Source organism: Hydrogenophaga sp. Root209 (assembly GCF_001428625.1).
Taxonomy (GTDB): Bacteria; Pseudomonadota; Gammaproteobacteria; order Burkholderiales; family Burkholderiaceae_C; genus Hydrogenophaga.
Window position 1 is genome coordinate 226,174 of the sequence record NZ_LMIE01000033.1, and the last position, 54,434, is coordinate 280,607.

Annotated in this window: 50 protein-coding genes (1 of these 50 running past the window's edge); 31 read left to right on the forward strand and 19 right to left on the reverse strand. The window is 62.1% G+C overall.

What is annotated here, in order from left to right; all coding sequences use genetic code 11:
* Window positions 1-405 carry the 3' portion of a helix-turn-helix transcriptional regulator gene (locus ASE11_RS25615; protein ID WP_162258087.1) on the forward strand. It extends 303 nt beyond the left edge of the window, so the window shows 405 of its 708 coding nt (coding positions 304-708); its start codon lies off the left edge, out of view; it ends in the stop codon at window positions 403-405.
* 295 nt (window positions 406-700) lie between these two features.
* Here the strand turns inward: ASE11_RS25615 and ASE11_RS23955 are convergent, their stop codons facing one another.
* A complete protein-coding gene (locus ASE11_RS23955; RefSeq protein ID WP_056277932.1) occupies window positions 701-1,795 on the reverse strand; it encodes a UvrD-helicase domain-containing protein in 1,095 nt (364 codons plus the stop codon).
* Window positions 1,788-3,389, reverse strand: coding sequence for an ATP-dependent nuclease (locus tag ASE11_RS23960; RefSeq protein WP_056277935.1), 1,602 nt, complete (start codon window positions 3,387-3,389; stop codon window positions 1,788-1,790). The genes ASE11_RS23955 and ASE11_RS23960 overlap by 8 nt, the downstream gene beginning before the upstream one ends.
* 324 nt (window positions 3,390-3,713) lie before the next feature.
* Between ASE11_RS23960 and ASE11_RS23965 the strand changes: the two genes are divergently transcribed.
* Window positions 3,714-4,985 carry a Shedu immune nuclease family protein gene (locus ASE11_RS23965; RefSeq protein ID WP_056277936.1) on the forward strand — a complete coding sequence of 424 codons (1,272 nt, stop codon included), beginning with the start codon at window positions 3,714-3,716 and terminating at the stop codon, window positions 4,983-4,985.
* A gap of 333 nt (window positions 4,986-5,318) precedes the next feature.
* Here the strand turns inward: ASE11_RS23965 and ASE11_RS23970 are convergent, their stop codons facing one another.
* Window positions 5,319-5,987 carry a DsbA family protein gene (locus tag ASE11_RS23970; protein ID WP_056277939.1) on the reverse strand — a complete coding sequence of 223 codons (669 nt, stop codon included), beginning with the start codon at window positions 5,985-5,987 and terminating at the stop codon, window positions 5,319-5,321.
* A 283-nt stretch (window positions 5,988-6,270) separates the two neighbouring features.
* Between ASE11_RS23970 and ASE11_RS23975 the strand changes: the two genes are divergently transcribed.
* From ASE11_RS23975 to ccmI, 10 genes are all read left to right on the forward strand, one after another.
* Window positions 6,271-8,616 carry a heavy metal translocating P-type ATPase gene (locus ASE11_RS23975; RefSeq protein WP_414842482.1) on the forward strand — a complete coding sequence of 782 codons (2,346 nt, stop codon included), beginning with the start codon at window positions 6,271-6,273 and terminating at the stop codon, window positions 8,614-8,616.
* A gap of 109 nt (window positions 8,617-8,725) precedes the next feature.
* Window positions 8,726-9,349: a cytochrome c biogenesis heme-transporting ATPase CcmA gene (gene ccmA / locus ASE11_RS23980; RefSeq protein ID WP_056277945.1), complete on the forward strand. Its 624-nt coding sequence runs from the start codon at window positions 8,726-8,728 to the stop codon at window positions 9,347-9,349.
* A gap of 50 nt (window positions 9,350-9,399) precedes the next feature.
* Window positions 9,400-10,065, forward strand: a complete 666-nt coding sequence (gene ccmB / locus ASE11_RS23985; protein WP_056278124.1) for a heme exporter protein CcmB — start codon at window positions 9,400-9,402, stop codon at window positions 10,063-10,065.
* A 4-nt stretch (window positions 10,066-10,069) separates the two neighbouring features.
* Window positions 10,070-10,810, forward strand: a complete 741-nt coding sequence (ccmC, locus tag ASE11_RS23990) for a heme ABC transporter permease CcmC (protein WP_056277949.1) — start codon at window positions 10,070-10,072, stop codon at window positions 10,808-10,810.
* Window positions 10,807-10,986, forward strand: a complete 180-nt coding sequence (ccmD, locus tag ASE11_RS23995; RefSeq protein ID WP_056277953.1) for a heme exporter protein CcmD — start codon at window positions 10,807-10,809, stop codon at window positions 10,984-10,986. The genes ccmC and ccmD overlap by 4 nt, the downstream gene beginning before the upstream one ends.
* An 8-nt stretch (window positions 10,987-10,994) precedes the next feature.
* Window positions 10,995-11,474: a cytochrome c maturation protein CcmE gene (ccmE, locus tag ASE11_RS24000; RefSeq protein WP_056278127.1), complete on the forward strand. Its 480-nt coding sequence runs from the start codon at window positions 10,995-10,997 to the stop codon at window positions 11,472-11,474.
* Entirely contained in the window at window positions 11,471-13,483 is a 2,013-nt protein-coding gene (locus ASE11_RS24005) for a heme lyase CcmF/NrfE family subunit (RefSeq protein ID WP_056277956.1), read from the forward strand. The genes ccmE and ASE11_RS24005 overlap by 4 nt, the downstream gene beginning before the upstream one ends.
* Window positions 13,480-14,004 carry a DsbE family thiol:disulfide interchange protein gene (locus ASE11_RS24010; RefSeq protein WP_056277959.1) on the forward strand — a complete coding sequence of 175 codons (525 nt, stop codon included), beginning with the start codon at window positions 13,480-13,482 and terminating at the stop codon, window positions 14,002-14,004. Before ASE11_RS24005 ends, ASE11_RS24010 begins: the two co-directional genes overlap by 4 nt.
* A gap of 4 nt (window positions 14,005-14,008) precedes the next feature.
* The gene (locus ASE11_RS24015) at window positions 14,009-14,497 is read left to right on the forward strand and encodes a cytochrome c-type biogenesis protein CcmH (protein WP_082585997.1); all 489 of its coding nucleotides are present in this window, start codon (window positions 14,009-14,011) and stop codon (window positions 14,495-14,497) included.
* Window positions 14,494-15,750, forward strand: a complete 1,257-nt coding sequence (gene ccmI / locus ASE11_RS24020) for a c-type cytochrome biogenesis protein CcmI (protein WP_056277962.1) — start codon at window positions 14,494-14,496, stop codon at window positions 15,748-15,750. Before ASE11_RS24015 ends, ccmI begins: the two co-directional genes overlap by 4 nt.
* Window positions 15,751-15,948: 198 nt before the next feature.
* On the opposite strand, the gene ASE11_RS24025 is transcribed toward ccmI, so the two are convergent.
* The 10 genes from ASE11_RS24025 to ASE11_RS24075 all read right to left on the reverse strand — a co-directional run bounded on the left by ASE11_RS24025 (window position 15,949) and on the right by ASE11_RS24075 (window position 22,672).
* A complete protein-coding gene (locus tag ASE11_RS24025) occupies window positions 15,949-16,899 on the reverse strand; it encodes an arsenic resistance protein (RefSeq protein ID WP_056277966.1) in 951 nt (316 codons plus the stop codon).
* A gap of 263 nt (window positions 16,900-17,162) precedes the next feature.
* On the reverse strand, window positions 17,163-18,362 hold the full coding sequence (locus ASE11_RS25620; protein WP_156406477.1) for a L,D-transpeptidase family protein: 1,200 nt from the start codon (window positions 18,360-18,362) through the stop codon (window positions 17,163-17,165).
* A gap of 68 nt (window positions 18,363-18,430) precedes the next feature.
* Window positions 18,431-19,057: an SCO family protein gene (locus tag ASE11_RS24040; protein ID WP_056277974.1), complete on the reverse strand. Its 627-nt coding sequence runs from the start codon at window positions 19,055-19,057 to the stop codon at window positions 18,431-18,433.
* Window positions 19,054-19,710: a DsbA family protein gene (locus ASE11_RS24045; protein WP_056277977.1), complete on the reverse strand. Its 657-nt coding sequence runs from the start codon at window positions 19,708-19,710 to the stop codon at window positions 19,054-19,056. Before ASE11_RS24045 ends, ASE11_RS24040 begins: the two co-directional genes overlap by 4 nt.
* Complete coding sequence (locus ASE11_RS24050) at window positions 19,707-20,123, reverse strand: disulfide bond formation protein B (RefSeq protein WP_056277980.1); 417 nt, start codon at window positions 20,121-20,123, stop codon at window positions 19,707-19,709. The genes ASE11_RS24045 and ASE11_RS24050 overlap by 4 nt, the downstream gene beginning before the upstream one ends.
* Window positions 20,120-20,581, reverse strand: a complete 462-nt coding sequence (gene lspA, locus ASE11_RS24055) for a signal peptidase II (protein ID WP_235501446.1) — start codon at window positions 20,579-20,581, stop codon at window positions 20,120-20,122. Before lspA ends, ASE11_RS24050 begins: the two co-directional genes overlap by 4 nt.
* Before the next feature lie 158 nt (window positions 20,582-20,739).
* On the reverse strand, window positions 20,740-21,111 hold the full coding sequence (locus ASE11_RS24060) for a hypothetical protein (protein WP_056277986.1): 372 nt from the start codon (window positions 21,109-21,111) through the stop codon (window positions 20,740-20,742).
* Between the two features lie 46 nt (window positions 21,112-21,157).
* Window positions 21,158-21,625, reverse strand: coding sequence for a hypothetical protein (locus ASE11_RS24065; protein WP_056277989.1), 468 nt, complete (start codon window positions 21,623-21,625; stop codon window positions 21,158-21,160).
* A 32-nt stretch (window positions 21,626-21,657) separates the two neighbouring features.
* Window positions 21,658-22,035 carry a DUF3703 domain-containing protein gene (locus ASE11_RS24070; protein WP_056277991.1) on the reverse strand — a complete coding sequence of 126 codons (378 nt, stop codon included), beginning with the start codon at window positions 22,033-22,035 and terminating at the stop codon, window positions 21,658-21,660.
* Window positions 22,019-22,672 (reverse strand): cation transporter, encoded by a 654-nt coding sequence (locus ASE11_RS24075; RefSeq protein WP_056277994.1) that lies wholly within the window; start codon window positions 22,670-22,672, stop codon window positions 22,019-22,021. The genes ASE11_RS24070 and ASE11_RS24075 overlap by 17 nt, the downstream gene beginning before the upstream one ends.
* A gap of 79 nt (window positions 22,673-22,751) precedes the next feature.
* Here ASE11_RS24075 and ASE11_RS24080 point away from each other — a divergent pair, with 79 nt between their 5' ends.
* The 18 genes from ASE11_RS24080 (at window position 22,752) to ASE11_RS24160 (ending at window position 41,251) form a co-directional block, all read left to right on the forward strand.
* The gene (locus ASE11_RS24080; RefSeq protein WP_056277997.1) at window positions 22,752-23,195 is read left to right on the forward strand and encodes a Cd(II)/Pb(II)-responsive transcriptional regulator; all 444 of its coding nucleotides are present in this window, start codon (window positions 22,752-22,754) and stop codon (window positions 23,193-23,195) included.
* 436 nt (window positions 23,196-23,631) lie between these two features.
* Entirely contained in the window at window positions 23,632-24,216 is a 585-nt protein-coding gene (locus tag ASE11_RS25625; RefSeq protein WP_082585999.1) for a hypothetical protein, read from the forward strand.
* A gap of 11 nt (window positions 24,217-24,227) precedes the next feature.
* Complete coding sequence (locus ASE11_RS24085) at window positions 24,228-24,737, forward strand: lytic transglycosylase domain-containing protein (RefSeq protein ID WP_056278000.1); 510 nt, start codon at window positions 24,228-24,230, stop codon at window positions 24,735-24,737.
* Complete coding sequence (locus ASE11_RS24090) at window positions 24,734-25,024, forward strand: TrbC/VirB2 family protein (protein WP_056278003.1); 291 nt, start codon at window positions 24,734-24,736, stop codon at window positions 25,022-25,024. The genes ASE11_RS24085 and ASE11_RS24090 overlap by 4 nt, the downstream gene beginning before the upstream one ends.
* An 18-nt stretch (window positions 25,025-25,042) precedes the next feature.
* Window positions 25,043-25,375 carry a type IV secretion system protein VirB3 gene (locus tag ASE11_RS24095; RefSeq protein ID WP_056278133.1) on the forward strand — a complete coding sequence of 111 codons (333 nt, stop codon included), beginning with the start codon at window positions 25,043-25,045 and terminating at the stop codon, window positions 25,373-25,375.
* Window positions 25,359-27,869, forward strand: coding sequence for a VirB4 family type IV secretion/conjugal transfer ATPase (locus ASE11_RS24100; RefSeq protein WP_056278006.1), 2,511 nt, complete (start codon window positions 25,359-25,361; stop codon window positions 27,867-27,869). Before ASE11_RS24095 ends, ASE11_RS24100 begins: the two co-directional genes overlap by 17 nt.
* Complete coding sequence (locus ASE11_RS24105; protein WP_056278009.1) at window positions 27,866-28,294, forward strand: hypothetical protein; 429 nt, start codon at window positions 27,866-27,868, stop codon at window positions 28,292-28,294. The genes ASE11_RS24100 and ASE11_RS24105 overlap by 4 nt, the downstream gene beginning before the upstream one ends.
* 12 nt (window positions 28,295-28,306) lie before the next feature.
* Window positions 28,307-29,341 (forward strand): type IV secretion system protein, encoded by a 1,035-nt coding sequence (locus ASE11_RS24110; RefSeq protein WP_056278012.1) that lies wholly within the window; start codon window positions 28,307-28,309, stop codon window positions 29,339-29,341.
* A 103-nt stretch (window positions 29,342-29,444) separates the two neighbouring features.
* Window positions 29,445-30,062 (forward strand): type IV secretion system protein, encoded by a 618-nt coding sequence (locus ASE11_RS24115; protein ID WP_235501448.1) that lies wholly within the window; start codon window positions 29,445-29,447, stop codon window positions 30,060-30,062.
* Between the two features lie 22 nt (window positions 30,063-30,084).
* Window positions 30,085-30,855: a virB8 family protein gene (locus tag ASE11_RS24120; RefSeq protein ID WP_056278017.1), complete on the forward strand. Its 771-nt coding sequence runs from the start codon at window positions 30,085-30,087 to the stop codon at window positions 30,853-30,855.
* Window positions 30,852-31,766 (forward strand): TrbG/VirB9 family P-type conjugative transfer protein, encoded by a 915-nt coding sequence (locus ASE11_RS24125; RefSeq protein ID WP_056278020.1) that lies wholly within the window; start codon window positions 30,852-30,854, stop codon window positions 31,764-31,766. The genes ASE11_RS24120 and ASE11_RS24125 overlap by 4 nt, the downstream gene beginning before the upstream one ends.
* On the forward strand, window positions 31,763-33,091 hold the full coding sequence (gene virB10, locus ASE11_RS24130; RefSeq protein ID WP_056278023.1) for a type IV secretion system protein VirB10: 1,329 nt from the start codon (window positions 31,763-31,765) through the stop codon (window positions 33,089-33,091). Before ASE11_RS24125 ends, virB10 begins: the two co-directional genes overlap by 4 nt.
* Window positions 33,088-34,230 (forward strand): P-type DNA transfer ATPase VirB11, encoded by a 1,143-nt coding sequence (gene virB11 / locus ASE11_RS24135; protein WP_056278026.1) that lies wholly within the window; start codon window positions 33,088-33,090, stop codon window positions 34,228-34,230. The genes virB10 and virB11 overlap by 4 nt, the downstream gene beginning before the upstream one ends.
* On the forward strand, window positions 34,227-36,266 hold the full coding sequence (locus ASE11_RS24140; protein WP_082586000.1) for a type IV secretory system conjugative DNA transfer family protein: 2,040 nt from the start codon (window positions 34,227-34,229) through the stop codon (window positions 36,264-36,266). Before virB11 ends, ASE11_RS24140 begins: the two co-directional genes overlap by 4 nt.
* Window positions 36,263-36,907: an OmpA family protein gene (locus tag ASE11_RS24145; RefSeq protein ID WP_056278028.1), complete on the forward strand. Its 645-nt coding sequence runs from the start codon at window positions 36,263-36,265 to the stop codon at window positions 36,905-36,907. Before ASE11_RS24140 ends, ASE11_RS24145 begins: the two co-directional genes overlap by 4 nt.
* 38 nt (window positions 36,908-36,945) lie before the next feature.
* Entirely contained in the window at window positions 36,946-38,043 is a 1,098-nt protein-coding gene (locus ASE11_RS24150; protein WP_056278030.1) for an LPD7 domain-containing protein, read from the forward strand.
* A 9-nt stretch (window positions 38,044-38,052) separates the two neighbouring features.
* Window positions 38,053-39,327, forward strand: coding sequence for a DUF1173 domain-containing protein (locus tag ASE11_RS24155; protein ID WP_056278034.1), 1,275 nt, complete (start codon window positions 38,053-38,055; stop codon window positions 39,325-39,327).
* A gap of 688 nt (window positions 39,328-40,015) precedes the next feature.
* Window positions 40,016-41,251 (forward strand): hypothetical protein, encoded by a 1,236-nt coding sequence (locus tag ASE11_RS24160; protein WP_056278037.1) that lies wholly within the window; start codon window positions 40,016-40,018, stop codon window positions 41,249-41,251.
* Window positions 41,252-41,390: 139 nt separating this feature from the next.
* Here ASE11_RS24160 and ASE11_RS24165 read toward each other — a convergent pair whose 3' ends face one another.
* From ASE11_RS24165 to ASE11_RS24190, 6 genes are all read right to left on the reverse strand, one after another.
* Window positions 41,391-46,949, reverse strand: coding sequence for a DEAD/DEAH box helicase (locus ASE11_RS24165; RefSeq protein WP_200959409.1), 5,559 nt, complete (start codon window positions 46,947-46,949; stop codon window positions 41,391-41,393).
* A 15-nt stretch (window positions 46,950-46,964) separates the two neighbouring features.
* Window positions 46,965-48,047: a hypothetical protein gene (locus ASE11_RS24170; RefSeq protein ID WP_056278040.1), complete on the reverse strand. Its 1,083-nt coding sequence runs from the start codon at window positions 48,045-48,047 to the stop codon at window positions 46,965-46,967.
* On the reverse strand, window positions 48,044-50,890 hold the full coding sequence (locus ASE11_RS24175) for a hypothetical protein (RefSeq protein ID WP_156406478.1): 2,847 nt from the start codon (window positions 50,888-50,890) through the stop codon (window positions 48,044-48,046). The genes ASE11_RS24170 and ASE11_RS24175 overlap by 4 nt, the downstream gene beginning before the upstream one ends.
* A 12-nt stretch (window positions 50,891-50,902) precedes the next feature.
* Window positions 50,903-52,099, reverse strand: coding sequence for a Druantia anti-phage system protein DruA (locus tag ASE11_RS24180; RefSeq protein WP_056278045.1), 1,197 nt, complete (start codon window positions 52,097-52,099; stop codon window positions 50,903-50,905).
* A gap of 63 nt (window positions 52,100-52,162) precedes the next feature.
* The gene (locus tag ASE11_RS24185) at window positions 52,163-52,672 is read right to left on the reverse strand and encodes a hypothetical protein (protein ID WP_056278048.1); all 510 of its coding nucleotides are present in this window, start codon (window positions 52,670-52,672) and stop codon (window positions 52,163-52,165) included.
* Between the two features lie 15 nt (window positions 52,673-52,687).
* Window positions 52,688-53,923 carry a helix-turn-helix domain-containing protein gene (locus ASE11_RS24190; protein ID WP_056278050.1) on the reverse strand — a complete coding sequence of 412 codons (1,236 nt, stop codon included), beginning with the start codon at window positions 53,921-53,923 and terminating at the stop codon, window positions 52,688-52,690.
* 142 nt (window positions 53,924-54,065) lie between these two features.
* On the opposite strand from ASE11_RS24190, the gene ASE11_RS26240 reads away from it, so the two are divergent.
* Window positions 54,066-54,242, forward strand: coding sequence for a hypothetical protein (locus ASE11_RS26240; RefSeq protein ID WP_156406480.1), 177 nt, complete (start codon window positions 54,066-54,068; stop codon window positions 54,240-54,242).
* The last annotated feature ends 192 nt before the right edge of the window (window positions 54,243-54,434 follow it).

Below are 54,434 nucleotides of genomic sequence, written 5' to 3' on the forward strand. Positions count from 1 at the left end.
GCTGCAGCGGCGCATGGTTTCGCATCCGCGCTGGTTGCACCGGCCCCGAGTCAAGTCGGACTGTCGCGGGTTGGAGTCCTCTGCCTGGGCTCCAGAAACACGGCCTGCTTCGAGGGCGAAAGCTTTTCACAAGCGCGTGTCCTGGCGCGTGCCCTTGCGATGGAACTGCATCATTGGGTCGTGAAAGTCATGCGTCAGGAGTTGCTTGCCGGATCGGGCCTCAATGAAGCAGACCTGGAACTGCTACGGTACGAAGCGGCCGGCCACAGCAGCAAGGCCATTGGAGCCGCACTGCACCTGGAGGCCAAGACCATCGACTGCCGCTTCCAGAGGGTCAACGCCAAGCTGGACGCGCCGGACAGACGCACTGCCGCCAGGATTGCCCGTCTGTACGGGCTTTTGTAGGTAACCAATCAAGCGTCGTTGAAATGCCGGCGTTCGCCATCATCAGCCATTCCCTTACATCCCCTATCGCGACGGTTCAGACTGAACTTGAACAGTCAAATTCACTGGCTGACTGGCGGCGGGCGACTGGCGACTTTAAGCAGCCCGAGAGGCCCAATTCGCAAACAGCCGCGGTGCAGCGGTTGTTGCCGGTGGCGGCCAGCGGACGATTTACCGCTGACTGCCACTAAGCTGACTTTCGTCCCGGCGACCGCAAGCAACGCGCGGGTGTCAAGATTGCTGCCCTGGCCGGCAATCACGGGCGGTATCGCGTACTCACAGACGGCGTCCAGTACGGAAGTTCCGAATCGCCCGGATCGTCGAGCACGATGGCAACGCTTTGCTCGGCCCGCGTCACTGCGACGTAGAAGCTAGACGCTGTTAGTGGTTCCATGCCGCCACCGCTTCGGATGAAATCGGTGATCGGGGATGTCGGAGCGATCAGCACACGCGCAAAGTTAGCTCCCTTGGCCACCTTAAAGTTCATGAAGTCTAGGTTCAGGCTTTTGGCGGAAGCGGCTGAGTGGCGGAGGCTCTGCGGGCTGTATGCCGACACATAGGCCGCCACGTGCTCGCTGCGGATCAGGAACACGCCGTCATGGCCCGTCACCGTCTCGTTCTTCGAAACGGTACCCGGGAAGCCCCACGACGGTTCGAAGAGCCGGTCCGAGAACGCCGCGATCTGAGGATGGCATCGCCAGGTGATGGTGCTTTCACTGATCGCGACGACGCCCTTTTTCTCGCGGGTTCTGAACCAGTTGATAGCATCCGCGTAGGCGTACTTCTTGTTCTTGGAACTGCGCCCATTTGTCGCGAGAACGGCCTGGCGGATGTCGCCAACCATCCACATTTCGATGCTGGAACTCAGCAGCGCATCAAGGATGTCCCAGTCGTAGGCGCTCAAGTCCTGCACCTCGTCGATCAGGATCTCGTCGTAGATGCCCTCCAACCTGCGGATGAGCGCGCCCTTGCTGGCAGTGATCAGTTCGAAAGCAAGGCGACCGAGCTCTGACCGGTAGACGGCACCTTCCTTGTCGAGGAAACGCGCCTTTCCCTTGGCCATGCGGTACGGTATGCCTTCGAAGTTGAAGCCCCGGACTTTCTCGCCTGGGAACATGAAGGGGAGGAAGGGCTTGGCGAAATGCCGCAGGAGGAACGTGAACCAGCCGAGCACCTCGATGTTCAGGTGGTCGCCGGCGTGCCGCGCTAGGCGGTCCTGTAGTTCCTGTTGATTCTTCTGGGTGTAAGTCACCGCAAGGACTCGCCGCGCCGCCGGCAGGCCTGCACAGTGCTCGACGATGCCCTGGGTCTTGCGTGACCCAGCTACCGCCAGCGTGACCCGCTTAGCCATGTATGAACTTTGCAGCCTGCAGCATGTAGGCAGGCGCCGTGACCGCCTCAGAGGAGCTCGCAATACGCAGCGCGGCTTCCGTTTTCTCACGGGTCATCCAGGTTTCGAGGTTCGCCGCGTCGGTAATTCCTAGGATGGTGCGCAACTGCACCTCGCCGCAATGATGGATGAGCTGCGGCTCCAACGTGTGGCCATGGGCGACTTCACCGATGAACACCTCCCGCTGGCCGGCGACTAGCCACTGCGCTAACGGCTTTCGGAGCTCGGCCGGGTCGATGCCGTCGTTGTCACGCGTCGCCGCAACCTTCTTACCCAGTCGATGGCACAGTTCTAGGCCACGAGCTAGCGACAGCCCCCTCATGCTCACGACGTCGATGCCGCACGCCATTGGACGCTTGCCAAACAGGTCGGAGAAAACCCGCTCGAAGATGATCTCGTCCGACGGACCTTCGACCAAGACAATCTTGTCGGCCAGCACCAGTCGGAGCGTGTCGAAGCCCGGCAGCTTCTTGAAATAGCCCACGGTCCCGGTGCTCAACTCATCAAGTTTGACGGGGCTGGTTGATCCGAGGAACTGTAGGGCTTGAATACCGAGTCGGTTGAGCACGCTTGAACTATGAGTCGTAATGAAGAGCTGCTGGTCATCGCTGGCCAGGCTTCCCATCCTGTCCAGCAGCGTCGCCAGGCTCGTGTGGCTCAGATGGTTTTCAGGCTCTTCAATGGTGACGTACTTGGCATGACCCGCATGCCGGTTCATGGCAAGCGCGATCTTGATCGCTGACTGTTGCCCTTGCCCGGACATTGTGAATGGGACGCCGGCCACATGAGGAGCCACCGACTCCTCCCAAGAGGTCCGCGCCGTCTGATCCATCGCAAGCGCGATGGGCTGGGCATGCAGTGCGGCGTGAAGCTGCCCAATGCGCTGATTGACCGTCTTAAAGGCCGAGTCCGACAGCGCCGCCTTGGCCTGACGGTATTGAAGGGAGATGCTGGCCCGCTCCTGCGGTTCGAGCTGGCTGCCCAGGATCTGCCGCAGGTGATAGTCAACGCCGCCAGAGCTGCGCACGGTGCGCGCGTCGATCACTGCAGTCGTTAGCGCCCGCGGCCTCATGGTCAATCGCACATCCGCGAAGGTCGACCATTCGACGCAGTAGTACTCGACTGGAAGAAGCGGCGTTGGCGCAGTCGCCCATGCCTGGAGTTCAGCCAGATAGTCGGGATTTGGAAAGCAGCGGATCCGCACTCCCGGACATGCCTCCGTGGGCAAGTTGGAATTGTGGGCCCCGCAGAGCTCCTGCAGCTCCGGGACATTGTCCAGGAAGATCTCGATGTCAATCTCTGGCAGTCGCATCAGTTCACCGGCCGCTCGCTTGACGATGAAGTCGGCAACATCGTCCCCGTTGAACCAGTAGGGATTGAGTTCCTCGGTGGCGCTTCGCCCATTTACTCGCCCGGTAAGGGCTAGCACGATGGCCTCTATGAGCGTGGACTTCCCAGATTCATTGCCTCCGACTATGAGGTTCAGTTTTGGATTTGGGTAGATCGTCAAATCGCGATGGATGCGATAGCCGCGAATTCGAATTTTCTTGATCACGGAGCCTCCCTGCACTCAAACGTGGTGCGTCCTGGGATTGTGCTGCACGTCATCCGTCAGCGTTAAGCTTGGCAGGGAACTTGAACGCTACGGCAAGAACAAGACGGGCGTTTGCGCAACCTTGCTGCAGCTGTACGCTTCCGAGGTTCGCCAAAGCGAGTGAAGCATGCAACAAAGCTTCGTCTTTGAAATCAGCGCTGAAGCGTCACGAGGACCTACCCGACCCCATTGAACGCATCCGCCGTTGACAGGCGGCGCCCCAGCTGACTGCGACGACATCGAAGTCCTTGGCCGCGATGAAAATCGCCTCGTCCAGAATTGAGCATGACCAAACTTGCCGTCGAATTCGAAGTCTCCGACAAAGAGCTCTTTCTCATCTACCGCCCACGCGATGACACCAGTTGGGTTCGCGATAGGTTCGAACGCGACGAAGATCTGCTGGTAAAAGGCACGTTCCACCTCACGTCCAAGGACCTTGTGGAGGACGCAGCCGAAGAAGCGGCCAATGCTGCCGGGGATGAGGAGAGCGTCCTGTGGATTGACGACGATAGATTGGTGTTCTCCATCGCGGCGGCAGAAGGCGAGTACTTCCGATTCAAGCCCCAGGTCCTTGGTTTTGAGACGCCGGTCTTGCTCCATCGGGACGCGCGGCCCAACTGGAAATGGTTCAGCGCCGAACGCAAGGTGTCCATCCTCAGCATCGTCCAAAGCCTCGGCCTTGAGCGCATCGTTATCGGCGGCTCGGATCCGGACGCAATCCCGATCCCCGAATACGAGCGGTTGCTGGACCAGCTCCCGACGCCATACGAGCTGCGTCGCTATGTCCAGGCGCGTGTCGGCACTGTGGTTCGTCAGTACACCGCGCCGGCAATCGACGCCGAAGCGCTTCTAAATGCTTATGTCGACAGGCGCACCACGGCAACCGCGCCAAACCTAGAAGCCCCCTTTCGCCAGTTCGACGTTGTCAAATACGCCTTCGCTCTGGAGCGGCTGCAGGCCATGCTGGCCAACGAGACCGGGACTTCCGAGGCGCAGTGGCAGTTGGAGATCGTGGAGATCATCCTGCTGCTGAACCCCAGGTACATCAAGGCTTTCACCGAGGTCAGGCTTTGGGACGCCGACGCCTCCACCTGGCGGCGCATCGACATACTCTTGGTCGATGCATCCGGCAACGTCGACGTCATCGAGATCAAGAAGCCGATGGGCAAGCCCATCATGCTGCCGGTGCGCTATCGCGACCACCACCTACCGATGCGCGACTTGGTCGGTGCGATGGGTCAAGTCACTCATTACCTGAGGCATCTGAGCCGTTGGGGGCCGGCTGGAGAGGACTACTTGACCCAGCTGTTGAGCACCGACCTGCCAGCGGGCTTCAAGATCCGGATCATCAACCCCTCGGGCATTGTGATCATGGGGCGCAGCAACACGCTGTCCGATGCGCAGCGGCGCGAGTTCGAAGTTCTACGTCGCGATTCCAAAGGCATCGTCGACATAGTCACCTACGATGACCTACTGGCGCGGGTTCAAGCGGTGCTCGATCAGTTGCGCAACGGACCGGCTCTCAGGGTGTCACCAGCGTCTCCGACGGCCGGATAGTCCGCCTTCGACACGACGCGCACGCGCCAATGGGTGTTACACGAGCATTCACGCTGGTCCTCGCCGACCCGTATGACCGGCGTCGAGGTCAGCAGTCGCTGGCAGAGCTTGGCACGACCGACTACAACCAGTCTTGAACAGGTATTGAGGACCGAGGCCTGATTTGCAGCGATAGATACCCGCAAAGAAATCGCTGTGTCCCATCGGTCTAGGCTCCATTGCTGCCATGCGGGCGCAAGCTTTCAATCGTGTCGAGCGGCAGGTTTTGGAGGCGTTGCTGACCTTAGAGTTGAGGTTGAGGCGACAGCGGTCTGAGACTCGTCAACATTTACATCACGGTCTCGGAGATTTTCGAACGTGCTCTACCTCGCCCTTGACCAGCTCGAAGAGCTGTTCCGGATCGGTAGAAGACAGCGGCTTCCCGTTGACGAAGAAGGTCGGTGTGGCTCGAACCCCGATAGCCTTCAGATCCGAAACGTCCTGCGCCAGCAACGTATCCACCGCACCAGAGGCGATATGCTTCCTTGCTTGGTCTACGTCGAGTCCGGCAGACTGTGCAAGGGCCCATGCGCGATCAGCGGCTTTCGCACCCTGGCCGGTCCACGCCCGTTGCCCAACCAGCAAGGCTTCGAGCATGGGTTCGAACTTTCCCTGCGCGCGTGCCGCTTCAAGAATCTTCACCGCCTCCACAGACGCTTCCCGGTGAAATGGCGTGTACCGAATCACCAGGCGCGTCTCACGCGGAAACGCAGCAAGGATCTGCTTGACTCGGGGATGAAAAGCTTTGCAGGCTTCGCATGCAGGGTCGAAGAACTCGACGATGGTAACTGGCGCGTTCACGGGACCTATGACTGGCGAGTGTGGTCGCACCATCGCACCGGCTTGCTCTGAAGCCTGCAACGCGGCAGCCTGCAGGGTATGGCGCTGATAGAGAAAGACAGCGGCTGCAAACACCGCAAGGGCGATCAGCGCCGATAAAAAAACGATGTGGCGTCGGGTCATGTGGAATCCTCGAAGCGATGGGAGTTCTTGGAGACAAACGGCGGTAGCCCAAGTTCCCATCCCCTGCACCAGATGGCAACTTTGCTGTCGATGGGCGAGATGAATAGTGCCTGCTGCGTTGAAAGCCGTCAGACCTTCGATCTGCCCGGTCCGCAAGGGTTTTCAGGGCCAGCAGCGTCAATCTCCATCGCGAATACACCCGCCAGTTTGAGCGAGTACCTCACAAAGAGCTTGACACTGTAGTTGGTACAGGGTGTGAAATCCTGGCCTCTAGCAAAGATCTATGGCCAACCAACACCAACACGAAAAAGCGCCGATGCCAACCGCGCAACACGACAACGGAGCGTGTTGCGGGACTGATCATGTCGCAGTAGCCCGATCGGACCCCACCGACAGCGCCTCTTGTTGCGCGCCTGCGGCTCACGCTCATCCTGATTCTGGGAGCGTTGAATCGGCAGCGCCGAACACCTTTCGCATTTCGACGATGGACTGCACGGTCGAAGAGTCGGAAATTCGCAGCGCAGTGGAGCCCATCCCTGGAATTCGCGGTCTGCACTTCCGCCTTCCTCAACGGACACTGCGTATCGACGGGACCGATGAAGCGGTCACCGCCGCGTTGATCGCCATCCGCCGAGCGGGCTTCGCGCCCGAAGCCGTGACGGCTTCAGCGGGCCCTGAGGCCACGGACCATGGTTCGCACGACCACGCATCGGGCACTGGCACCAGCTACGCACGGTTCGCTGCTGCACTTATGTTTGCCATGGTTGCAGAAGGCATCTCCTTCTTCGCCCCCGAAACCATGGCCTGGAAAGCGGTGGGCATGGCGGTCGCTACCCTCGCCATCGGGTTGGCAGGTCTGGAAACCTATGCCAAAGGCCTGATCGCACTTCGACACGGCAAGCTCAACATCAATGCCCTCATGTCGGTTGCCGTCACGGGCGCATTCGTCATTGGCCAGTGGCCTGAAGCAGCCATGGTGATGGCCCTTTATGCCATCGCGGAGCTCATCGAGCAACGCGCGGTCGATCGTGCACGCAACGCCATCAAGGGCCTGGTTGATCTCGCGCCCGATGATGCCGAAATCCAGCAGCCTGACGGGAGCTGGCGCCGCATCAAGGCGACCGAGGTGGCGCTTGACTCCGTTGCACGGGTCAAACCAGGCGAGCGGGTCGCGTTTGACGGCATCGTCACCAAAGGCAACAGCAGCATCAACCAAGCCCCTGTCACGGGCGAGAGCATTCCTGTAGACAAAGAGCCAGGCAGTTCGGTCTTCGCAGGCACGATCAATGAAAACGGTGAACTCGAATTCCGCGTGACTGCGGCGTCGAGCAACTCCACCCTGGCCCGCATCATCCACGCGGTGGAGGAAGCGCAAGGCACCCGGGCGCCTACCCAGCGTTTCGTGGATCGCTTCGCGGCCATTTACACGCCTGCCGTCTTTGTCATGGCCTTGGGCGTCGCTGTGGTACCGCCGTTGCTGCTCGACTGGGCTTGGCTGACAGCGATATACAAGGCGCTCGTGCTGCTGGTGATTGCATGTCCTTGCGCGTTGGTGATTTCGACTCCTGTCACCGTGGTGAGCGGCCTCGCAGCCGCGGCGCGCCGAGGCATTCTCATCAAGGGAGGCACCTACCTGGAAGATGCCCGCCACATCAAGGCCGTGGCGGTGGACAAGACTGGAACCCTGACCGAAGGCAAGCCGAAACTGGTGGCGTCCAGGGCGTGGGGGCAAGCTGAAGAAGCCCGGGTGCAGCGTTGGGCCAAGAGCCTCGCCGCTCGCTCCGACCACCCCGTGTCCAAGGCCATTGCGGCGGGTATCGATGGCGCGGCAGAGGATGTTGATCGATTCGCAGCATTGCTAGGGCGCGGCGTCGAGGGCATGGTCGACGGCAAGGCCATGGTTCTGGGCAACCACCGCCTCATCCGGGAACGCAACCAGTCCGATGCCCAACTGGATGCCGAGTTGATCGCCCATGAAACGCAAGGTCGTACTGTCACCCTTCTGGCGGACGACACTGGAGTCTTGGGCTTGTTCGCCGTGGCCGACACGATCAAGCTCACCTCCGTGGCGGCGGTTGCGCATCTGAAGCAACTGGGTGTCACCCCAGTCATGCTCACAGGCGACAACACGGCGACCGCGCAAGCAGTGGCCCAGGAGGCGAACATTGCCGATGCCCGTGGCGGTCTCCTGCCCGAGGACAAGCTGACTGCCATCCAGGACATGCGCAAGCGCTACGGCCCCACTGCTATGGCGGGCGACGGGATCAACGACGCGCCGGCGCTGGCGCAGGCGGACATCGGCTTCGCGATGGGTGGAGCGGGCACGGACACGGCCATGGAGGCAGCCGACATCGTCATCATGAACGACAACCTGGGCCGGATCGCCGAAACCATCGAGCTGAGCCGCAGGACGCACGCGATTCTGTGGCAGAACATCAGCCTCGCTCTGGCCATCAAGGCAGTGTTCTTCGTGCTGGCCGTGGCAGGCAGTGCAACGATGTGGATGGCGGTTTTCGCGGACATGGGAGCGAGTCTGCTCGTGGTCGCAAACGGCTTGCGTCTTCTTCGCCGCGTCAAAACGGGCCAAGTCGAACCTGCGGCACCCAGTACAGCGCTGAACCATCGCTGAACATGCTTGCACCACAAAACGTCTGGCGCCGTGTGTGTCACAGCGAGTTCACATACGAATTTCTAGACACGCCAGTGAAGCACACGACGTCCCGACCCGAGGTTTGTGCATGAACGCGGCTCTGACTTTGAGCCAAGTGGCCTGTGTCCGTGGCGGGCGCACCCTGTTCAGCGGCCTGAACCTGCAGTTGCCCGCCGGTCAGCTGTTGCGGGTGGCGGGTGCCAACGGCGCCGGCAAGACCAGCCTGTTGCGCTTGATGTGTGGCTTGCTCACTCCCACCGAGGGTCGGGTGCTGTGGCGTGGGCAGCCACTCGCAGCGCAGCGCGAACAGTGGGGCCGCGATCTGGTGTACCTGGGCCACGCCGCCGCGCTCAAGGACGATCTGTCACCGCTGGACAACCTGCTCACCGCCTGCACCCTCGGGGGACAGACCGCCCAACGGGCAGGCGCTCTGCAGGCCCTGTCCGATGCCGGCCTGCGCGGCTTCGAGCGCACGCCCGCGCGCCGCCTCTCGCAAGGCCAGCGCCGCCGCTGCGGACTGGCGCGCCTGGTGCTGGCGCGCTCGTCGGCGCTGTGGGTGCTGGACGAACCTTTCAATGCGCTGGACACCGCCGCCACCGCCTGGCTCGAAGGCCTGATCCGCGCGCAACTGCTGCGCGGCGGCTCGGTGGTGCTCACCAGCCACCAGGGCGTGGCGCTCGACGACACGCCGCACCAGGTGCTCAGCCTGTGAACACCCACGTGGCGACCCATGCACCCGACTCCGCCGCGCCGCAAGGCTGGCTGGAAGGCTTTCGCTGCGTCTTCCAGCGCGACCTGCGCATCGCCCTGCGCCGGCGCACCGACTCGCTGGCCGCCGTGGTGTTTTTCGTGATGGTGGTGAGCCTGTTTCCGCTGGGTGTTGGGCCCGAACCAGCGCTGCTGCGCACCATGGCGCCGGGCGTGGTGTGGGTGGCAGCACTCCTGGCCTGCACGCTGCCACTGGCGCGCCTGTTTGCCGATGATTTGCAGGATGGAACTCTGGAGCAACTGCTGCTGTCCACCCACCCGTTGCCCATGCTCGTGCTCGGCAAGATCGCGGCGCACTGGTGCGGCTCGGTGCTGCTGCTGGTGCTGGTGTCACCGCTGCTGGCGTTGCAGTTCGATCTTTCGGGCTCGGCCACCGGCGTGCTGCTGCTTACGCTGCTGATCGGCTCGCCGGTGCTCAGCCTGGTGGGTGCGATCGGTGCGGCGCTCACGTTGGGCCTGCGCGGCGGCGGGGTGCTGATGTCGCTGCTCACGCTGCCGCTGGTGATCCCGGTGCTGATCTTTGGCGCAGGCGCGGTGGAGGCGCACACCGCCGGGCTGGGTGTGGGCGGGCATTTTTCGCTGCTCGGTGCCTTGCTGCTGCTGAGCCTGTTTGCCGCGCCGCTGGTGACCAGCGCCGCCTTGCGCATCTCGATGGAGTGAGCCCATGAGTTCAATCAACTGGTTCCATTACGCGGCACCCCAGCGCTTCTACCCGCTGGCGGGCAAGCTGGTGCCGTGGTTCGGCGCGCTGGCCGTGGTGCTCACCGCCGTGGGCCTCTACCTCGGCCTCTGGGTGGCGCCGACCGACGCGCAGCAGGGCGAGGCCTACCGCATCATCTTTGTGCACGTGCCCACGGCCTGGATGTCGATGGTGGTGTACCTCGCCATGGCCACCTGGGCCGCCATCGGCCTGGTGTTCAACTCGCGCCTCTCGTCCATGATGGCCACGGCGCTGGCGCCCACCGGCGCGCTCATGACCTTTCTTGCGCTGTGGACCGGCGCGCTCTGGGGCAAGCCCACCTGGGGCACCTGGTGGGTGTGGGACGCGCGGCTCACCTCCGAACTGGTGCTGCTGTTTCTCTACATCGGCTTCATGGCACTGCACAGCGCCATCGACGACACGCGCCGTGCCGACCGCGCCGCCGGCCTGCTGGCCATCGTGGGCGTGGTCAACCTGCCCATCATCTATTTCTCGGTGCAGTGGTGGAACACGCTGCACCAGGGCGCATCGGTCAGCATCACCAAGGCGCCGAGCATGGCCACGCCCATGCTCATGGGCATGCTCGTGATGGCGCTGGCCTGCTGGATGTATTGCATCGCCGTGGCGCTGGCACGGGTACGTTTGATCATGCTGGAGCGCGAACGCCACACCGTGTGGGCGCGACAGGCATTGGGGGCCGCATGAACTGGATCAGCTTCGGCGATTTTCTGGAGATGGGCGGCTACGGCCTGTACGTGTGGGGGTCGCTGGGCATGTGTGCGGCGGTGGTGGTGGCCGAGCTGATGGTCATCCGGTTTCGCCGACGTTTGCTGGCACAGGAAGCGGGTGATGAGCGCGCTACCGAGGAGCACACCGCATGAGCAACCGCATGAAACCCCGCAACCGCCGCCTGGTGGCCCTTGCCGTGGGCCTGGCCACATTGGCTGCGGCCACCGCGCTGGTGCTCAACGCCTTCAACAGCAACCTCGTGTTCTTCTTCAGCCCCACGCAGGTGATGGCCAACGAAGCACCGCGCGAACGCGCGTTTCGCGTCGGTGGCCTGGTGGAGCAGGGCAGCGTGGTACGTGAACCCCAGGGCCTGACCATCCGCTTCATGGTGACCGACACGGCCAAAAGCATCCCGGTCACCTACACCGGCCTGCTGCCCGACCTGTTCCAGGAAGGCAAGGGCGTGGTGGCGCAGGGCAAGCTGGGCACGGACGGTGTGTTTCGCGCCGATCAGGTGCTGGCCAAGCACGACGAGAACTACATGGCACCCGAAGCGGCCGAAGCCCTGAACAAGGCGCGCGACGCGAAAGCCATGCCCGGTCAGACGACGCTGGTGATGCCAGCAGGAGCCCAACCATGATTCCCGAACTCGGTCATTTCGCCGCCGTACTAGCGTTGGTCATGGCGCTGGTGCAGAGCGTGTTTCCGCTGGTGGGTGCGCACCAGGGGCGCCGTCAATGGATGGCGCTCGCCCGGCCCGCCGCGTTTGCGCAGTTCGTGCTGCTGCTGGTGTCCTTCGGCTGCCTCATGCATGCCTTTGTCACCAGCGACTTCTCGGTGCTGCTGGCCGCCGAAAACTCGCACACCAGCTCGCCGCTGATCTACCGCATCACCGCGGTGTGGGGCAACCACGAAGGCTCGATCCTGCTGTGGAGCCTGATCCTGGCCGGCTGGACGCTGGCCGTGGCCGTGTTCTCCGACCAGCTCGACGAGCCCATGCGCGCCCGCGTGCTCGGTGTCATGGGCCTCATCAGCGTGGGCTTCCTGATGTTCACCCTGCTCACCTCCAATCCGTTCGAGCGGCTGTACCCGGTGCCGCTGGACGGCCGCGACCTCAACCCCCTGCTGCAAGACCTGGGCATGGCCATCCACCCGCCCATGCTCTACATGGGTTACGTGGGCTTTGTGGTCGCCTTTGCGTTTGCCGTGTCTGCGCTGCTGGCCGGCCGGGTGGACGCGGCCTGGGCGCACTGGTCGCGCCCCTGGACCACCATGGCCTGGTGCTTCCTCACCGTGGGCATTGCACTGGGCAGCTTCTGGGCTTACTACGAACTCGGCTGGGGTGGCTGGTGGTTCTGGGATCCGGTGGAAAACGCGTCCTTCATGCCCTGGCTGGTGGGCACGGCGCTGATCCATTCGCTCTCGGTTACCGAGAAACGCGGCGGCTTCAAGCTCTGGACGGCGCTGCTGGCGATCCTCGCGTTCTCGCTGTCGCTGCTGGGCACATTCATCGTGCGCTCGGGCGTGCTGAGCTCGGTACACGCGTTCGCCACCGACCCGGCGCGCGGCCTGTTCATCCTGGTGTTCTTCACCATCGTGGTGGGCGGCTCGCTCACGCTGTTTGCCTGGCGCGGACCGAAGGTGGGCGGCGGCGGCGCGTTTGAAATGCTTTCGCGCGAGAGCCTGCTGCTGGCCAACAACGTGCTGCTGGTGGTGGCCGCGGCCGCGGTGCTGCTGGGCACGCTGTACCCGCTGGTGATCGACGCACTCGGCATGGGCAAGCTGTCGGTCGGCCCGCCGTATTTCAACGCGGTGTTCGTGCCGCTCATCGCGCCCGCCCTGTTCCTCATGGGCGTGGGGCCGCTGGCGCGCTGGCGCCATGCGTCGGCAGGAGATCTTGCGCATCAGCTGCGCTGGGCTGCCGGCGTGAGCGTGGCCAGCGCGGTGATCGCACCGCTGGTGCTGCAGCGCTGGACCCCGCTCACCGGCCTGGGCCTGCTGCTCGCGGTGTGGGTCGCGAGCACGTCGGTGCTCAATCTGGTGCAACGCTTGCGCGCGCACCCTGCCTCTGCATGGGTCGCGTTTCGCGCCCAGCCGGGCAGCTACTTCGGCATGCTGCTGGCGCACTTCGGCGTGGCGGTGTTCATCGCCGGCGTCACGGTGGTCAGCAGCTTCCAGACCGAGAACGACGTGCGCATGGAGGTGGGCCAGACCGCCGAGGTGGGCGGCCACAGCATCCGGCTCGACAAGATGGAGATGGTGCAGGGACCCAACTACACCTCGGCCCGCGCCACGCTCACCGTGAGCCAGGACGGCGAGCTGGTCGCGGTGCTGAACCCCGAGCGTCGCATCTACACCGTGAGCCGCACGGCGATGACCGAGGTGGCCATCGACCGCGGCGTGATGCGCGATGTGTACGTGGCACTGGGCGAGCCGGTGAGCGAAACCGCCTGGAGCGTGCGCCTGCACCACAAGCCCATGGTCAACTGGATCTGGGGCGGTTGCTTGTTGATGGCGCTGGGCGGACTGATGGCCGTGATGGATCGGCGCTACCGCGTTCGCAAGGCCGCTGCCGTGGCACCCGCGCCGGTGGCGGGTGGTGCGGGGGCTGCGCGCCCGGTGATGACGGCGCGGAGCGCGCGTCCATGAAGCGTTACCTGTGGCCGCTGGCCATCTTTGTGGTGATGCTGGGTTTTCTGGGCATGGGCCTGCAGCTCAACCCGCGCGATGTGCCGTCTCCCTTGATCAACAAACCCGTGCCGGCCTTCCGCCTCCCCACACTCGCCGCGCCCGACACACTGGTGGCCCCCGAAGACCTGCGAGGTCAGGTGTGGCTGCTCAACGTGTGGGCCTCGTGGTGCGTGGCCTGCCAGCAAGAACACCCGGTGCTCATGGACCTGGCGAAAACCAGCGCCGTGCCCTTGATCGGTTTGAACTACAAGGACCAACGCCACCTGGCGCTGGCCTGGCTCGGCAAACACGGCAACCCGTACAAGACCACGCTGTTCGACGCTGACGGCCGCGTCGGTCTGGACTTCGGTGTCTATGGTGTGCCCGAGACCTATGTGATCGACAAACAGGGTGTGATCCGCCTCAAATTCACCGGGCCGGTCACGCCCGAGGTGGTGCGCGACAAGCTGCTGCCGCTGATGAACCAACTCGGTACCTGAGCCCATGCGTGTTGTGCTGCTGACCATGATGCTGTGCTGGGCCCTGGGGCCGGGCGGCGTGGCCGCGCAGGCACCCACCGAATCGAAGGCCGCGCCGCTGTCGGCCGACCCGGCGCTCGAAGCGCGTGTGCTCAAGATCGCCGAAGAGCTGCGCTGCTTGGTGTGCCAGAACGAAACCATTGCCGCCTCGCAGGCCGATCTGGCCAAAGACTTGCGCCAGCAGATCCGCGAGCAGCTCACGCAGGGCCGCACCCAGCCGCAGATTCTCGAATTCATGTCGCAGCGCTATGGCGATTTCGTGCTCTACCGACCGCCGCTGCAACTCAGCACCGTGTTGCTGTGGAGTGGGCCGTTTGTGCTGCTGTTGCTGGGCGCCATCGTGTTGGTGATGCACATCCGCCGGCGCGATCCGTTGGTTGAGCCCGCGCCGCTGACCCCGGCAGAACTGCAGCGCGCCCAGCGCCTGCTCGACGATGCCGGAGACCCTACATGACCCTGTTCATCGCACTCGCGCTGGCTCTGACCGTTCTGGCGCTGTGGCCGCTGATGTCGGCGCTGAGGCGTCCGTCCGCCACGCCGGAGCGCCAGCGCGCATCACCCACCAACCTGGCCCTGCTGCGCGAGCAGCGCACCCAGCTGGACGCCGAACTGGCCGCCGGCCTGCTCTCGCCCGACGAGCACACGCAGGCGCAGACCGAACTGGCCCGCCGGGTGCTGCAGGAGTCGGCCTCGGCCGAGCGCAGCGCAGCAGCGTCGCCGCGCAGCGCGGCCTCGTTCGCGTTGTTGCTCGTCGTGCCCGCGTTGGCCGTGGGCCTGTACGCATGGCTGGGTGAACCCGATGCGGTGCGCTATGAGGCCGAGCTGGCCAAGGCACAAGGCGAGGTGTCGAACGAGGAGCTGGACGCCATGGTGCGCCAGATGACCCAGCAACTAGAGAGCAAGCCACCCGGCCAGGCGGTGGACGCGCCCGCCTGGGAAATGCTGGCACGCGCGCACGCCAGCCGCCAGCGGTTTGCCGACGCCGACAAGGCCTACCAGCGCGCGCTCGAACTCACCCCCGACAACCCCAACCTGCTGGCCGACCGGGCCGATCTGCTGTCGCTCTTGCAAGGCCAGAGCGCCGCGGGCGAAGCCATGCGTCTGGTCAACCGGGCCCTGGAGATCGACCCTGGTCACCCCAAGGCGCTGGCGCTGGCTGGTAGCTCGGCCTATGGCCGCAAGGACTTTGTGGCAGCACAAGCGTTCTGGGAGCGCGCCCGCGAGCGGGCCGCGCCGGGCAGTCCGTTTGCCCAGGGGCTGGAGAGCAGCCTGGAAGCTGCGCGCGCGGGCATCGCGTCTCAGCCCGGCGGTGCCGCGCGCCTGGCCGCAGCACCGGCCGATCCGCCACGGGCCGCCACCAACCACCCCGGTGTGCGCGGGCAGATCACCATCGCACCCGAACTGCAAGCGAAGCTGGCGCCGGGTGACACCTTGTTCGTGTTCGCGCGACCGGTGGAAGGCCCGCGCATGCCGCTGGCCGTGATGCGGGTGGCGGCGACCGCTGGCCCCTTGCCATTTGCGCTTGACGACAGCCAGGCCATGGCGCCGGAGCTTCGCATCTCCATGCACGAGCAGGTGGTGGTGGAGGCGCGCATCAGCCGCACTGGGCAGGCCATGCCCCAAAGCGGCGACCTGCAAGGCAGCAGCGGCCCGGTGCCGAGCAACAGCGCGCAACTGCAGATCAAGATCGACAGAGTCGTGCCCTGAAACGGCGCGGGTCAGGCGCGCGCGTCGAAGCGCTCAACGATGAGCCGCACCATGGTGTCGGGCTGCCACCCCGAACCGCAGGACTTCGTGCCGATGCTTTGAGACCGGATTGGCTGTCACTGGCCCTCGTGGGTACGGCGACTGGCAACGAGCCAACACTTCACAAGCCGCAGGTGCACGCGTTACGTCCCCTTCTTGTCACCTCAATTTTTGAATCAAGCGAACGTACGCCAGCTCACTCAAGAGTTCCACCAGTGTCTGCGTGACGATGACGGCCGGCAGAATGGGTATTGCTCCTGGCACCGAGAGCGCAAGTGGCAGGACGACCAGTGAGTTGCGGGTGCCGGAACTGAAGGCGACGGCACGTCCGGCCGTCGCCTTCAGTCCAAACACGCGCCCCATCAACCAGCCAAGCAGGGGCGCTAGGACAGCAAATGCTATGTAGATCGGCACCACGCGCAAGGCGGAGCCCGCTGCCGGGCCAAGCTGCGGCACCATCGCTGCGACCACGATGAAGAGCACCATGGCTGTTGCTGGGACTGGTAGCAGGCCCAGAAAAGCCGAAGCACGGGCTCCTTGCTCGCTCCTGGCAGCCCACAGTTGGGTCAATGCCGCAAGCACCAATGGCACCGCGATCAACCACAGGAATGCATGTATGAAAGGTCCCGCCTTGAACAACCGGGCCGCATCTTCGCCTAGGAACAGACCCAGGTATCCAGGCAACAGAATCATCTGAGTGATGAGCAAGGCAGGTGTCGCCGCCAGCAGCAGGCGCGCGTCCGCGCGGCCGAGGTGGGCGAACGTGACCACATAGTCAATGCACGGCGTGAGCAGGACCAACAGCACACCCAACCTGAGCATGGGATCAGCTGGCAGTAACTGGATCAACCCAGCGACCAGCAGTGGAATGACCACGAAGTTGGCGACCAGCAGCGCAGAAAGAAACCGCACCTGACCAAACGCGTGCCTGAGTTCCGCGACCGGGACCTGCAGGAACGTGACGTACAGCATCAGCGCAAGGGCTGGATTGATGGCTCCTTCAAGCACTGCGGTGCTTCGAATGGCTAGGGCCACAACCGTGGCGATCACAACCGCCACAAAGTAGATCGAAATCTGATGCCGTTCCAGCGCATCTCTTGTGTTTTGCATAGTCTGTGGTTCTCGGGTCAGGCAAAGCAATGTGCCGCTGCCGAGTGGGAGCCTGCGCGGCAGGCCGTAGTATCGCAATGAGACCATAGGTCCACCGTCGGAGCAGTGGTTGCGCGTTCGATGGCGCCTTGCTCCGCCTTCAGGTCAAAGGTCAGAAGGGGCAGCACTGGCGCTCCAGTTCCACAATGCTTCTGAGTTCGCCGGTGGATGCGGGTACGAACCAAGGTAAGGTTTGTGGCGGCTCCGTTTGCACGAAGAACCGATCAGCCGACTTTGCCATCAAAGAACAACAACCAGCGCCCGTTCTCTTTGGTCCAATACTGGCGCTTCGACGTCCAACGCGTTTCACCGGCTGGAACTTCAGAGTAGTTGACTACCGTGACCTCAGCGCCGCGCGTCCAGCGGAAGATCGACACATCTTCGAGATCGATCTGCAGTCTCTGTGGCACTGCAAGACGGGCCGGGGCCTGAATTTTTCCTGCTCTCTCCAGTGGTTCATCACCTGTCTCTAAGGCCGTGGAATACATGGTCTGAAGCAGCGCCTGGTTGCCCTGGGATCGGGCCTCTGCCCACTTGGAGAGCAAATCACGGAACTCTCTTTTGTCGACAGAGAGGGTGTCGGGCTTGACCCATTTCACCTCGTCGGCAATGACCACTGGCGTGCGGCGCGGCTCCAGCAAACGCATCAGATAGGCCATGTCTTCATTGGCCAAAGCCACACATCCTTCGGTGGCATACGGGCTGCGGGCGTAGGACTCCCGGGGAACGCCATGCAGCCAGATGCCACTCCCCGTTCGACCCAATCGGCGATCGTGTACGTTCGGATAGTTCAGCGGCAGAGCGCCAATCCCGTACAGCTCTTCGAGCTGTTTGTCATCCAGTCGGCTGGTGATGTGATAGACGCCCAGTGGCGTGCGCAAGTCACCTTCCTCTTGTTTGTCGAAACCTGCTCGTCCAATGGATGCATAAAAGCTGCGGATCGGCTGCAGTCCGGTGGGCTGATGCTCGAAGACATAGACCCGTGAGTGGCTGGCATCAACGACCACGACATGACGAACGTTGCGAGAGAGCTCCAATACCTGTTCAGGTACTGTGCCGGGCGGTGGCATTTCTCTGAGTGACCTGAGACGCCTGTTGGCTTCGTCGCGCAACTTCTGCAGCTGCTCGCGAGCCGCAGGCGACCCATCGGGCACCGCTGCAAAGCCTGTCAAATATCCACTGCGCGTAAGCAACAGGTCTCCGTAAACAAGCTGCCCCAACTGAAATCGAGGAACATCGCGCACGAGCGATGCAGCCAGAGGCAAGGCATTCCGGTCTCCCGATGCGATGGCCCGGTAGATTTCGATCAGGCGCGCTTCTGGAGACGAACGCGGTGAGCCTGCAAGCGCAGCTCCAGCCGCCGTCCCAGCACCATTGGTCACCGCGCCCTTTGTGAGCTGGGCGCGGGCCTGTCCGGACTGCAATACAAGCGGCGCACCTGTCAACGCGGCTCTGACGAGCAGCGCTCGCCGAGTTGTGAGCGATCCGGAAGTCACGGGCTGGAGAGCAGCGTGTTGATGTCCGCTGCAATCGTGGCGGCGTCGGTGCCATACGCGGAGAAGAGACGCACCCGGCCTTCGTTGTCGAACACATACTTGCCCGCCGAATGATCCATCGTGTAGGAGGTCGGTGTGGGTCCGTCGACTTTGCGGTAGTAGATCTTGAAACTGTCTGCCACCGCCTTGAGTTCAGCTGGGTCGGGGCGCAGAGCCAGGAAGGTCGGATCGAAGTTGGTCATGTACTCCTTGAGCAGGGGCAACGTATCTCGCTCAGGGTCCACCGTGATGAAGAGGACCTGCAACTGGTTGCCTCGATCACCCATGAGACGCTTGACCTCGGCCAAGGTGGTCATGGACGTAGGACACACATCCGGGCACTGCGTGAAGCCGAAAAACACCACCACCGCCTTGCCGCGGAAATCTGCCAGGGTCCTCACCTGGCCGGTGTGGTCGGTCAGTTTCAGGTCTTGTGCAAAAGCGGCTCCGGTGATATCCGTGCTCTTGAACGTGGGTGTCTCAGGCGAGCAACCAGCAAGCATGCCGCCCGCGGCGAGCCACAAGGCACCCAGCGCCAGAGCCTTGCGTCGGTTGAAGGGAAGAGTCGGTGTCATGGACTTCATTTCTTCGCCTTGGCAACCTCTTCCGCCACCAGAGCGGCCAACTGCTCAGGTCCAAAACTCGGCAGGCTTCGACCATTCACAAAGAAGGTGGGCGTCTTGGTGACTTGCAGCGCCGTCAGGTCTTCAATGTCCTGTTGCAACAAAGACTGCATGCCGGGCTTCTCGATGTCCTGGCGCGCCTTGACGAGGTCCAGTCCGGCCTGCTCCGCCACCTTGAATGCCGTCTCGATGTTGGGCTGACCATGATCGGCCCAGGAAGGTTGCGCGGCAAGCACGGCCTCCAGCACCGTCTGGTACTTGCCCTGGGATTTGGCGGACTCCAGCAGCTTGACTACCTGGTCTGAGCCCTGGTGGAAAGGTGCATATCGGATCACCAGTCGCACGTCGGTCGGGTACTGAGCCATCAGGTTCTTGACGATGGGATAAAACGCGCGGCAAGTCTCGCAAGCGGGGTCAAAGAACTCCACGATGGTGACAGGTGCACCTTGTGGGCCAAAGACCGGCGAGTGCATGCGCACGAGACGGGTCTGCTCGGCCTTTACCTGTACTTCCTGCGCGGTCTGCACGCGTTTTTGATAAGCGTTCATGCCCAGATAGAAGAACAGGGCAACGACGGCCACCAGGCCGATGACGGTGAATCTTTTGGCGTTCATGAACGGGTCTTTCTCAGGTATACAAAAAGCAGGATGACGATGGCAATGAAGGCCGCGAGCGACATCCAGGGAATCTGGATGCCGCCCAAAATTTCCAAACTCTGTTCGCTGCATGAGGGGCCGGTGCCGCAGGGCACCCACCACTTCGGCACCCACCCGGCGATCAGTGCGGAGTGGTAACCGGCCATGGCTGCTCCCCCCAACGCCAGCGGCAGCGCATAGACGGCACCCCGTCTGTCTTCGGCGAAGGCGGCCATGCCCAGGATGATCGCCAACGGGAACATGAAGATGCGTTGGTACCAGCACAGCAGGCAAGGCGTCATTCCCATGACTTCGCCAATGAACAACGCACCGAGTGTGGACACCAGGGCAAAGACCCAGGCGGCCATGATCCAGAACCAGCCACGCTTCATGAAGGCAGCTCCTCGGGCGTCCTGCGGGGCGATTGGCGCGGCGGCGATTTCAGTGATGCGAAGCACCACACAAGCATGGAGCACACGATGAAGATATCGGCCAGATTGAAAGCTGGCCAGTGGATGCTGCGCCAGTGAAAGTCAAGGAAGTCCACCACGGCACCGATCTGGACGCGGTCCACGAGGTTGCCGCCTCCCCCGCCCACCACAAAAGCGCCCACCCACCGATCCAGCGGCTCGGCCTGCCGGGCCATGCACACCACAGAGACCACCCCCACTACCAGCGCTGTCACGCCGATGAAGAACCAGCGTTGCCAGCCACCCGCATCGGCCAGCAACGAGAAGGCCGCGCCGGTGTTGAGCACATGCACAAAGTTGAACCACTCGGTCACCTTGATGGCTTCACCGAGTTCGAGGGTGGTTGAGAAATACGATTTACTGATTTGATCAAGAAACAAAAGCACCGCGACGGCAGCAAGCCACGTCCATCGAGGGTTTCGCTGGGTCCAGCGAGCATTCATGAGAGAGTCCTTCCAAAACGATCCGAGAAGGGTCACCGTTAGAGGGGGTGACCACTTGAAGCCAGTGGATCGGGGAAGAGGTGCCTGTCAGCGCATCAGGCAGAAGCAGTCAACCCCGAACGCGGGGCGAACCATTGGGGCCGGTAGGGTCGCTCGTGCCAAGGCGGCAGGATGAGTTCAACGAGGTGTTCGCCACGCTCGACGCCAGCAGGGTCTGCCATGGTCTCGGCCGTAGCCATCACTGCGGCGGTGCAATTGGCATGGCAGGTCCCGCAGTCAAGATCAAAGTCCAGAATGGCCGAAGCAACGCCTTCCGCACCCTGAACCACCGATAGATGGGTTGGCTGGTGGTGCTGGGTTTGGGGTTGTTGGGCAAGTGCAACGTGGCTGCAACAGTCAGCCGCCGCAGCGGCAGAGAACTGCAGCGGCAGCAGCGTGAGCATCAATAGAACCAGAAAGAGGCGCATCTCTGGATTTTAAGGCCGCGGGATAGACCAGATGGAGCGTGGCAATTCACGGCGCAGGCCTTTCAACCTCCGCGACATGCCGAGCAAGCAGGCGCCACCGACGCTGTCGGTGCCGGTAGAACGCTTGTGCAAACAACCAAACGGGGAGCGTGAACACGCCTGCATTGATGGTCACCGTATCCATGTATCGGGTTTGACCAGCCTCCAATGAGATCGAGATGGTGTGATCCCAGACGTTGACGAGGGCGCTGAACCCGTTGTCGCGGAGAAGGAATCCGTCCTCGGACGGTGGGAAAGAGATCACGATGGCCTGTCGGCCGAAAGGCAACAACCCCAGGATTCGCACCCCCACCCAATACGTGCCTTCAGCCCATGCATCGGGCCAGGTGCTCGGCGTGATCGGCGTGAAGTGAACCAAGGGATAGGCAACGAACTTCAGCATCCGCGTTGTCTTGGCGTGGGTAATCGCTTTTTCAACAGAACAATCAAGATACGTAGAAATTTGGAGCTGCATGTTTTGGCTTGCTTTGTTGTTTTTGCCAGTCTTCAACGCAGCGGCCTGGCCGCTTGCGCTATCAACTCGGCCAGCTCCTGGCGCACCGGGATAGGCTCAAAAGCGCTCACCGTCGATCGTCCCGGGTTGCCCAAGGGCAAGCTTCCGCTCAAATGGCCCAAGGGCACCAAAGCCAGCCTGAGCACCTGGCCTGCAGCCTCTGGCCAGTCGCGCGTGCGCCACGCCAAACCCAACATGAGTGCGTGCGTCCGCACATGCGGTTTGAAGTGGAGCTGCCCCACCACATGCGCGGCCTCAAGGTACAGCCACGCACGTTCTGTGGAGCCAGCCAGTTCGGCTCCTTGGACGAGTCGAGCGAAAGTGGCCTTGTCGAACTGGCGGCCTGCCAGCGTGTCAGTGGACGTAGTCATGATGGCCTCCTTTAATATTGCCCTTTCCAATCTCACCCCGAGCCTGTCGCAGCACTGTCCAGCCACCGTGCAGAGCCAGTGCAGCCATCAGGCTTGCGACCGCCAGGTCGGGCCAGGCAGAGCCGGTACCGAACACGCCCAGGGCGGCCATGAAGACAGCCACGTTGCCAATGGCATCATTGCGTGAGCACAGCCACACGCTGCGCATGTTTGCATCGCCCTCGCGGAATGCATACAGCATCCATGCTACAGAGACGTTGGCCACCAACGCCATGAGGGCGACCACACCCATGGTCAAGGCCTGTGGCACCTCGCCATGCCACACCGACCACACGGTAGCACCCAGCACGTACATGCCAAAGCCGATCATGCTGACGGCCTTCAGGATGGCCGCGCGGGCACGCCAGGCCAGCGCCGAGGCCAGCACCGCAAGTGAGACGGCATAGTTCAAGGCATCTCCGGCGAAGTCCACCGCATCGGCCAGCAGCGATAGTGAACCGGCTTGCACACCCGCGCCTATCTCCACCAGGAACATGGTGGCATTGACGATGAGCGCAATCCAGAGGATCTTGCGGTAGCGTGGCAGGTCCACGATGGCTTCTGCCTGGGGAGCGTGATGGTCGCAATGGGCGGACATGGTTTTTCCTTTCAATGTATCCATTGGAAACCCTGGAGCCACTACAATGTCAACAACTTGTTGAACGAAGGCTTTCACGATGCAGATCAAGGAACTGGCCAGAGCCACGGGTGTGGATGTGGAGACGATCCGCTACTACGAAAAACAGGGGTTGCTGCCCGCACCAGCAAGGCGGGACAACGGCTACCGCGAATACGAAGTGGCACACTTGGAGCGTCTTTCGTTCATCCGCCACTGCCGCGCTCTTGACATGCCGTTGGCCGATGTCAATCGATTGCTTGGTTTTGTGGATGAGCCCGATGCCCACTTCGGAGAGGTGGACCTGCTCGTGGACGATCAACTGGCTCGCGTGAGGGCGCGTCTCAAGAGCATGCGGGCGCTGGAGAAGCAGTTATTACAACTGCGAGCGCGTTGCTCTGGCACACATGAAGGGCGCTGCGGAATTTTGGACGAGCTGGTGTCGGCAGCTCACGGCGAGGCTTGCGCTTGCCATGCAGTGCCAAGCCACGTCAATGATCGGTAAGAACTTAAAGCCGGTCATTGCCTTCTGAATCCTGAGCGGCTGCATTGGGCAGGACGCCTGGGGCCCATACTGCTTCTGCTAGCGTCCACAACCAGTCTAAGCACTGGCCGGACAGATGATGCAGGCGAATGGCTGTTGATGTCCGCATGTTGTCGGTCGCGGCTCAAGGCCAACCAGCAGCAGTACTCGCTGCACTTCGGTTGTTCACGATCAGGACCCCTCGAGCTGCTTGGGACCGGAACTTGAAAGTCAGCACAGGGGCGCACTGACGTCGCGCTAGAGCTGATGTGGTTGATCTCGCACCCATTTGCGCTGGAAAACAGCCCGAATCCAGCAGCGGCGCAAGGTGTTTCAAGTCCTACATTGAGTTCACGGTGTTCAAAGAGCCGGCAAGAAGTGCCTCCTCCTGAACGGCGTCGAACCGAAGGACTCGACCATGAACCATCCATCGCAAGCCGGCACGCTGTTTGGGCGTTCCACCGAAGCAGCAGGCCAACCGAGAAGCTTGGCAACAATTCTGGCCAACGTTGTAACCGGCTTGCTGCTCACCTTGGCGCTCCTCGCCCCGACAGCCGCACGAGCTGTTGATGGCTGCCTGGTGCTGCTTTGCTTCGCAGCACCGAGCTGGAAGTCGATTCCTCAGTGTGTGCCGCCGATCAGGCAAGTGCTTCGTGACCTGGCGCGTGGGAAGGGGTTCCCGTCGTGCGACATGGCCGGCGCCGGCAACTCGGCCAACCACGCATGGGCCAGAGCACCGGGCAACTGCCCGCTTCAATACACCCGGGTCCACGAATCGGAAAGCAGCCTCATCTACACCTGTGATTACGTCGGTGCAGTGGCTGTCTCCATCGACGGCAAACCGTTCTCGCGCACCTGGTGGAACATGGGCGGTGACACCGTGACGGATTTCAGTCCTGCCGCCAAGGCCCAACTCGGAAGTTGGGACAACCAATTTGACGACGATCATGCAGCCTGGCAGGCAGCTCTACCCCCTGCGCCTCCTACCGACTCGGGGAATTGAGGAGCGCCGTCATGGAAGCCTCCACATTCCTGGCGCTCGCACTGGCCTGCGCACCGCAGGTGCACGCCAACACTGCGCACGCCCTGGTCACCGTTGAGAGCGCCTTCAACCCCTGGGCCATCGGTGTGGTCGGTGGAGCGTTGCAGCGCCAGCCGCGCCACCGCACAGAAGCCATTGCCACGGCAGAAGCGCTGCAGGCCGCTGGGCGGAACTTCAGCGTTGGCCTTGGGCAGATCAATGTGGGCAACTTCTCGCGCTTGGGCCTTTCGCTGTCCACAGCCTTCGAGCCTTGCACCAATCTGGCCGCTATGCAGGCCGTTTTGACCGAGTGTTTCGGTCGGGCACAGCGCAAGCCGCCTCGGGGATTGGCTGATCAGGCAGCGCTTCGCGCAGCCCTCTCCTGCTACTACAGCGGTAACTTCTCCACCGGCTTTCGCCATGGCTACGTGGGCAAGGTGGTTGCGGCTGCGAGAAACCCCATTCGCATCAGTCCACCCAACCCTGTGAAGGAGCCGTCATGAACCGCTTTCATTTCTTCGTACCTCAGCGTCCCATTTCAAGCGCCCTGCTGCTCTCGGCCGCAGCCTCCAAGGGCTGGGCGCAGGGCTTCGACAAGATCAACACCACGGTCACCAACGTCAACACCATCCTGGTGACGATCTCGATTGCGGTGGTGACCATCGCGATCATCTGGGCAGGTTTCAAGATGATTTTCCAGGGTGCGCGCCTGGCCGATGTGGCCAACGTGCTGATCGGCGGCACGCTGGTGGGTGGAGCGGCGGCCTTCGCCAGCTACATCGTCAGCTGAAGGCCCAAGGTGCTGAACATGCAAACCGAAGCCATCTACAAGGGCGCTACGCGCCCGGCCATGAAGCTGGGCATACCGCTGGTACCGCTGGTGATCCTGTTTGGCAGCGGCATGTTGCTGATCATGTGGGGCGGCATCTTGGTGAGCTGGTGGATCGCGCTGGGCGTGATGCTGTCCATTGCACCGGTCTTGCTCTGGATGCGCTGGTTGACAGCCCGGGATGACCAGCGGTTCCGGCAGATTTTTGTTGCCTTGAAGCTGACGTTGCACGACCACAACCGGAGGTTCTGGCGTGCGCGCAGCTACTCGCCCACCCTCTACCGCGGAGCTTCCGATGTTTGGCATCTTTGACCGCACTGGCGGCGCGACCCGTCGCAGCCCTTCGCGGACTGCATCAGGCAAGGCACAACCGCGCCACTGGACACAGGCACTGAAGGACAATCCGCTTGCGCGGTTTGTGCCCTTCTCTTCGCTGGTCAGCGAGCACGACGTCATCACGCGTGGGGGCGATTTCATGCGCGTCTGGCGGCTGGACGGGGTGGCCTTCGAATGCGCCGATGACCACCTGATCGCTGAACGGCATGAGGCCCTGTGCAGCCTGCTGCGCAACCTGGCGGGCGGTCAGTGGGCCGTGTGGACCCACCGGCTGCACCGAAAAGTCCAGGACCGGCTGGAGGACCCGCCTCAACCCGGCTTCGCGCGCGACCTCTCGCAGGCCTACCAGGCCAAGCTGGGTGGGCGAGCCATGATGAGCAACGAGCTGTACCTGACGCTGGTCTACCGGCCCAGCACCTCTCGGATCAGCCGGGCGCTGCAATCGACCCAGCGATCGAAAGCTACCATCGCCGCAGCGCACGCTGAGGCCTTGCGCGTGATCGAGGAACGGACCGCCTTCGTACACCGGGTACTGCGCGGCTTCGGCCCGCAGCTGCTGGGTACACGCGCACAAGGTGGGCGACGGTACTCCGAACTTGCGGAGTTTCTGGGCTACTTGGTCAACGGCTGCTGGAAGCCGGTGCCGCTGGCGGCCGGGCCGCTCTACCGGACCCTGCCGACCACCCGGCTGTCTTTCGGTGGCGACAAGCTGGAGCTGCGCCACGGTGAACAGCGCCGCTGCGCAGCCTTGGTGGACATCAAGGAATACGCCGACGCGGTGGAGCCCGGCATCCTGAACGCCTTGCTGTACGAAGACAGCGAGTTCATCGAAACCCAGAGCTTTTCGATACTGCCCCGGCGCGAAGCCATGCGGGCGCTGGAGCTGCAACGCGACCAGTTGATCGCCAGCGACGACGTGGTAGCCAGCCAGATAGCGGACATGGACGAAGCACTCAACGAGCTGGGCGATGGCCAGTTCTGCATGGGCGAGTACCACTACAGCCTGGTGGTGTTTGGTCAGCCTGGGGAAGACAGCCTGGCCGATGCGGGGCGCAGGGCGGCGCAAGCTATCGGCGCGGTGGGCGAAGCGTCCAGCCTGCAGATGTCGCCCGTCGATCTGGTGGCCGACGCTGCCTGGTTCGCTCAGATGCCCGGCAACTGGCAGTGGCGCCCGCGCGATGCCAAGCTTTCATCGCGCGCCTTCGCGGCCCTGGCCAGCGGGCACAACTTTGCCCGGGGCAAACGCGAAGGCAACCCCTGGGGTGAAGCGCTGGCTTTACTCCGCACTCCTTCCGGTCAGCCCTTCTACCTGAACCTACACAGCAGCCCGGAAGGTGAAGAGTCGGCCGACAAGAAGCTGCCTGGCAACACCATCATCATCGGGTCCACCGGCGTCGGCAAGACCACGCTGGAGATGTTCTTGCTGACCCTCACCCGCAAGTGGGACCCGGCGCCGCGCCTGGTGCTGTTTGATCTGGACCGGGGATGCGAGATCGCCATCCGCGCCCTGAATGGCCGCTACTTCACCTTGGAGGCCGGCAAGCCCACGCACTTGAATCCGCTGCAACGCGACCCCACCCCGGCGCGCATCCAGTTCTGGGAACAGCTGATCCGCACCTGCATTGCCACCCCGGCTCTGCCGCTGCTGCCGGCTGATGAACGCGCCATAGCGGATGCCGTCAAGACAGTGGCCATGATGCCGCCGACCCTGCGCCGCTTTTCAACAATTCGGCAGAACCTGCCAAAGTCGGGCGAGAACAGCCTGTATGAGCGAATGGGGCGTTGGTGTGAAGGTGGTGCCCTGGGCTGGGTGTTCGACCAGGCTAACGACCAGTTGATGAACCTGGGCGCGGCGTCGGTGATTGCCTTTGACACCACGGAGTTTCTGGACCTGCCCGAGGTGCGCACCCCCGTCATGCTCTACCTGCTGCAGGTAATGGAAGAGTTGGTGAATGGCGAACGGCTGATCTACGTGATCTCGGAGTTCTGGAAAGCGCTGGACCACGAGATTTTCAGCGACTTCGCCAAACAGAAGCAGAAGACCATCCGCAAGCAAAACGGGCTGGGCATCTTCGACACCCAGAGTCCATCCGATGTGCTGCGCCATCCCATCGGGCGGACCATGGTCGAACAAAGCGTGACGAAGATATTCCTCGCCAACCCGGAGGCAGTGCGCGAGGAGTACGTTGAGGGCTTCGGCCTGAGCGAAGCCGAGTTCGGCATCGTGCGCAGCCTGGGCGCACAGGGTGGGCGCCGCTTCCTTGTCAAGCAGGGCCACACCAGCGCCATCTGCGAGCTGGACCTCGGCGGCATGGACGACTTCATCACCGTGCTCTCGGCAACCACTGACAACGTAGCCCTGCTCGACACCGTTCGTGAACGATACGGTAACGATCCGTTTCTGTGGCTTCCGGAGCTGCTGCGCGAGGTTCAGGATCGCAAATCCCGCACTTCCAGGAGAGCTCAATGAAGACCCACGCTCAATTGTTCGCACTGATCGCTTTGGCGCTGGCCAGCAGCGGCGCATCTGCCCAATTTGTCAAGGGAAACGAGGCGACCCGTGCCATGCCCGGTGGCGGCAGTCAAGTGGAAACAGCGCCATTGCCAACGACAGGCCCCATCCGCAGCACCAAGCCCTGTGCCGCAATAGCTGGCTGTCATGCTGGGCCATGGCACATGGTGGAGACGCCAGAGGGCCTGCGCGAGTGCACCGAGGTGTATGCCCGCGCGGGCACTTGCAGGCCATCGAGCTATGGCACGACCATGCTTGCGCGCCTGTGGGTGGTGAAGTCGGGTGGCGAATGGCTGCAATGCCAGTACCCCGACCTGGGCAGCAGGTGCGTGAAGGTCTTCGCGCGCCCACCGGCCAACCTGCCGTTTGACGCTGTTCAATAGGAGTGCACCGCCATGTTCGCCTGGGTTGGGTCGCAGTTCAATGCCATTCTGAGCAGCTACGTGCTGGGGGTGGTGTCGTCGCTGATGGCTGCCATTGCTCCCATCGCCTTGACGGCGATGACGATCTGGGTGGCGTTGTACGGCTGGGCGGTGCTGCGCAACGAAGTCTCCGAAACAGTGCCCATCTTCGTCTGGAAGGTGTTCAAGATAGGTCTGGTGCTGGCATTTGCGCTTCAGTCCGGGTTCTACATCAGTAACGTGTCCGACACCGCCAATGCGCTGGCCATGGGCGTAGCCTCCACCTTTCTGCCTTCGGGGGTGGACCCGAGCACGGTGAGTTCGCCCTACGCTTTGCTCGACAAGTTCAACGACGACGCCAGTGCGCAGGTGGCGGACATCATGAAGGAGGCCAGCATGTTCCGACTGGACCTGATGCTGGCCGGGGCCATCTTCTCCATCGGATCGGTCTTGTTCCTGTGCATTGGCCTGTTCGTTGTCACGCTGGCCAAGCTGTTCCTGACCTTCGTCATCGCCGTCGGGCCTCTATTCATCCTCTGTCTTGCGTGGCGCCCCACCGCCCGCTTCTTTGACAGCTGGTTGTCGATGGTGTTGAACGCGGTGGTGCTCACCTGGTTCGCCTTCTTCGCGCTAGGTCTGAGCGCCTACATGGGCGCGGCCATGTTCAAGGCCATTGCCGACGGTGGCGGATTCATGGGCAGCACTTTCAATGTCCTGGGAGAGGCCACGCGCTACTGCGTGCTCATGATCCTCATGGCCATCATCTGCTTCCAGGCGCCCAGCTTGGCCTCAGCCCTCACAGGCGGTGCCGCCATTCAACAAGGCATCCAGATGATCCAGAACGCCATGATGGTTTCGGGTCTGCGCTCTGCCTCGTCCGCGCGGGGCGCCAGCGCCGCTGCGGGTGCAGGCGGCGTCATTCGCGCAGGCAATGCTCTTCCGCATGCAGCCACTACCGTGGCCCGCCGAGGCTACGGCGCCGCCCGTTCCGCCGCCTACAAACTCGCCGCGCTGCGAGGCCGGTCCTGATCACCACACAGCCAAGGAGTTCAACATGCACAAACATCTCAAAGTTGCGACTGCCGTTCTCATAGCCGTGAGCGGTAATCATGCCCGCGCCGGAGGAATTCCCGTGATCGATGTGGCGAACCTGGTTCAGACTGTCCAGCAGGTCGTGAACGACATCACCCAGATCAACCACCAAATACAGCAAATCCGACAACTGCAGACCCAGATCGAAAGCATCAACGGCATTCGGAATTTGGGCAATGTGTTCAATGACCCACGTCTGAAGAACTACGTCCCGGCCGAAGCCTTCACCCACCTGAACGCGGTGAACACCTCGGGCTACAGCGGGCTGAACGCTACGGCCAAAGGACTGCGCGACGCGAGCATGGTCTACAACTGCATGGACCTCACGGGTGACGCGCGCACCAGTTGCCAAGCCGCTTTGGCACAGCCGTATCAACAGAAGGGCTTGCTGCAAGACGCGATGAAGACGGCCGCCGGCCGCCTCACACAGATCCAGTCGCTGATGACCCAGATCAACGCGACCACCGACCAGAAATCGGTGCTGGAAATTCAGGCCCGCATCGGCGCTGAAAACGCCCTGCTCGCCCACGAGGTGTCGCAGGTGCAGATGCTGCAAGGCATGGTCGACACCGAGGAGCGCATCGCCCGCTCGCGCGAGCGCGAACGGCAGTATCAGATGCTGGGCCGTACCGGCAAGGTGGCGGACTACCTGCCCTAAACACAGACCACCGGAGCCCCCCATGAGTGCCATCCTGATGTCAGGTAAAGCCGCCGCATGGCCAAAACAGCCCAGCGAGCCTTCGAAAGACGCCGAATCGCCGACTTTCACGTCGAACCGCGAATGGGAAATCGACCGCGCCCTGATGCTTGAACGCTCGGAACGGCGAGCCTGGCGCGTCGCGGTGGCCGGGCTGGTGCTTGGCCTTATCGGCATTGCTGCCGTGTTCGTGCAGGGGCCGCTGCGCCGCGTGGTGGAAATTCCCATCGTCGTGGACCGCGTCACGGGAGAAACCACCGTCCAGCAGCGTCTTAGCGAAGAAACCATCCCTGCCATGGAGGCACTGGACAAGCACAACCTGGCGGCCTTCGTGCGGGCGCGTGAGAGCTACAGCTGGATGTTCCTGCAGCGCGACTTTGACCAAGTAGCGCGCATGGCCGTGCCGAGTGCGTTTGCCGAATACAACCGGCAGTTCGAGGGCGACGGCGCGCTGCAGAAGAAGATCGGCGCCGCAGAGGAATGGCGCATCAACATCGTCGGGGTGCGCCTGCGGGCTTCGGGGCGCAGCGGCAACCTCAGCGACGCCACAGTCACCTACGACAAAGTCGTGCGGCAGACCGACCGCAACCTGCCGGATGTCATCACCCGCCACGTGGCCAGCATCGTTTACCAGTACCAGCCCAAGGTGCTCGTCAAAGAAGCCGACCGGCTGGAGAACCCTTTCGGCTTCGTGGTCACGGCCTACCGGTCCGATCCAGAGATCAACACCCAGGCATCGGGAGCACGGCCATGAAGCGCACCGTCTTGGCAGTATTGATCGCTTGCTCGCTGTCTTCGAGCCTGTTCGCGCAGACGCATGCGAAGCCGGCCGATCCGCGCCTGCGCGAGGTGGTCTACGACCCGCTGGCGGTGGTGACCGTTCCCGTCAAACGGGGCATGGTGACCCTGGTGGTGTTCGACCAGGACGAGGTGATCACCGAAGTGGCCGTGGGCCAGGGCGGCGACTGCAGCAAGGCCGACGCCGTCTGGTGCGTCGCGGCACAGCCGGGCGGCCGAACCCTGTTCGTCAAAGCCAAGTCCGGCGCGGACGCCCCCAACAACCTGGCTGTGGTTACCGACCGGCGCACGCATGCGCTGCGTTTCATGGTGCTGCCCGACAACGATCGGCAGCAACCGGTCTACCGCTTGAGCGTCAAGGCACCTGTGCAAGCGAGGCCGGCATCTCGCCTGGCGCAGCAAGACCTTGCCGCGCTCTCCGCTCTGCCCCCAGTTCCGCCAGCACCCACACCCCAACAGCTGGTCTCCGAGCGCCTGCAGGCCAAACCCACCGTGATGAACTCCCAGTATTCCCTCGCCGAAGGCGCGGGCTCACATGACATCGTGCCGACCATGGTCTACGACGATGGTCGATTCACCTACCTGCGTTTTCCGGGCAACCGCGATGTGCCGGCAGTGTTCCATGTGCTCGGTGATGGCAGCGAGACGATTGTCAATGCCAGGATGGAAGACGACCTGCTGGTGGTGGACCGAGTCAGCCGGCGACTGATGCTGCGGGCGGGTTCGGCGGTCGTCGGCATCTGGAACGAGGCCTTTGACTTGGAAGGCGCCGCCGCAAAAGGGGCGACCACGGTGCCCGGAGTGCAACGGGTACTCAAGACTGGCCAAGCATCCCTCGACAACCGTTCCACCGGAGTCACACCATGAACGATCAAGCCAACGCACGAAACTCGTCAGACGCTGACCCCCCGGACGGCAACACCATCACCCCGCTACCGGGCGAGCCAGGCATACCCCAGGTGACGGCGGCACGCAGCATCAACTGGTCGCGCAAAGGGGCACTTGGGCTCGGCATGATGGTGCTGACCCTGGTGCTTTTCGCTGGCTTTGCCATCAACCGCTTCTTCACCAGCGGTCCGATCTCGAATGAAGACGCCAAGCTGGTACGGGACAGGCCTTCCGCCGCCAGCGCTGGAACACGCACACTGGACATGACGGCCCCACCCGCGCCGCGTGTGCCCGCTTTGCTGCCAACCCTTGAGGTGGCGGAGCCCATTGGTGTACGCGGCGGCGGACCTTCACCGCCCAATAAGGGCACAGCGCCAGAAGATGCACCGGTGCTGATTGTGTCTGCACGTCCCGGCGCGCTTTCCGGATCGTCAAGCACGTCGAATGCATCGCGCCCCGGCGAAGCCTCAGCGAATCCAGACGATCCGGTCGGCAACACCAGCCGCAGCCTGCAAGCCTACCAGCGCCAGCTGCAGGGCCTGCTCGACAACCTGACCCAGAGCACAACCATAGCCAGCGGCCAAGGTGGCAACGCAGCCAGCCTCGGTGCAATGGGCTCGATGGCGGGCGCGGGCCTGCCTGCAACCGCTGCGGGTCTGTTCAGCGGCAAATTGCAAGGCTCCGCCACCCCCAAGGTTGCAGCCGGCACGCTGGGTGACCGCAGCCTCACCTTGCCCAAAGGCACGGCCTTCACCTGCGCGCTCAAAACCAAGGTGATCAGCGCCACGTCGGGCCTTGTCGGCTGCCAGGCCCAGCGCAATGTGTACGGGGACAACGGGCGCGTGCTGCTGATCGAACGCGGTTCGCACCTGGACGGCGAATACCGCATTTCCTCGGTCCGGCCCGGCATGGTCCGTATCCCGGTGTTGTGGACGCGGTTGCGAACGCCGCATGGCGTGACGGTGGACATCGAGTCGCCCGGTACAGGACAGCTCGGCGAGTCGGGGATTGATGGTTACGTGGACAACCGCTGGGGGGAGCGCATAGGCGCGGCCATGCTGCTCTCGCTGATCGACGACTCGGTCAAGCTGGTGATCCAGAACCAGGCGCAAGACCAGCAGGCCGACACCATCGTCCTGCCGTCCACCACCGACAGCACCAGCAAGCTGGCGGAGAAGGTGCTGGACAGCACCATCAACATCCCACCCCTGCTGTACCAGAACCAGGGCGGTATCGTCGGCATCTACGTTGCCCGCGATGTGGACTTTTCGTCGGTCTATGAACTCCAGCCGGTGCAACGATGAACACCCTGACCGGCATCGAAGAACACCCGCTCGGCGGCTGGTGCGGCGACGCCACCTCGGTGGTGGAATTCTTGCGCCCGCTGCGCGAACAGCTGGACGCTCCGGGTGTGCTGGAGGTCTGCGTGAACCGACCGGGCGAACTGCAAGTTGAAACCGTGGGCGGCTGGCAGGTTGTCAACGCACCGTCGATGACGCAGGAGCGCTGCCTGTCCCTGGCCACGGCGTTGGCTACCTACTGCGACCAGCAGATCAACCAAGAACGACCGCTGTTGTCGGCCACGCTGCCCACGGGGGAGCGCATCCAGTTCGTCATACCACCTGCGGTGCCGCGCGGCACCGTGTCCATCACCATCCGCAAGCCGTCAATCGTGGTGCTTCGCCTGCGCGACTTCGAGGAAGACGGTCTGTTCGGCCGCGTCGGACAAAAGACCACCGCGCCGAGCCGTGAGAGCAACGACGGCCTGCAAGCCTTCGAGCGGGAACTGCTGGCCCTGAAAGCCGCAGGTCGCTATGCAGACTTCATGCGCCTGGCCGTGCTCCATCACCGCACCATCGTCGTCAGCGGTAAAACCGGCTCGGGCAAGACCACCTTCATGAAAGGCCTGGTCGAAGAGGTGCCGAAACATGAGCGCCTGATCACCATTCAGGACACGGCCGAACTCACCCTGCCCAATCATCCAAATGTGGTGCACCTGTTCTACAGCAAGGACGCCCAGGGCACCGCCCGGGTCACCGCCAAGTCATTGCTGGAAGCCTGCCTGCGCATGAAGCCGGACCGCATCTTTCTGGCCGAGCTTCGGGGAGAAGAGTGTTTCTCCTTCATCCGGCTGGCCGCCTCGGGCCACCCGGGCAGCATCACCAGCTTGCACGCCGGCAGTTGCGATCTGGCGCTGGAACAGATGTCGCTGATGATCCGCGAAAGCGGTGCCGGTGGCGGCCTGCGCATGGACGAGATCAAGGGCCTGCTGCGTATCGTGGTCGATGTGATCGTTCAGTTTGACCGGGACGAGCAGGGCCGCTTCATCGCCGATGTGGCTTACGAACCCCGTCGCAGGAATTGCACACCCAGCCACAACCCGCTTCGCGCCAGCCCCCTGCTGGAGCCAGGTCCTCCCGCCAGCGAGGGGGTGCCGCCATGAGCCAGACATTGGCCTTGCCCTTCGCCACCTGGTCGCTGGGCAGACGGGTTGCCGCAGGCGCCTTCGCAGCGCTCGTGGCCACCGCCCTGCTTTGTGCGGCGGTGTACGTCTCTGGTGTGCTGTTTCTGATGCTCAGCAAGGCCGACCCCCGGCAAGCCCGCTGGGGCAGCATCGCCACCTACTGGCAGCTCTATGCCGACGATGCCGTCTTGCGTCAGCGCCTTCTGGCCGCCATGGCGCTGTCCGGCATTGGCTTGCTGGTGTTACTGCCCGGCGCCTTGTTCACTGCAGCCCGACCGCGCCGGGCCTTGCATGGCGACGCGCGTTTCGCCTCGGCTGGCGAAGTGGCCCGAGCAGGCCTCATTCATTCGGCCTACCGTCCGGACGCCCCGAGCATCTTGATCGGCCGATTCAAAGGCCGGTACCTCGCCCTGCCCGGCCAGCTGTCGGTGATGTTGTCCGCTCCCACCCGCAGCGGCAAGGGCGTGGGCGTGGTTATTCCCAACCTGCTCAACTGGCCCGATTCCGTCGTCGTGCTCGACATCAAAGGCGAAAACCACGCCATCACGGCAGGCTACCGCGCCGCCCACGGCCAGGCGGTCTACGCCTTCTCTCCTTTCGACGAACTCGCCCGCAGCCACCGCTGGAACCCGCTAACTGCCGTGCGCACCAGCCCACTGCACCGGGTCGGCGACCTACTGGGCATCGGCCAGGTTTTCTTCCCCAACGACGGCAGCGGCACCTCGTCCGAAGCCTTCTTCAACGACCAGGCGCGCAACCTGTTTCTGGGCCTGGGCCTGTTGCTGCTTGAAACGCCTGAGTTGCCCCGCACGGTGGCCGAGATGCTGCGACAGTCCTCGGGTCAAGGCCGCTCCTTGAAGGACCACCTCAATGGCTTGATCAAGCAACGCAACGTGACCGACAAGCCATTTTCCGACGAATGCGTGGACGCGTTGCAGCGGCTCCTGAGCAACTCGGACAACACGCTGTCCAGCGTCGTGGCCACGTTCCACGCGCCATTGACCATCTTCGCGGATGCGGTCGTCGATGCGGCCACAAGCGCCGACGATTTCGACCTGGGCCAGCTCCGCCGGCAGCGCATGTCGGTCTATGTGCGCATCCCGCCCAACCGGCTGGCCAACGCCCGGCCACTGCTCGCCCTCTTCTTCTCGCAACTGGTCAGCCTCAACACGCAGCATCTGCCTTCGCAGGACAAGACCCTCAAGCACCAGTGCCTGCTGGTCAACGACGAGTTCGCCGCCATGGGCCGCGTGGGGATCATTTCCCAATCGGCGGCCTTCCTGGCGGGGTACAACCTGCGCCTGCTCACGGTGGTGCAGGCCATGTCGCAGCTGGACGCGGTCTACGGGGACAAGGAAGCCCGCACTTTCGCCACCAACCACGGCCTGCAGATCCTCTTCGCCCCGCGCGAACAGCGTGACGCCGACGAGTACAGCGCCATGCTGGGCCACTTCACCGAGCGTGCCACTTCCCACGGGCGCAGCCGCTCCCTCAGCGGACACGGTCACAGCACCGTCAGCCGCAACGAAAGCGAGCAGCGCCGCGCCCTGCTGCTGCCGCAGGAATTCAAAGAGTTGGGGCGCGAGCGCCTGGTGGTGATCTGCGAGAACTGCAAACCGATCCTGGGCGAAAAAATTCGCTACTTCCAGGACAAGGCGTTCACGGCTCGCCTATTGCCCGCGCCTGAAGTGAAGCCGATGAACATGGACCTGCACCAGGCCAAGGTTCAGCAGCGCTGGCACATTGCCGATGACGAACTCCCCCCGGGGAAAAAGGAGTTGCATGTCGAGGAACTCGCCCACGACACCACCATCCTCAATGACCAGCTGGAAGGTTCTGCAGCCAAAGCGGCTCAAACATGCATCGACTTCTTCTGTCAATTCGTAGCGCCTGAAGCATATGGCGGAGCCATCGAACCCGCCGACGAAGAAGCGCGTGTTCCCTACCCCTCCGTCCAGCTCGTTGCACCCGAGGTGGAAACCGTGCGCCTTGAAACCTTGGGAGAAAGCCCATGAACACGTCCCCCGTCACCATTGCCCTGACCGCTTCACTGATCGCGCTGTTGAGCGCTTGCAGTTCGCCGCCCAAACCACCCACCGTGGACGAGTCCCAAAAGCGGCCCGCCAACGCCAAGCTGGCCGTGGAGCTGCAGGTCTGCAAGAACGATCTGCAAAACACCCGCATCGTGGCTAACGAATCGAACCGCCTTGCCGAGACCACAGCGGCCACGCTGGCCCACATGGCTGTACGGCAACAGCTGGTGGCGTCGATGCAAGAGAAGGCGATGGCCAATCGCGTGCACACCGTTCACTTCGCTTTCAACAGTACCCACGTGTCGATTCCAACAACCGAGGCTACCGCCCTGGTGGATGAATCCAGAGCCGCACCGCTCGTGGTCCTGCGAGGGCGCACCGACGGCCACAGCGACTCATCCGGCGAGAGCCGCATCGCTCAGGCCAGGGCCAACGCCGTGCGCGACTACCTTATCGCCTCCGGCGTGGACCCCACGCGCATTCGCGCCACCCACCAGCCCAGCGGTGACCACGTGGCCGACAACCGCAGCCCACAGGGCCGCAACCTCAACCGCCGGGTCGAGATCGAGGTGTACCGCGTCCTCCCCACACCCACACAGGCCTCGGCAGAGCCTCAACCCTGACCTGTGGCCATCTGAACCCACCACCGAAGGAGATCCCCATGGACGAGAAAACCGCACCCTCCCGCCGCGCGGATCGGTCTGCATCGGATGCCCCAGCGTCTGTGGGTGGCACGGTGGAACCTGCCGACCGCGCCCAAGTCGCCATTCGAACCTTCCAGACGCCGGGGCCAGAACCGGGCGAGCGGTACGAACTGCGCGACCCCTTTGCCGACCTCACCTACCGAAGCGACCGCTACCAGGACATGACGGCGAAAGCCGATCAGCTCGGCGCCAACCGCTTCGTGGTTCTGGACGCCAGGGGCCAAAAGTCGTTCGTTCACAAGGTCGATGGGCAATGGCAGCGCGGAGAACCGCGCGAGCAACAGCGTCCCTCACCGACCGCACAACCAGAAAAGACCGCGCCAGAAGCTGCACCGTCTAAGGCGTTTGACCGACTGGAAGCAAAGGCTGAGCGCGAAGCGCTCGTGGCCCGACTGGAGGCCGCGCTGACCGACCGCTACATCATCAAGCGCGCCCCAGTCACCGTGGGTGACCTCAGCATCGGCCTGACCGAATACCGCTACCGGGGTGACACTTCGCGCGTCGCCTTCACCGAATCCACCTTCCGGCTGGCCACCGACACCAACAGCCCATCGGTGGCTCGCTCAATGGTCGATGTGGCCGAAGCCCGCAACTGGCAGTCCCTGCGGGTGACCGGCAACGAAGACTTCCGGCGGATGGTCTGGCTGGAAGCGGCCGCCCGCGGCGTGAAAACCCTGGGTTACGAGCCCAACCTCGCGGACATGGAACGCCTTAAGGTGGAGCGCGAGCTGCGACAGACCAACCGCATCGAACCCACGCGCGAAGGCGGTGCAGCCCACGGGAACGGCTCTGCTGACAAACCCGCGGGCTGGGGCAGCGGTGGACGAAAGACCGTGCTGGCCGCCATCGAAGCCATCCTCGTGGCCAACCGTGTGCCCGAGAAGCGGCGCGAAGCCATCATGGCGGCGGCAGAACAGAAGCTCGCCCAACGCATCCGCGAAGGTCAGGCGCCCAAGGTCAAACTCTATGACAAGAACGTGCCATCACAACGGCCAGGCGTGGTGCCAGCGCAGGAGCAACAACGCACCCGCGAACGCGCCGCGCCAGCGCGCTGAGGGGGCGCTGTGGACAGCCCGCCCGTACCGGCACCCGCCTATCAAATTGGCGGTCAGCCTTGGGATCGGACCATGCCCGACTTCCCCGAAGCCATAGCAAAAGCCCACGCCCACCACCTGCGGCCGCGTTGCCTGTGCAAGCCAGGTGCTCCAGGCGCTGAGATGTATGTGGCCCGCCTGAGTGATGGCTTCGTCATCAAGCGCATGCCTAACACCGGCTGGCAGCACGCCACCGATTGCACATCCTACGAACCACCGGCCGACTTTTCAGGCCTCGGCCCGCTGGTGGGCTCCGCCATCGTTGAAAACCCGGTCACGGGCGTCACTTCGCTCAGGCTGGACTTCCCCATGACCAAGCTGCCAGGCCGCCACATGCAGCCGGCAGCCGGCAGCTCCAGCAGCAGCGTGGCGTCACAGGGACAGAGGCTCGGTTTGCGCGCCCTACTCCACTACTTGTGGGATCAGGCCGAACTGACCCACTGGAAGCCCGGGTTCGCCGGTCGGCGCAACTGGGCCACTGTGCGGCGACACCTGCTGCAGGCGGCAGAAAACAAAACCACCCATGGTCAGCCCCTGCTGGCCAGCCTCTACATCCCGGAAGTGTTTTCGGTAGAACAGCGCAACGCCATCCAGACTCGCCGACAACGGTTGTGGGCCCGGAGTGCGCCCAGACATGGCCAACCCCAGCCCCTGCTGCTGATGGTGGCCGAGGTCAAGGAGATCGCGCCCGCCCGATTTGGTCACAAAGCCGTCATCAAACACCTCCCAGACCAAGCGTTCGCACTGGACGATGCGCTCTACCGACGCCTGGGTAGATGCTTTGAATGCGAACTCAGCCTCTGGAGCACGGAGCCCGACCTGCACTTGCTTATGGTCGCCACCATTCGGGTGGACGAAGCCGGTACTCCGTGCATCGTGGAAATGTCCCTCATGCTCACCACCAGCCAGTGGCTGCCGGTTAACGACGGCTGGGACCGACAACTGGTCGAGGCACTGGTTCGGCAGGGCCGCAGCTTCGTGAAAGGCCTGCGGTACAACATGCAAGGCGATCAGTCACTGGTGTGTGCCAGCTTGCTGGACTGCGGCGCGAAGCCCTGCCCCTTGTTCATCGACCACGAACACAACCTGGATACGCGTTTGCCGGCCGATCGTTCCGTACTACCGCCGGACTCCAGCGGCGCTGCTTGGCGGTGGAACCCAGTCCTCAGCGACATGCCTGCGCTACCGCGGCGCCAGTTCAACGCCCAGCCGTCGGCCTCGCCCGAGCCGGTCGAAGTAGAGTGAGACCCAGCGCCAGCCCTTCAGTTTCCGGAGCGCATCGGCATAGTAGGAATGACGACTCTGTGGTGCTGGCCGACGGAAAAAAAACGGCATCAACGCCGCATGACCTACGCCGGACTGACTTTACGACGCTGCAAGCCCTGCGCGTCAGGCCACCCGTAGTTGATCTCGGCCAGAACCATCTAGTGTTGCCAGGCAGCAAAGTTCGCAGGCATTATCTGCATCATGACTTTGCCGAACAAAAGCGTGAGGCAGGCGGCTATAGGGCGAGCGAATTGACGCCATCTTGACGGCCAACAACGTTGTGCCAGTCCAGCGGGTTGCTTAACCAGGAGCCGCGGGAATCAGGCCGCGGCGACACCACCGCACCGTCCCTAGAAACCAAGCCCACTCAATGGTTTCCGAGGGCTGGAAACCAGCATGGATGCTTGCTTTTAGGGGTTGGGACATCGTACTTTACCGTCACTTCTGCCGTCAAAAAACGAGCGCTTCAACTGGCGCGGGAGATGGACTCGGTTTGCGGGGCGGCAACTCCAGTGCATCAATCGTCAAGTATCGCCGCAGCCATGTAACTGTATTCTCCATGCTCGACGGCCTCTGTCACTCCACGGCTTTCGCTCAGCGATGCGGACCGTCGGGAGCGTGATCACACCTTGGCACTACCGTCCGCAACCTGGCGAAGACGATCCATATGACGACCAAATTAATTGACGTAGGCATCAGTCCTGACCTGAACGCCTGTGTCGGGAACAACACAGGTAGCGACGATGACCACGGGTACGTCACCGGCTTCGCGCAAGCCGCACTGGCACTCATCGCAACCGCGAAGCAACAAGGTTACGTGGACTCAGATTCGAACGAGCACGTCACGGTTTACGTTGATGCGCTGATCTACCCGATCGGGTACTGCGCCCGACATCACATCGAGCTCTTCCTCAAGCGGCAGATAGCCCGCGTGTCGTCACTGCGAAACACGCTGCCGATGGTGCTGGACTCGACCCATGTATTGGGCGATCTGCTGGACACGTTGAAGGAACTGTGTACGACGGCTGATCGCCGGCTTCCAGCGCTGCTCGCGCCATTGGAGGCCGCCATCGCGGAATTCGCCCGGATAGACAAAACAGGTGAGGTGTTTCGGTACCGCAAGAGCAAGGGCGACGAAACGCACCTCGCCGAGATAGGCATCATCAATCTCCAAGCTCTGGGCCAAGGGTTTGGCCGGATGGTCGCCGCAGGTGAGGAATTTGAGCGGGTGGCAGATGCGATCACGTACGAATACGGCCAAGGAACGTACACGGACAAGCTGTCCCGATGGGAACTTCGCGCCCTGGCCAAGGCCCTCCCCCCACGCGACTCCTGGAAGAGTTCGACCGCGTTCGTCAGCATCCGCGACGACTTCATGCACACGCATGAGCTTTCGGGGAGGGATTTCACGAAGGCAATTAAGGTCATCGAGGCGCACTACGAGCTCGCGGCCATCATCGGCGCGCCGCTACTGCTGGTGGATGTTGATCCAGCAACACTGGAGCGCCTGGCGACGATGGAATTCGATGAAGCGTTCCTGGTGAGCATCAGAGAGCGCACGTGGAAGGCACTAGATGCCATCTACGAGGTGGGGCATGTCGATGTCTTCAGCGAGCTGTACGCGCATCGGATGAAGGAACTTGACGACTCAGAGGATGGCCGCACCACCCTGCCGCCCGACGTGGCCCGCTACCTCGTGCGGTCACCCGATCGATTCCGCGATGGACTAACGAAGCTGGGGCAACCCAACTTGCTGGTCAGCTTCGATCGAGGAGTCGCCAAGCGCAAGCCCCCAGCAAGCGCGAAGAGCCAGAAGACGTTCGAAAAAGTGGCCTCTGAGTACGAGAAGCAGGTTCGACGCCTTTTCTTTGGCCCGGCCTCTTCGCAGCCGAAGTACGCTTGATCGCCGACCAGTGCGCGGGAAGGTTCCGGCGCGAGCGGCGGGCATCGGCTGTCCGTCCTTGGCTCATTGCTCCATCCGCTCTCGTTCATCGACGAGTGCACGTGGGTGGTCCGACGCTACGTTGGGCCTAGCCATTCCATCAATTCAGCGAAAGCCGAACCCTATCCACAGCAGCTGCTAGATGGCGTCGCACCAGCAAGTCATCCACGCACAGAACAGCTCCACGATCATCAGGGGCGAGCGTTTCACGGAGCTGCGCATCGACCGGCACGTCACAGGCAATTGCTGAACTGATCGCGATCCAAGTCTCTGCGCCGGTCGACCGCCTCGTTAGGATGATTGGGACGTTCACCTTTCCGAAACCTGCGGGCTGGCGTACAGCGTTGCGCTCGAAAGCAAAATCGTCTGAGAGCTGCCGTCGCAGGTCGTCATAGAGCAAATCCGAAGTAGCTTCCGCGCGCTCTGGTGGATAGGCGGTATAGCCTCCCGCCATCGCATGCTGAAGCAACTGCTGTCCAAGCACCCGATCAAGAAGTCTGTGATCGATCTTGTTGCGGAAGCTCCTCAGGCATCGATAGCAGGACGCGTCGCATCTCTCGGGGCAGTCGGCCAATATGGAAAGCGCCTTCCTGAACAACTCGTCGCCACGAGCAACCAGTTGAGGCGAGAACCCCGCTCCGCCCGCCAAGGTGTCGTACACGAAAAGCTCAACCTCCAAGCCGGCTGCGCCAGCATCGGTGAGCGCAGGTCTGTATTCCGCAAGGACCTCGCCGGACTCGATTTCCAATAGCTGACAAGCCGCCTTCGCTACTGCTTCACACACGGTTCTCAAGGCGGAGTCAGTTTCATCATTGCCAGGTCGGACACGGAAAGGACGGTCGAGCGGCAATGAGAAAAGCGCAATGTCGGTCCGAAAATCCGTGCCCAACACTATGCGATTGGCAACTCTGGTGCCCGGGCACGGACCTGGCTCGTTACTAGGGTACGGCCGCGAGTGCGGTTGGTACAGGTTCATCTCCGGGTCAGTCGCCGCCTCGATCCGACCACACGAGACGCAGTAGTTGTAGCCCTCCCCTTCAGGGCCAGAATTCGACACGAGAAGGTGGTCCCTGGTGGGGAACGCACGAATCCGGTCTCCAATGGCGATCCAGCCCAGTTCCGGACCGGGAGTTTGCATGATCAGCTTGGCACGGGTTGCGTAGGCTGTCTCGTTCGGATCATCTGGCGCGGTCACGGGATCTCTGTCAATGGGGTGAGCAAAGCCGGGCGGACGGAACCACGACCGTCCTGGTCCAAAGCTGTCCGGCGTTTGACAGGCCTCGCATCGAAAACGGCCACTGCGGCGCTCCTCAACATACGGCTCCGTTTTTGCGTGTCCACACACCTGGCATTCAAAATAAAGCTTGCGCTTCCTCCAGGCATCAGACCGAACGTCGCGGAAAGGCGAGTAGATGGCTTTGGACGTGTACTGCTTGCCCTTGATCCAGATCTGCTTGTTGGGTGCGTATTGCGAGAGCGCGACGTTTAGCCCCTGTGTCGGGGCGAAGTCCATGCGCGGCCGAAACGGTGTCGACAAGGCTCGGTTGAACACATAGAACGGAGCAACGTCCGTAGGAAATGCGTACCGGGGTAACACGCCCCAATACAGCAAGCGATCAAGGAGTTTGTCGGCCGATGGGTCTGCGAAGTCTGTCTCCTGGTCAGCCCCCGCGGCCGCCGGTGCCTCGGCTTCCGCCGTTGCGTCCACCGCCGTTGTTTCGGATGTCGGCTGCTCTTCATTCGTCTCAGCAGGAACAGGCTCTCGGAAGCCAATGGCTTCGTCAACCGCAGTCGCCACGTCGTGTGCCATGTCGGCTATCAACCTAGAGCGGGCCTCGCTTGGGATTTGAGTGGGAAGCCACCGATTCACGGCCACTTCAAGATCGGGTGCCTGCCCCGCCAGCCAAACTCGAAAGTCTTCCCGGTTAAGCGCGCCGCGGCCATCGCGAAAGTCGCGCACGCTGCCGAGCACTGAGAACAAGCTTGGATCGGCGTGCGCGTCTAGCTCAGGGATTCGCGCTTCGTGATATCGCTGCAGCAGGTAGGCGCGCAAGTGGCGTCGCGCGATGTCCACGTTCTCTAGGGTCAGTCGTGGATCGACAACGGAGCCGCGAATCATCTCGTCTGGCGACGTGAAGTAGTGGTCATCATGACTATCGGAACTGCCGAAGGCCACGACGGTTGCCACAGCCGTACCTCGACGGCCCGCACGCCCCGCGCGCTGCTGATAGTTCGCACGGCCCGGCGGCATGTTTCGCAACGCAACGCCGGACAACTCTCCGATATCGATCCCAACCTCCATCGTCGTTGTGCTGGAGAGCACGTCGATGGCGGGGGCGCGCGCATCTGTGTCTCGCCAGGCAAGATCGATGTCCTGGAACCGGATCTCGTGGTTCTCTGCTTGAGAGAAAGCGTCATCGGGCTGCGCTGCATTCAACTGCGCGGTGTGCTCCGCTGCGATCAGAGACATGAAGGTCGGTTCGCGCTGCGTCATTGCCAGCGCAACCGGCTCTCGATAAAACCCCCTTCGTGCGACGAAAACCTGGTCTGTTTCCGGATCAAAGGTGTTCACATTCGTGGACCCGCAATCGATGCAAGTCGTGAGCAAGCCGACCGGACGGTGTACCGACTTGCAGGTAGCGCACCGAACCCACTGGCCACCGATCTCTAGGGCTAGATTGTTTGCGAGAAGTCGCACACCCCCGTCCTGAAGACTCTGGGTGAAGAACGTCATCAATCGCGGAAGCCATTCCTTCTTGAACGTTCGCTTGGCCTCCCTGGTCACGAGCACCCTATCCATCGGCTGGAACTCACCACGATGCGTTGTGACCTCAGTGCTCCACCAGGCCGGCGGCATGTCGCCAAACCAGATGCCCGGCCCTCGGGCCCAGCAGCGCAGCCACGCTCGTGCCACGGCGAGCTTTCCAGAGTCATCCACGGCCAAGCCGGGCAGCACCGGCAGCCCTGCAATTCGCGCCGAAATGCGCGCGTTCTCCGAAATGGAGGCAATGGCAAGCGGCTCCAGCCCGAGGCCGTTGTCCTTGATCGTGTTGACGATTGCCCTCATCAGGTTGGCAGGACAGCGCGCCGCAATGAGTTCAGTCAAATCCACGCCTGTTGGCATTTGTCCGGCTGCGGCACGGACGATCGGCATGGATTCGCCCGTGTCGAGTTCAGGTCGCACCCGCACCCCGAATCGGTGTGCCGCGACCACCAAGGCGAGAAAGGCGTGGTTCAGAACCAGTGATGCGGCGATCTGCGGTTCATCCGCAAGCAGGCGAAACCCGACAGGCAGCAGGGCCCGAACCGCATCGCGGAGCGAATAGTTCTGAAGCGTTGGGGCAAGACGCGCAGCCACCTGCCTTGAGTCCGAGAAAATCAGCACCTTGCGGCCCCTCAAAGGTGCGAATTCCGTCGCAGGCCTCGGGCCGGGTGGCTGTACCCGGATCTGTGTACCGAGCAACGCTTGAAAGGGCTGGTCCCCTTTTGTTAGATGGTCTTGCACGCTTGACTGGCCGTGGCCGTGCCTCTTGCCGCAGCAACCGCACGGAACAAATTCGCCCGGGCCTGCCCGCCCTACGTGTGCATCAGCGTCTTCAGTCAGGGCGCCAGCTTCGGGCCGGAGATACACCAGGCGAGCACGCTCACTTGGATGGGCGGCGTTCAAACGTCCTGTCTGAAGATCGTAGGTCGCAGCTCGGCCGCGCTCTGGCGAAGGAGGGTCCTCGAGCAAAAGATCCAGCGGATGAAAGGCCTCGAACAACCCCGCATCGGTTTGAAGTCTCTCCCCCGCATTGGCCCAGATGTACTGTGGGTTCGCAACATCATTGGTATAGGCCCGCGCGTACGAAGTCCCGCAATGACGACACGTGTAGTACTCCAGCACGGGGGCGCCGCACGCGCATCGATCTCTCGGTTGGCCAAAAAGTTTGCCGATCGGCCCATGACGCTCAGTCGAGTCGAGCTCCGAGCAAGCAGGATCCATACAAGCCCATAGGCCGGGTAGCCCTCGAAAGAACGAATGGATTCGGCACGGCAAAAGGCTCGGCTCTTCGGGCGCCAAACGTGCGCGGCTCCCAAGGGCAAGCAAAACGCTCACCGCCTTGTCCACGTGCGATCTCGGCGCATCGGCCTGAAATGCAAGCGGACCTAGCTCGGCGAGGGGAATGGCTGCCTTCATGGTCTCATTGACCAGTTGATTGAAAGGTTCGTAGTCCTCCAGAGCACGGTAGAGGGCGCATCCGAGATCAGCTTGATGGGGGGCACCACGAAAATCCAAAAAGGCACGCGTGGCAACCATCGCCGATTGCCCGTCTTGGTAGAAGCCGTCCAGGTCAACCGAGCACAGGGCGGAGACATCGGCATCGGTGCCGCGCGCAAAGGGCGTGCGCTCCGCCAAGGTCCCGGTGATAGGAACGAAGGTGTCCTCGCGAACACCGGTAAGTTGCGCGCCAAAGTTTCCCGCGGTAGCTTGCCCTTGCTCGCTGAAGCTTGCTGTCGCGCAAATCACCTGAAAGCGCTCCTCCCCAATGCCCAGCCGTTCCCGCAGTCGCCGCAACAGAAGGCCGACTTCCGCGCCCTGCGCACCGCGGTAGAGGTGGGCTTCATCCAATACGACAAGAATACGCTCGTCCGGGCAGGCTTGGAGCCATTCGCGTGTCCGGTCAAAGATGGGCCGTTCGATAGGCCGCATCATCATGTACTCAAGCATCGAATAGTTCGTGATGAGCAGGTCCGGAGGACTGGCTTGAACTTCGTGCCGTGTCAACAATTCGGCATCGTCGGGCCCGAGCACTGCACGCCGGTACTCGCCGTTTCTGTCTTGCCACTGCGAATGCGGTTGCCCGAACCAAGCCGCGACGCTTTGCTTGGCAGGCCATTTCCCTCGCGCGCTCAGGCTCTCGAACAATTGCGCCGCCCGTGCATCTTCTTCAGCAATGTGGGGCCGCCCGGCCCGATGCCTCCTGGTGGCCGACTCGATCTCGGCGAAGAAATCACCGATTGACGAAAGCCGGTTCCCGTCTTTGACCGGGCTTCGGACGCCGGCATATGGAGTTCTGCTGGTATATCTCGCAAAGTGGGCTGGGCGCCCAGCCCATTCCTTGAACATCGCCACCACAGCCGGATTCCCGAAGAGCAGGCGGAGTCGGCCGAGTTGGTCGTTGACCAAGGCGTTCATCGGATAGAGAACGATGGCCCGCACGGCGTTGTACTTGGCGAAGTCAGTCGGCCGGTCTCGTGCCTCGATGGCGAGCTTGCCCAGAATCGGAAGCAGAAAAGACTCAGTCTTCCCCGAACCCGTCCCAGTCATGATCATCAGGTTTTTCTTGTTCCCCAACACTTCTTCAAGGGCCTGGGCTTGATGTATATACGGTGGATTGAAGATCAATTGCTTACCACCGGCCAGGGGCGATGACAGCCTGTTGAAGGCTTCTTTCGCGGCTTCAGGCAACCGTTCTAACGCGTCATACTTCTGACCGGCGACGTAGCGCGGCGTCGATTCCAGGTATGGAATCTGGAAGATGCCGCCGACCTGTTCGAGCAGTCTCCGACGTTGAGAAACAACCTGCGGGTGACCGATGTGGTATGTCGCCTCAATGTACTCAGTGAAGGTGCGCCGAAGTTCGTCGATGGTCTGTTGAATGGTCGCTGTCATCATGTCCCCGATCTTCAATTAATTCTGTTCAACCAGCCAGAGCGACTCACGCAGGAACCTGCGTTCACCGTCGGCAGCAGTTGTTGCCATCTCATATGAATAGAGGCAGCCCGTCCCCGCCTGCCGTCGACCAACGAGAAAGAGCCGTCGCTCAGCCCAGGACGGAATTGGGCTGAAGAAGTCGATCGTCGAGCGGTCTCCGTTCGGGCGGCATCGGAAGGCTTGCGCCAGACCTGCGCGCGCGTCCAAGGCCATCTGAATCTGCCATGCAACGTCACACGACCGCAGGGTGTCGCCAGTTGAGAATAGATCGACGATGCGTGCGGTGGAATTGGGCTGAAGATCGACCAAGCACCAGAGGTTCGCTCCGAAGCGCTGGGGGCGTCGTGCGACAAAGAGCCCCGTTTCCCCAACCTCAGCCGGATTCCATCGATCACGATAAAGCGTTCCGCGACGAGTGGGCTTGCAGATCAGGAGACCCTCAGGCCGATTCCCAATCGGGGCCTCTCGGAGTCGCCGATGCCATTCCTCAACGTAGTTTCCCGCCGGCTCAACCCTGGGAAGTCGCAACCACGCCTTTTCGCTCAGCTCGACCAAGCCAAACTCCTGCAATCGGGGAGCGAGGGGTTCCGCAGATGTCGGAACTAACAGGCGTAGCGCACCGCGATGCACAAGCCTTGCAGGGAGGTCTTCGGGAATCGGTGTGATGACATCGCCGGCTGTCCCCAATACCGCGATCGAACCGTCCTCACGCTTCACAAATGAAGGTGCTGCTGGGCGAATCGTCACCTCCGCGCTCGCCCACACCTCGTCAGCAGTGCTGCGCATTTCTAGCAAGTCGCGATACACGATCAAGGACTCAAGAACGTCCTGCACCATCGGACCCACGACATCTCCAGGCGATCCGAGAGGCTGCAGCGTTTGGCGAACACTGCGTTCGAGCTCATACCGAGCGCACGGCGCAAGAATGGAAGTTGCGCGTCGAAGGGCTTGCCCAACCAATGCAGGCGAGAGCTCCCCGTTCAGCCCGCTGCCATCCAGACCGAGCGAGTACCCCACGCGCTCGACGGCCTGCTGTCGGCTGAGGATGACGACGTTCATGTGCTCTCCCTCGCCACGCGCTCTTCACCCGGCGAACGGCCGATGTCTTTGGCCAACTTTGCCAGGTACGCACCACGCACCAGCGTCGGATTGGCGATCAAGGCACGCAGCATCTCTTGTCCTCGCAGCCAGTTGTCGAAGCGGACCTCCGCCGGGCAAAAGGCCAGAGCCAGCGCCATCGCGGAAAGCACCGTGTCGCTCGAGACCCGGTAGGCGTGGGCCTTGTCGACGAAATGATGTTCGAGGTCTCGAACATCACTGCATTTAAACGCTTCATCGGAAACGGCAATCGCGAATCCGGGCGAACCTCCGACCTCGCGCTGAAGTTGATCGAATTGATTTGACTGTTGAAGCCCTTGCGTAGTCAGACATGCATTCGCCCGATCGGCCCAGGTTCCGCGACACAAGATTCGAGCGAGCTGCAACTCAAACGCTGACAGCACTTTTGACCTGTGAACTGATGACAGCGGTCCCAATGCGCGGGCGCCATGCCACCGTCGATAGTGGACGAGTAGCATGGCGACCGTTCTGTCTCTCGTATGGCGCGTCGCTCCAATATCGACGCGCGCTCCCAAATCGGCCAGAGAAGTCACGCGCTCACGAAGACTGACGACAGCTGCATATCGTCGTCCACGATGTCTCGCGACAAACAAGGCACCTGGCGCAGGCACCGACACGCCGGCATAGCAATCGCCCGTCTTGACCGCGACATATCGATCCGGGTTGCGAAGGTCATATCGCCTCACTACGACGGCTTGGTCAGCGCCAGCCTCATCGACCAAGCGCGCGAGAAGTGACCTATCTCGGTGTTCAAGCTTCCAACGCAACGGTTGAACTTCCTGGTGGAAGCTCAAACGATCGTGCCCAAGTTCGTCAGATGAGATGTCGATGTCAATGCGCGCCGCCGACTCGATTCGTCCCATCACCGCATCGGAATCAAGTTTCTGAAGTACACGGTCCATCGCGTTGGAGTCGATCGGCAGATCGAGGTTGCCAAGCGCCAGCGGGGCCGGGTCATGGCCATGCGCGTCGCGGATGAATGTGTCGATTCTCGCGAAGCGCCCTCGTGGTCCAAGAGCCGAAACTTTTGCCTTTCCCTTGAGCACGTCCTGCAGTGAGGCATTCGCTGGCTCCATCACCAATCTCACGCCGGCCTGCTTGCGAGCGCTTTCCTGCCAGGGCTCGGGGGATCGAACCTGTAGGAACAGTTGCTCGGGCTCGAGGCGCTGGCCGGGAGCCTTTGCGACAGCAGTGACCTGCACGACGTGCACGCCAATAGGCAACATGCCGAACGAGACCAGGGCGTCGGAATTTCCCGCATCCTGAATGTGCACTGCTGGTTCAGCATCGACAACCACCACAAACTCGCTCACTGCAAAGTCGGCCGACAGTCGAAGGATCACCTCCTCGCTGGGGAGCCAAGTAGAGGTGCTTTCCCCGTTGCGTCGTGGTAGCAAGCCCACGGGCTCTACGCGTCCCCTCAGTCCGTAGCCGAACCTCAGCTGTTTCAGTGCTTGAAAATGTCGCTCCGCCAGGACCGCAGGCGTGCTCAGTTCATACGCAACAACTCCAACGATGGCGCACACAACCTGCTTCAGTTCCAGCTTAGCTATCGTGTCACCAGACAAGGGATCGCTCGTGACTATCAGATAGCCCTGATCAGCCCGAACATGATTGCCATGAACCTGTCGGGCAACACCGTCTTCGTAAATCTTGAGCAGCAGCGGAAAACTGCCCTGAAGTTTGAAGAACGGCTGCAGCAGTGCTCGAAGACGCGCATCCGCTCCGTCGATCTCCATGAACGCCATGCCTGCGTCGGTCAACGCAGAGAGCGGCCTGTGCTGACGGGAATACGACAGCAAGGCCCGACCAGGCATCCATCTACCATCGTCGTTGGAGAAGCGGATCCTGGGTTTGTCGAGTACTGAAATCTGGAGATCTTCACTGCGAAGAATGCCCGTGAAATCAGGCATCGCGATCCCGATCCTCCAAGCCCCGTCCGGTGTTCCGCGAGCCATCAGTTTCGCCCCGGCAACCCGAACGTCCTTCGAGTCACGCGGCCCTCCTTGCGGAGCGACTACAGGACGACCGACCAAACTCTGACTCGAACGAAAGCGGGCTTCCCGGAGCACTTTCCGGGCTTCTTGCAATTGATGGCGGACAGCCTGATGCTCTTCCAGGTCTCCAACGATACGACCGAGCGTCGAGCGGTCGATGGGTGAGATGTCACCTTGAATGTCCTCATCGCGTAGCGCGAGCACGAGGCGGGCCGTCAGCTCCGTCTGTTGCAGGAAATCCCTGAAGCGCGCCGATCCCCCGTAGTACCGACGCTGTATTAGCGACCCCAGTTGCACAATGCCGAGGTCGCCGTATTGCGCCAGGTCGTAGCGCATGTCATGCAGATGCGCCGCGAAGTGCGCCTGCAAATAGCGCGGCAGGATCGAATGGGTGATCGGCCATGAAATGATTGAGAAATGATCGGCCCAACGTCCACGTGGCGAGAAGCCAGCAAACCGATTCGCGAACACCCTGAACCAGTCCCGCATGAGGTTTCGGTCCCCATACAGACGCCACGAGGGGACTTCCTGACTGAACGACTGCCAGTACTCGTCACCATCATAGGAATAGCCCACCTCAGCGGCGACGATGCTCCACAGCAACCAGTATTCGTGCAATGGCCTCCGAACCTCTCGAAGCTGAGCTTCGAGTCTTGTACGGATGGCAGCCAGTTCTGAAACGGCTAAGCCATGTTCAAACGCATAAACGGGAGAATCATGTCCCACGCGCGCCGACGCAAGTGCCGAGAAATGCCGTTCGAGGCTGCTTTGGGCGCTTGCGAGCACGGCTGTCCTTACCTATGCCGCATTCGCGCTCAGCGGCTTTTCGGCTGCAGCAACCGTTCCCCGAATGAGGGTTCGAATCTGACTGCGATCCCACTGCTTGTAGTCGTCTCGCCTCTCGGCGCGAGGCACGATCCAGCGATTCTTGGCAAGCTCCGATATTTCGTCGACTGTCTTCAGGTCATCCAGATTGGGTTTTCCCTTTCCTTTCTTTAAGATGCTGATCGAGTTCTTGCAGAACGAACTGATGAAGACTTCACGCTGTATTCCGTGTCGAAGTACGGATTCGTTGATACCGATTTCCTTCAAGGCGACTTTGATGGTTCTCAAGCGCCAGTTCGGCCCCTCGCCGAAGTTGTGCTTGTCGGCGTACGGATGCTTGCTCAACCGAAGGTAGTCACGCATCTTTCCGAAGATGTCATCGGTGATGTGGAAGTGCCCCCAGCCGATGGTGTATCCAATGGCATCGAAGTAGGTCGTACCGTCAAGTCGAAGGCGGTTATAGATCGACGAACGTCCCATTGACGAAGTGGTTGTCACGGCGAGTAGATTTGCGCGCTTCGCCTCGTTGGAAATGATCCCTACGGTACTGCCATAGCTTGCCTTGAAGTCGTCAAAGACCTCCCTGGATCTAACCAGGCAGGCGACGACCTTACCCGTTAGGAGCATGTTGTAGGGCGCCACTGCGCCCAGGACATAGGCGTCCAACAAGTTCACAAGCCTTTTCGCCCGATCCTCGACGGACCAGCCAACCAACTTGTCCCGCACCGAAAGGTTGTACACGGGATCACCCAGCGCAATGATCCCAGCGAGACGCCCGTGGTGATGGTCCCAGACAAGATATCGCATGCGCCGGCCGAAGCCGGCCGATACAGGGACCGACCACGTGAAGGACGCGACACGGAATAGATCGGCATCTTTTGTTCCGCTGTGAACCCTGATAAGACCCAACTGAATTTTTGAAGGGTCTAGCTCAGCTCCGCTCGCAAAGTGTGGCAAAGCCTCCGGAAGCGCACGCTTGAGAAACTCTCGACTGTCGCGCAGCCGCTCTGCCCGTTGACCAGCATGCAGTTGCCGAACGACCTCCTTGCCCCCCTCCGGAAGAATCAGCGTGCCGTCATCGGCCTTCGTGAACCCCAAGCGAGTGAAATGAGCGCGGATGCCCTTTTTTAACTTCGCCTCCGGGGTGAATATCCTGGCTATTCCGCCCATTTACTTGTCTCCATGTTCATTCCTAGATCTCTTGCAGTTCTCATGCTGACCGTCCTGCGATCTCTAGATGCGTTCAGCAAAACTGGCGAACGGCATCGCGTACCGATTGGCGGCAAGAACGAGCTTGAATTCGTCCGCCTGCGCAACGTTGAGTCGTCCACAGCGGATCGCCTCCACCAAGAGGTCTTCTGTTCGAAGAATCCGGGCTTCGCCGATCAACTCGACCGCCTTGCGCTTGAAGCGCTTCTTCTCGTCGGAGGCCAAATAGCAGCCCGTGGTCGCAGCGACTGCCAAGCACGCGGCCTCGCCCCGGCCCATCAGATCTCTCAGATCACCGAACAACACAAGGGCTTCCATCGATTCAATGACCATGAGGTCCAGTTGACGAGATGCGATCGCAACTTTTATTTGGGCGCGCTGCTGCTCGTCAACCAGTTCGTTCATCACCTCTGCCGGCAGTTGAAACCGATAAGGTGGAAGGTCGCCGAGCAAGGCCACGCGACCGATGTGCACGAAGTTGATCAGCACGTTGGCATCGGTGATGACGACGGTCGTCTCGGCTGGTACAGGCATTGCTCGTTCCACCGCTCATGCCTGCACAAGGCCTGCGGACGCCAGGACGCGCCGCACTTCCTGTCGCTGCATTCCTACCATGGCCGCAAGCTCATTGAACTTGCCTTGAGTGATCTCCTCGCGCCGGTTTGCTTCGAGGGCTAGCCCTAGGAAGCGACGCCGAAACTCGTCACGCGAGTCGCGTGCGTTGGCTGAGACATCAGCGGCGAGGAAGTCGGCCATGGCTTTGCCTGCGCCTGAGTCCTCTTGCGACTTCAGGTGCTGAAATTCGCGCTCATCAATCAGCCGCAGATTCTTCAAGCGATACAACGCCGAAATACGACTGACGCCAAAGTGATGCGCCAGCAGCGCCACGTCGTACAACTGGATGTCCTGACTACCCGGCGCTGAGCGCTGTTCGACCTGCACCACGTCGGTTTCATCGAAGACAGCCATCTGCGCACGACTGGCCCCACCCTTGCCCAGAGACTGTACGAACAGGGCTACGCCTTCGGCCGGCATCATGAACTCCGCCGCGAAGGCGTTTGCCCGAACTTCTAGCAGGTCTGACCGGTTTTCGGCACGACTGATCGCACCGGATCGATCCCGATCGATCAGCACGTGCGCATACTCGTGTGCCAAAGAGAAGCGGCGTCGCAGCGCGGAATGATCGCGGTTGATGACAACGAAGATGCCGATCTTGTTGTCCCACAAGGTCAGCCCGGAAATGTTGTCAGGCAGGGACACCATGCCGGTACGCACCCCCTGCGATTCGAACACTTCGACCAAGTCGCCGACCGGGGCAACGCCCATTCCTAGGCGCTGGCGATCGTCCAACGCCACCCGCTGGCCCTGTTGGATCGCATCCCATCGAGACTTTGCCATAGGCAGTTCGTAGGTCGCCGTGCGCAGCTGCGCACGGTCGATACCCAACAGCCGCTCCAGATTGGTCATCTCCCGCCCCAGGGCAAGGCTCTCCTGCAACGCGTGCAGGAGTTCCGCCTGTTCGGCAAGCTGGGTTTCGCTGCGGAACAGGGCAGCCAACGCGTCCTGTTCGACAAACGCTTCGCTCAGGAACGATTTGATGTCTCGGCCAACGGTATAGGCAATGCGGTCGAGCTCGATGCTCGACACCGAGCGGTTGCCGGTCTCGATCTGGCTGATGGCGAGACGAGGCAGTTCCACAGCCTCTCCCAGTTGCTCTTGGGTCAGGCCGCAACCGTCTCGGGCCGAACGGATGCGTCGCCCGAGCTCTTCTCTGGTGATTGGCATGGCGATCTCCTCAGGTTGATGTACGCTTGCAATGATACCAAATCCATCTATACTTGGCAACAAACGGCATTTTGTGATCGACGAGTCCATCCCCCTCAGCCAGAGCGGCGCGCGCTGCGAGGCTGTCTTTCTAGGAGTTGACATGGCCAAGAACAAACCGATTGGTGACAACGCTCGAGTTGGCGCCGTCCGAGACCGCTCGCAGGTCTTCAATCCCCAGAACCAGACTTGGACCAAGCGTGACGCCAACACGGGGCGTTTTATGGATCAGAAGGCAGACGCCGACCCGTTCAAAGGGGTCCGCAAGGAAAAGAAGTGAGCTGCTTGATCTATTCAAGTGGCGTCCTGTTGCGCACAGCCGCGCAGCCAGGCCAAAGGCTGACCGCTACCGATCCGCATCCACCCCTGATGGCCACCCAAATTCCCCCGTCTATGGCCACCTCAAACTCCCCCACCTGAACTGATCGGGGATAGGGGTTTAACGCCGGCGTCGTCGGCACCTGTTGGCAGG

What these genes read in the sequence shown, in the direction of transcription:
- ASE11_RS24050 (WP_056277980.1), bottom strand. Translation starts at nt 20,123, where the DNA reads ATGAAGCGTGGCTGGTTCTGGATCATGGCCGCCTGGGTCTTTGCCCTG.
- ccmE (WP_056278127.1), top strand. Translation starts at nt 10,995, where the DNA reads ATGAAACCCCGCAACCGCCGCCTGGTGGCCCTTGCCGTGGGCCTGGCC.
- ASE11_RS24160 (WP_056278037.1), top strand. Translation starts at nt 40,016, where the DNA reads ATGACGACCAAATTAATTGACGTAGGCATCAGTCCTGACCTGAACGCC.
- ASE11_RS26240 (WP_156406480.1), top strand. Translation starts at nt 54,066, where the DNA reads ATGGCCAAGAACAAACCGATTGGTGACAACGCTCGAGTTGGCGCCGTC.
- ASE11_RS24065 (WP_056277989.1), bottom strand. Translation starts at nt 21,625, where the DNA reads ATGCAGCTCCAAATTTCTACGTATCTTGATTGTTCTGTTGAAAAAGCG.
- ASE11_RS24190 (WP_056278050.1), bottom strand. Translation starts at nt 53,923, where the DNA reads ATGCCAATCACCAGAGAAGAGCTCGGGCGACGCATCCGTTCGGCCCGA.
- ASE11_RS24145 (WP_056278028.1), top strand. Translation starts at nt 36,263, where the DNA reads ATGAACACGTCCCCCGTCACCATTGCCCTGACCGCTTCACTGATCGCG.
- ASE11_RS24010 (WP_056277959.1), top strand. Translation starts at nt 13,480, where the DNA reads ATGAAGCGTTACCTGTGGCCGCTGGCCATCTTTGTGGTGATGCTGGGT.
- virB11 (WP_056278026.1), top strand. Translation starts at nt 33,088, where the DNA reads ATGAACACCCTGACCGGCATCGAAGAACACCCGCTCGGCGGCTGGTGC.
- ASE11_RS24085 (WP_056278000.1), top strand. Translation starts at nt 24,228, where the DNA reads ATGGAAGCCTCCACATTCCTGGCGCTCGCACTGGCCTGCGCACCGCAG.
- virB10 (WP_056278023.1), top strand. Translation starts at nt 31,763, where the DNA reads ATGAACGATCAAGCCAACGCACGAAACTCGTCAGACGCTGACCCCCCG.
- ccmI (WP_056277962.1), top strand. Translation starts at nt 14,494, where the DNA reads ATGACCCTGTTCATCGCACTCGCGCTGGCTCTGACCGTTCTGGCGCTG.
- ASE11_RS24100 (WP_056278006.1), top strand. Translation starts at nt 25,359, where the DNA reads ATGTTTGGCATCTTTGACCGCACTGGCGGCGCGACCCGTCGCAGCCCT.
- ccmD (WP_056277953.1), top strand. Translation starts at nt 10,807, where the DNA reads ATGAACTGGATCAGCTTCGGCGATTTTCTGGAGATGGGCGGCTACGGC.
- ASE11_RS24040 (WP_056277974.1), bottom strand. Translation starts at nt 19,057, where the DNA reads ATGAAGTCCATGACACCGACTCTTCCCTTCAACCGACGCAAGGCTCTG.
- ASE11_RS24140 (WP_082586000.1), top strand. Translation starts at nt 34,227, where the DNA reads ATGAGCCAGACATTGGCCTTGCCCTTCGCCACCTGGTCGCTGGGCAGA.
- ASE11_RS24070 (WP_056277991.1), bottom strand. Translation starts at nt 22,035, where the DNA reads ATGACTACGTCCACTGACACGCTGGCAGGCCGCCAGTTCGACAAGGCC.
- ASE11_RS23965 (WP_056277936.1), top strand. Translation starts at nt 3,714, where the DNA reads ATGACCAAACTTGCCGTCGAATTCGAAGTCTCCGACAAAGAGCTCTTT.
- ASE11_RS24120 (WP_056278017.1), top strand. Translation starts at nt 30,085, where the DNA reads ATGAGTGCCATCCTGATGTCAGGTAAAGCCGCCGCATGGCCAAAACAG.
- ASE11_RS25625 (WP_082585999.1), top strand. Translation starts at nt 23,632, where the DNA reads ATGAACCATCCATCGCAAGCCGGCACGCTGTTTGGGCGTTCCACCGAA.
- ASE11_RS24150 (WP_056278030.1), top strand. Translation starts at nt 36,946, where the DNA reads ATGGACGAGAAAACCGCACCCTCCCGCCGCGCGGATCGGTCTGCATCG.
- ASE11_RS23975 (WP_414842482.1), top strand. Translation starts at nt 6,271, where the DNA reads ATGGCCAACCAACACCAACACGAAAAAGCGCCGATGCCAACCGCGCAA.
- ASE11_RS23970 (WP_056277939.1), bottom strand. Translation starts at nt 5,987, where the DNA reads ATGACCCGACGCCACATCGTTTTTTTATCGGCGCTGATCGCCCTTGCG.
- ccmA (WP_056277945.1), top strand. Translation starts at nt 8,726, where the DNA reads ATGAACGCGGCTCTGACTTTGAGCCAAGTGGCCTGTGTCCGTGGCGGG.
- ASE11_RS24005 (WP_056277956.1), top strand. Translation starts at nt 11,471, where the DNA reads ATGATTCCCGAACTCGGTCATTTCGCCGCCGTACTAGCGTTGGTCATG.
- ASE11_RS24125 (WP_056278020.1), top strand. Translation starts at nt 30,852, where the DNA reads ATGAAGCGCACCGTCTTGGCAGTATTGATCGCTTGCTCGCTGTCTTCG.
- ASE11_RS24170 (WP_056278040.1), bottom strand. Translation starts at nt 48,047, where the DNA reads ATGAACGTCGTCATCCTCAGCCGACAGCAGGCCGTCGAGCGCGTGGGG.
- ASE11_RS24095 (WP_056278133.1), top strand. Translation starts at nt 25,043, where the DNA reads ATGCAAACCGAAGCCATCTACAAGGGCGCTACGCGCCCGGCCATGAAG.
- ASE11_RS24165 (WP_200959409.1), bottom strand. Translation starts at nt 46,949, where the DNA reads ATGATGACAGCGACCATTCAACAGACCATCGACGAACTTCGGCGCACC.
- ASE11_RS24110 (WP_056278012.1), top strand. Translation starts at nt 28,307, where the DNA reads ATGTTCGCCTGGGTTGGGTCGCAGTTCAATGCCATTCTGAGCAGCTAC.
- ASE11_RS24075 (WP_056277994.1), bottom strand. Translation starts at nt 22,672, where the DNA reads ATGTCCGCCCATTGCGACCATCACGCTCCCCAGGCAGAAGCCATCGTG.
- ASE11_RS24180 (WP_056278045.1), bottom strand. Translation starts at nt 52,099, where the DNA reads ATGGGCGGAATAGCCAGGATATTCACCCCGGAGGCGAAGTTAAAAAAG.
- ASE11_RS24105 (WP_056278009.1), top strand. Translation starts at nt 27,866, where the DNA reads ATGAAGACCCACGCTCAATTGTTCGCACTGATCGCTTTGGCGCTGGCC.
- ASE11_RS24025 (WP_056277966.1), bottom strand. Translation starts at nt 16,899, where the DNA reads ATGCAAAACACAAGAGATGCGCTGGAACGGCATCAGATTTCGATCTAC.
- ASE11_RS24045 (WP_056277977.1), bottom strand. Translation starts at nt 19,710, where the DNA reads ATGAACGCCAAAAGATTCACCGTCATCGGCCTGGTGGCCGTCGTTGCC.
- ccmC (WP_056277949.1), top strand. Translation starts at nt 10,070, where the DNA reads ATGAGTTCAATCAACTGGTTCCATTACGCGGCACCCCAGCGCTTCTAC.
- ASE11_RS24060 (WP_056277986.1), bottom strand. Translation starts at nt 21,111, where the DNA reads ATGCGCCTCTTTCTGGTTCTATTGATGCTCACGCTGCTGCCGCTGCAG.
- ASE11_RS23955 (WP_056277932.1), bottom strand. Translation starts at nt 1,795, where the DNA reads ATGGCTAAGCGGGTCACGCTGGCGGTAGCTGGGTCACGCAAGACCCAG.
- ASE11_RS24015 (WP_082585997.1), top strand. Translation starts at nt 14,009, where the DNA reads ATGCGTGTTGTGCTGCTGACCATGATGCTGTGCTGGGCCCTGGGGCCG.
- ASE11_RS24185 (WP_056278048.1), bottom strand. Translation starts at nt 52,672, where the DNA reads ATGCCTGTACCAGCCGAGACGACCGTCGTCATCACCGATGCCAACGTG.
- ASE11_RS24090 (WP_056278003.1), top strand. Translation starts at nt 24,734, where the DNA reads ATGAACCGCTTTCATTTCTTCGTACCTCAGCGTCCCATTTCAAGCGCC.
- ASE11_RS24080 (WP_056277997.1), top strand. Translation starts at nt 22,752, where the DNA reads ATGCAGATCAAGGAACTGGCCAGAGCCACGGGTGTGGATGTGGAGACG.